The organism is Streptomyces jumonjinensis, assembly GCF_009600885.1.
In the GTDB taxonomy this organism is placed as follows: Bacteria; Actinomycetota; Actinomycetes; order Streptomycetales; family Streptomycetaceae; genus Streptomyces; species Streptomyces jumonjinensis.
Genome location: NZ_VCLA01000071.1, coordinates 1 through 43,556 on the forward strand (window position 1 = coordinate 1; position 43,556 = coordinate 43,556).

The following is a 43,556-nucleotide window of genomic DNA, read 5'->3' on the forward strand; positions in this document are numbered from 1 at the left end:
GGCCTCGCGGCATACCTCGGTCGCCGGGCGCCCAGTCACGACAAAGCCATACGCCTCAGTCACCGGGCCCCCGGTCGCGACGGCGCCGCACGCCTCAGTCACCGAGCACCCGCCGGAGATGGTCGTTGCCGAACCGCCGTTCCGGGTCCAGCCGGTCGCGTACCGCCGTGAACTCGCCGAACCGCGGATAGACCGCCGCGAGCGAGGCCGCGTCCCGGGTGTGGAGCTTGCCCCAGTGCGGACGGCCGCCGTGCGCCGTCATGATCCGCTCCACCGCGGCGAAGTACGCGCGGTAGGGCGTGCCCCGGTACATGTGCACCGCGATATAGGCGCTCTCCCGGCCCGAGGCCGTGGAGAGCGCCATGTCGTCGGCCGGGGCCGTGCGCACCTCCACCGGGAAGCTGATCCTCAGCGGGGAGCGCTCGATCATCGCCCGCACCTCGCGCAGCGCCGGCACGGCGGCCTCCCTGGGCAGGGCGTACTCCATCTCCACGAACCGCACCCGGCGCGGGGAGGTGAAGACCTTGTAGGGGATGTCGGTGTAGGTGCGGGCGGAGAGGGCGCGGCTGGCGATCCCGGCGATCGCCGGGATGGCGGCGGGCACGGCCCGGCCCAGTGAGTTGACGGCCTGGAAGAGGCCGTTGGCGAGCAGTTCGTCCTCGATCCAGCCGCTGACCGCGCCGAGCGGGGCCGCGGGGCCCGCGCTGCGGTTGTTGCGCTTGGTGTTGCAGTTCCCGGTGTGGGGGAACCAGTAGAACTCGAAGTGCTCGTTCTCGGCGTACAGGGCGTCGAATTCGGCGGTGACCCGGTCGAAGGTCATCGGCTCCTCGCGCGCGTTCAGCAGAAAGAGCGGCTCCACGGCGAAGGTGATCGCGGTGATCACGCCGAGCGCGCCGAGCCCGACCCGGGCGACGGCGAAGACCTCGGGGTTCTCCTCCTTGGAGCAGTGCAGCGTCGAACCGTCCGCCGTCACCAGCTCCAGGGCGGTGATCTGCGCGGAGATGGAGGCGGAGTCCCGGCCGGTGCCATGGGTGCCGGTGCTGGTCGCCCCGGCGACGGTCTGCTCCATGATGTCGCCCATGTTGGTGAGGGAGAGCCCCTCCCGGGCGAGCGCGGCGTTCAGCCGTTTCAGCGGGGTGCCGGACTCGACCGTCACGGTCATCGCCGTACGGTCGATGCGGCGGATGCCGGTGAGCAGCTCCGGGCGGATCAGCAGCCCGTCGGCAGCGGCTATGGCGGTGAAGGAGTGGCCCGCGCCGGCGGTCTTCACCCGCAGTCCGTCCTCGGCCGCCCGCCGGACCGCGTCGGCCACTTCGGCGGCGGACGCGGGGGTGACCTCGCGGACGGGCCGGGCCGTGACGGTGCCCGCCCAGTTACGCCATGCTCGCGTCGCTCGTACCGTGCTCATCGACCCGTCGCCCCTCCCGCGCCGGCGCCGGCTCACGCAGCCGGCGGTACCCCAGGAACGCCACCATGGCCGCGACCGCTCCCGCGATCGTGGGCACCGTGTACGCCGTCTCCGCGCCGTACGCGTCGATCGCCCATCCCCCGGACGAGAAGCCGAGCGCGACACCGACCGCGAGGCCGGTGCCGACCCAGGTCATGCCCTCGGTCAGGCTGGAACGCGGCACATGCCGTTCGACGAGGGCCATCGTCGTCACCATGGTGGGTGCTACGGCGAGGCCCGCGACAAAGAGCGCCACGGCCAGAACGATCAGATTCCCGACCAGCAGCAGGGGGATAATACTCACGGCCGTCGCGGTGACTCCCATCAGCCACCGGCGTCCGGCCGGGCCCTTGAGCCGCAGCAGCCCGAAGACGGCGGCGGCGCCACAGGATCCGAGCGCGTAGACCGCGAGGAGCGGTCCGGCGGCGGCCTTTGCGCCCTGTTCCTCGGCGAAGGCCACGGTGACCACGTCGACCGAGCCGAAGACCGTGCCGGTCGCCACGGCGGTGAGCGCCAGGACCCGCAGGGCCGGGATCCGCAGGGCGGAGCCGCCGCCGTGCTCCGGGCGCGGGTGCACGGGCGGTTCGGTGGCGCGCTGGGAGGTCAGCCAGAAGACGCCGGTCAGGAGCAGAGCGGAGGCGAGCAGCGGGCCCGCGGCCGGGAACCAGGCGGTGGACAGGGTGATCGCGACGATCGGACCGCAGATGAAGCAGATCTCGTCGACGATCGATTCCCAGGAGTACGCGGTGTGCAGTTCGCGCGGGGCTCCCCGGTGGATGTGCGCCCAGCGGGCCCGGACCATGGCGCCCACGCTCGGCACACAGCCGGCGGTGGCGGTGAAGAGGAACAGCGTCCAAGTGGGCGCGGACCGGGTGGCGCAGAGCAGCAGACCGCTCACCGACGCCACCGCGACCAGGGCGGCGGGGCGCAGCACTCTGGCCTGTCCGTAGCGGTCGACCAGCCGGGAGATCTGGGGGCCGAGCAGTGCGGTGGAGAGCGCCAGCGTCGCGGAGAGCGCGCCGGCGATTCCGTAACGGCCGGTGAGCTGGGACACCATGGTCACGATGCCGATGCCCGTCATCGCGAACGGTATTCGTCCGAGGGCTCCCGCCGCGGAGAACAGCCCGCTGCCGGGCGCGGCGAAGAGGGCGCGGTAGGGGCTGGGCAAGCCGGGGGCTCCCGTCGGGCGGAGGGATGGCCCTGGCAGGTTACGCCCGGGGGCGGCTCGCGCATACCTGGTTTTTCGGCGCTCCCGGGCTGGGGGCGCAGGCGGTTCGGGGTTCGGGTTCCGGGATCGGGTTCCGGCTGCCGGCTTTCGGCTTCGGGTTTCCGGCTTTCGATTTGCCGCTGATAGCCCGGATTTCACCGTATGTTCTGATTTTACGGTCGCGACGCCAGGCGTCCGGATTTCGCCGTCGTGGCGGCGGGTGGGTGCTCCGGCTGTCAGTGGCGGGTGGCAGGATCGGAGCCATGTCCGATGAGCGTGACCCCTCCCCCTATGACGCCCTGCTGCTGCTCTCCTTCGGCGGCCCCGAGGGTCCCGATGACGTCGTCCCGTTCCTGGCGAATGTGACCCGTGGCCGCGGCATCCCGGAGGAGCGGCTCAAAGAGGTGGGGCAGCATTACTTCCTGTTCGGCGGGGTCAGCCCCATCAATGAGCAGAACCGCACCCTGCTGGACGCGTTGCGCGAGGATTTCGCCGAGCACGGCCTCGATCTCCCGGTCCACTGGGGCAATCGCAACTGGTCGCCGTATCTGACCGACGCCCTGCGCGAGCTGACCCTGGCCGGGCACCGGCGCATCGCGGTCCTCACCACCAGCGCCTACGCCTCGTACTCGGGCTGCCGCCAGTACCGCGAGAATCTCGCGGACTCGCTCGCCGCGCTGACGGCGGAGGGGCTTTCGCCGCCGCGCGTCGACAAGCTGCGGCACTACTTCAACCACCCCGGCTTTGTGCGCCCCATGGTCGACGGCGTGCTGAAGTCGCTGGCCGAGCTGCCCGCCGAGGTGCGCTCCGACGCCCATCTGGCGTTCACCACCCACTCCATCCCCCGGTCCGCGGCCGACACCTCGGGCCCGGTGGCGGAGCACGGCGACGGCGGGGCGTATGTGCGCCAGCATCTCGACGTGGCCCGGCTGATCGCGGACGCGGTGCGGGAGGAGACGGGCGTCGCGCACCCCTGGCGGCTGGTGTATCAGTCGCGCAGCGGGGCCCCGCACATCCCCTGGCTGGAGCCGGATGTCTGCGACCACCTGGAGGAGTTGCACTCCGCCGGGGCGCGGGCGGCCGTGATGGTGCCGATCGGGTTCGTCTCGGACCATATGGAGGTCCTGTACGACCTGGACACGGAGGCCCTGGCGAAGGCGGCCGAGCTGGGTCTTCCGGTGCGCCGTTCGGCGACGGTCGGCGCCGATCCGAGGTTCGCCGCCGCCGTGCGGGAACTGCTGCTGGAGCGGGCGGCCACCGAGCGCGGCCGGTCCGTCGAGCGCTGTGCGCTGGGCTCGCTCGGCCCGTCGCACGATCTCTGTCCCATCGGCTGCTGCCCGGCGCGTGCCCCCAGGCCCGCGGCGGCGGGCGCCGACAGCCCCTGTGCGTGAGGAGTGTCCTTGACCGGCACCAGTGACCCGCTCCGTTCCGAGCTGCTCGATCTCGCCCTGGAGGCCGCGCGGCGGGCGGGAGAGCTGCTGCGCGACGGGCGGCCCGCCGATCTCGGGGTGGCCGCGACGAAGTCCAGCCCCATCGACGTGGTCACCGAGATGGACATCGCCGCCGAGAAGCTGATCACCGGCTTTCTCTCCGAGCACCGGCCGGACGACGGCTTCCTCGGCGAGGAGGGCGCGTCCGTGGCGGGCGCCAGCGGGGTGCGCTGGGTGATCGACCCGCTCGACGGCACGGTGAACTATCTCTACGCCCTGCCCACCTGGGCGGTCTCCATCGCCGCCGAGTACCGGGGCGAGACGGTGGCCGGGGTGATCGAGATCCCGATGCGGGGCGAGACCTTCCGGGCCGTGCTCGGCGGCGGGGCGTACCTCGGCGACCAGCCGGTCCGCTGCCGTCCGGCGGCCCCGCTGGAGCAGGCGCTGGTCTCCACCGGTTTCAACTATGTGACGGCGGTCCGCACCCATCAGGCCGATGTGGCGCAGCGGCTGATCCCCCGGCTGCGGGACATCCGCCGGGGCGGCTCGGCGGCGGTGGATCTGTGCGATGTCGCGGCGGGCCGGCTGGACGGGTACTACGAGCGGGGGCTCAACCCCTGGGATCTGGCGGCGGGCGATCTGATCGCGCGCGAGGCGGGCGCGCTGACGGGCGGACGGCCGGGCAGCGGCCCGTCGTACGAGCTGGCGGTGGCGGCGCCCCCCGGCGTCTTCGAGCCGCTGCGGGAGCTGCTGGAGGAGTTCGGCGCCTGGCACGACTGAGCCGCCCGAGACAGCCGGCGCCGACCGGGACACGGTCCGGAGCACGGGTCCGGAGCACCCGCACTGCTGGGGCACTCGCGACTGGATACGGGGCCGGAGCACCGCCCCCCGCCAGGGGTCGTCCCCGGGCAGCGGGCGGCCCCGGCGTGATGGTGCTCACGCCGGGGCCGCCCGGGCGATCGGATCGGCCGGCTACACCGCACTGACCTCGACACCGTGCTCGGCCGCCAGACGGTGAAGATCGTCCAGCTCCGCCTGCTCGACCTCCGCCAGGAAGTCGTCGCCCGTCTCACGGGCCAGGGTGAGGTCCGTCTCCGCAGCCTTTATGCGCTGCAGCAGTCCCGCGGTGAATGCGTCCATGTGCGCCCCCTCGGCGTGGGTCGGTGGCACGGGGGTGTGCCGTGGATTCGGATTCCCCCGCCGCAGCGGGGTCGAAATGATCACTTCTGGCACGTTTCAGGGTGTGTGCCGCTACTGGGCGTGATCGTGGGTGTCTTCTCGTCCTCCCCCGGCCTTCCGCCGGGGAAACCTCAACCGGCCCGGGAATCCGGCGGGTTCCCTCCAGGGAGGCCCGGCCACCCTGAGCGCACTGCGCCTTACAGCCGGTTTACGCGCGTAACGGGCAGGATGGATACGCACAGCCCGTGCGCGAACCCGCCCTGATCATGTGAAACGGGCCCTGAGGAAGGAAACGAGACGTGCGCGTACTCGTCGTCGAGGACGAGCAGCTGCTCGCCGATGCGGTGGCCACCGGACTGCGCCGGGAGGCCATGGCCGTCGACGTCGTGTACGACGGCGCCGCGGCCCTGGAGCGCATCGGCGTCAACGACTACGACGTGGTCGTCCTGGACCGGGACCTTCCGCTGGTCCACGGTGACGATGTGTGCCGGAAGGTCGTCGAGCTGGGCATGCCGACCCGGGTGCTGATGCTGACCGCCTCCGGAGACGTCAGCGACCGGGTGGAGGGTCTGGAGCTGGGCGCGGACGACTATCTGCCCAAGCCGTTCGCCTTCACCGAGCTGATCGCCCGGGTGCGGGCGCTGGGACGGCGCACCACCGTGCCGCTGCCGCCCGTGCTGGAGCGCGCCGGGATCAAGCTCGACCCCAACCGCCGCGAGGTCTTCCGGGACGGCCGGGAGATCCAGCTCGCGCCGAAGGAGTTCGCGGTGCTGGAGGTGCTGATGCGCAGCGAGGGCGCGGTCGTCTCGGCCGAGCAGCTGCTGGAGAAGGCCTGGGACGAGAACACGGACCCGTTCACCAATGTGGTGCGGGTGACCGTGATGACGCTGCGCCGCAAGCTCGGCGAGCCTCCCGTGATCGTCACCGTGCCCGGCTCCGGCTACCGGATCTGACCCGTGGCAGCGACTCCACCGCCCCCCGGGGCGCCTCCGAAGCCCACCTGGGACCCGCGCGACCCTGTGCGTCCCCTGCTGCGCCCGACGATCCGGATACGGCTGACCCTGCTGTACGGCGGGATGTTCCTGATCGCCGGGGTGCTGCTGCTGTCGATCATCTATCTGCTCGCCGCTCAGGCGCTGACCTCGGGCAGCTCGCTGCCGTTCAAGCTGCTGCCGGAGAGCAAGATCCAGCGCACCAGCGACGCGTGCCCGGAGCTCGCCCCCGGCCTCTCGGCCGATCAGGCCAATGCCGTGCTGGCCACGTGTTTCGCACATGAGCGCGAGGTGGCGCTGGACGATCTGCTCCAGCGTTCGCTCTTCGCGCTGCTCGGGCTGAGCATCATCGCGTTCGCCTTCGGTTACGCGATGGCGGGCCGGGTGCTCTCGCCGCTGGGCCAGATCACCCGTACCGCCCGCCGGGTGGCCGGATCGGATCTCTCCCGGCGGATCGAGCTGGACGGCCCGGACGACGAGCTGAAGGAGCTCGCCGACACCTTCGACGAGATGCTGGACCGGCTCGACCGGGCGTTCACCGCCCAGCAGCGGTTCGTGGCCAATGCCTCGCACGAGCTGCGCACCCCGCTGGCCATCAACCGGACCCTGCTGGAGGTCCATCTCTCGGATCCGGGCGCCCCGCTGGAGCTCCAGCAGCTGGGCAAGACCCTGCTGGCCACCAACGAGCGCAGCGAGCAGCTGGTCGAGGGCCTGCTGCTGCTGGCCCGCAGCGACAACCAGACCTTCGAGCGCAAGCCCGTGGACCTGGCCGAGGTCGCCGCCCGCGCGGTCGACCAGACCCGCGCCGAGGCCGAGGCGAAGGGCGTGGAGATCCGCGGGGAGCGCACCCCGGCGGTCGTCCAGGGCAATGGCGTGCTGCTGGAGCGGATCGCGCTGAATCTGGTGCAGAACGCCGTGCGGTACAACGTCCACGAGGAGGGCTGGGTGGAGGTGACCACCGGGGTGGAGCACGGCCAGGCCGTTCTGGTGGTGTCGAATACCGGCCCTGTGGTGCCCGCGTACGAGATCGACAACCTCTGGGAGCCGTTCCGGCGGCTCAGGGAGGACCGCACCGGCAGCGACAAGGGTGTGGGTCTCGGCCTTTCCATCGCCCGGTCGGTGGCCCGGGCCCACGGGGGACGTATCATCGCGGAACCCCGCGAGGGGGGAGGGCTCGTGATGCGTGTCACTCTTCCTCTGTGAGGGCCCTGCTCGACCACCAGGCACTTCGTTCGCTTTAGGCGGAATTTTCGGGACCTGTTCCCGGGTTGTGCATGTGTGATCGATCACAGGGATGGCTTTCCGGCCATCCACTCTCTGTGATCAAGCCTCGCACCGGAAAGCCGGGAAAGTCCGGGTTTCCAGGGGGTGAGATCACGGGAAGTACACGGGGTGGCACCCGTGAGCTGCAACATTCGGATCGTGTACGGTCCCCATCGCCATCCAACCCGATCACTCTCAGGGGATCCGGTTGGGTGTCGATTGAGTAACAGACCTTGATGTGAGGCAAAATCTCCGCCTCGGGTCGGGCACAAGTCCGGCCTCTCACGCGTTACGTGCGCTGGAGACACCGCAACCACCCAGAGGGGGAGAGCGACATGGCAACGGACTACGACACCCCACGTAAGACCGATGACGACGTCGATTCCGACAGCCTTGAGGAACTGAAGGCCCGGCGGAACGACAAGTCGACCTCGACCGTCGACGTCGACGAGTTCGAGGCAGCCGAGGGCATGGAACTGCCCGGAGCGGACCTGTCCAACGAGGAACTGGCCGTCCGGGTGCTGCCCAAGCAGGCGGATGAGTTCACCTGCATGAGCTGCTTCCTGGTCCACCACCGCAGCCAGCTGGCCCGTGAGAAGAACGGCCAGCCGATCTGCCGCGACTGCGACTGAGGTCAGGTCGGCCGTGGCAGGCGAGACACCGTCCTGGAAGCAGCGCTTCCGGCGCCCTGTGCAGCCGGAAGCGCACCAGGGCGGGACAGCATCGGCGGACGGCGCAGAGCCCTCCGCCGGCGACTGGACCGCCCACCCGCCCCGTACCCGGGACACCGGGGGCGACGACGGGCAGGCTTTTACGGCCTCGCTCGGCACACTCCCGCGCGGGCGAGCCGTCGACGACCTCCCGGGCGACGCCCGTGAGGGAGTCGTCGTGGCCTTCCCGGGCGAGAGCCCCGGAGGGCTTCCCGCCGATCCGGCGGACCGGCCCGGGCCAGGGACCCGGTTCGGCCGGCTCTCGGCCGTGCGCCAAGGCGTCCGCAGAAGCGGCGAGAGCGCCAAGGCCGCCATGGGCTACGTCGCCGACCGGATCATGGAGATCGCGCCGCGTGTGCCGGTGCGCGATCTTTCGGCCCTGCGCACCCAGTTCCCCGGCCTGAGCCCCGAGCAGCTTGCCGACAAGCTGGTCGCGGGCGCGGCCAACGCGACCGCCACCGTGGGCGCGGGCGTGGGCGCGGCGGCGATGCTGCCCGTGCCGCCGGCGATGCCGGCCGAGCTGGCGGCGGAGATCACCGGCGTCGCCGCGATCGAGCTCAAGCTCATAGCCGAGCTGTACGAGGTCTACGGCCTGCGGCCCGAGGGCTCCCTCAAGGACCGCAGCACCGCGTATCTGACCGCCTGGTCACAGGAGCGCGGCATCGACGTGGCCAAGCCCACCACGTACAAGAACGCCGCGCTCAGCGGCGGACTCAAGCGTGAGCTGCGCCAGCAGATCATGAAGCGCACGATCCGCAATCTGCCGAACCTGATGCCGTTCATGGTCGGCGCGGCGGTCGGCGCGGTGATGAACCGGCGGGACACCCGCGCGCTCGCCGACCGGGTGCGCAGGGATCTGCGGGCCCGGCAGGTCCCCTGGGACGCGCTGCCCGCGCTGCCGCCGCTGGAGCAGCCCGTAAGGCCCCTGGAGGGCCTTCAGAAGCCCCTTGAGCTGGAGAGCTGACCCGTACGAGCCGGGTCGGCCTCAGGCCGCCAGCGCGGCGGCCAGGGCCTCGGGGTCCCGGGTGGAGAGATAGACGTACGGAGTCGGGTCGGCCGGATCGGTGATCTCGATCCGCACCGCCGTGGGGACATAGCTGCGCAGCAGCATGAAGGCCCTCGGGTCGGCCTTGTACGAGCGCCAGGCGCGCGCCTCCTCGGCGTCCAGCACCTCGGGCTTCCCCAGGGCCGTCAGCGGGATCCGGGCGTCGCCCGCCACCAGCGACCCCGCCACCACCCTGATCCGGGCCGACCCGTAGGAGCTCACCAGGGCCACGGCGAGCACCCCCGCCACGACCACTCCGCCGAGCGCGGGCAGAGTGCCGAGCGGAAAGGTCACCAGACCGCCGGAGGCCGCCGCCAGAGCGGTGATGGCCCACCAGGCACGGGGAGCGGTCAGTCGTTCGTCGTAGCGCGGGGCGGAAGGCTGCATGACGCCAAGCTTGGCACGGTGCGGTCGCCCGGTTTCCGGGCGGGTACCCCACCTCGGCGGCACGGTCGCCTCGGGTCGAACGGGCCGGCGCGCGGCCGGGGCGAGCCCCCGGTCGTACCGTCCACCCGGGTCGGACCGGCCGTCCACCCGGGTCGGGCCGGCCCACGCGACCGCCGGACGGCCCCACCCCGGCCGCACCGTCCACTCGGGTTGAACCGGCCGGCGCGACCGCGGGTAAGGTCTGCGCCTGTGAGCACTGTGAATTCCCGGGAGGCGGAGCGCGCGCCCTCGGCCCTGACCCCGCCGCCGGACGCCATACCGCCGGTGCGCCACCCCGAGGCCCCCGCACCGGGCGAGCTGCTCGGCGCGCACTACGACCACTGCTTCGGCTGTGGCGGCGGCCAGCCCCACGGTCTGCATCTCCAGGCCCGCGCCGGGGACGGTGTGAGCATCACGGCCGAGTTCACCGTGCAGTCCGCCCACCAGGGCGCACCGGGTCTGGCCCACGGCGGTGTGCTGGCCACGGCCCTGGACGAGACGCTGGGCTCGCTGAACTGGCTGCTGCGCACCATCGCGGTCACCGGCCGGCTGGAGACCGATTTCGTACGGCCCGTGCCCGTGGGCACCGTGCTCCACCTCCAGGCCGAGGTCACCGCCGTGGCCGGACGCAAGATCTACTCCACCGCGGTGGGCCGCACCGGAGGCCCCGACGGCCCGGTCGCCGTCCGCGCGCAGGCCCTCTTCATCGAGGTCATGGTCGACCACTTCATCGACAACGGCCGCCCGGACGAGATCAAGGCCGCCATGGCCGATCCCGACCAGATCCGGCGCGTCCGCGCCTTCGAGGTGAATCCCTGATGTCCCAGACGCCCAGCCCCGTCGATGTGCTGATCCGCCGGGTGGACCCCGAGGTGCCGCTGCCGTCCTACGCGCACCCCGGCGACGCGGGGGCCGATCTGGTCACCCGCGAGGCCGCCGAGCTGGCCCCCGGCGAGCGGGCCGTGCTGCCCACCGGGGTCTCCATCGCCCTCCCCGACGGGTACGCCGCCTTCGTCCACCCGCGCTCCGGACTCGCGGCCCGCCTCGGTGTGGCCCTCGTCAATGCCCCGGGGACGATTGATGCCGGGTACCGTGGGGAGATCAAGGTGATCGTGGTCAATCTCGACCCGCGCGAGACGGTGCGGTTCGAGAAGTTCGACCGCATCGCGCAGCTGGTCGTCCAGCAGGTCGAGAAGGTGCGCTTCCACGAGGTGGCGGAGCTTCCCGGCTCGGCGCGGGCCGAGGGGGGCTTCGGGTCCACAGGCGGTCACGCCGGGGTGGACGGCTCAACGGGTGGGAATCGATACGCTTCCGTCGTATCCGACCGGGAAGGACAGTGACGTGTTCGGACGTCGCAAGAAGAGTGGTTCCGCGGAGGACGCGGACGCAGCGGGCGAGGCCGAGCGAGTCGCCGACTTGTCAGCCGAGCGCGACACGGACGCCGCCGGCGAGAGCGCCGCGGACGGACGCCGCCGGGTGAATCTCCCGCCGGCGCCGCGGCCGGACGGCCCCTGGGACATCTCCGAGGTCACGCTGCCCGGCGAGGGCCGGGTCGACCTGGGCGGTCTTTTCGTGCCCGGCGTCGAGGGCATGGAGCTGCGGGTCGAGGTCGCCGGTGACGCGATCGTCGCGGCGACGGTGGTGCTGCGCGACAGCGCCGTACAGCTCCAGGCGTTCGCCGCGCCCAAGAAGGAGGGCATCTGGGGCGAGGTCCGCGAGGAGATCGCCTCCGGCATCACCCAGCAGGGCGGCGTCATCGACGAGGTCGAGGGCCCGCTGGGCTGGGAGCTGCGGGCCCAGGTGCCCGTACAGCTGCCGGACGGCACGGGCGGTGTGCAGCTGGTGCGCTTCGTCGGTGTGGACGGTCCCCGCTGGTTCCTGCGCGGAGTGATCTCCGGCCAGGGCGCGGTGCAGCCCGAGGCCGCCGGACTGCTGGAGCAGATCTTCCGGGACACGGTCGTGCTCCGGGGCGAGGGGCCGATGGCGCCGCGCGACCCGATCGTGCTGAAGCTGCCCGAGGACGCGCAGATGGTGCCCGGGGGCGTCCAGCAGGAGGACCAGGAGAGCTCCCGCTTCTCCGGTGGCATGGGGCAGCTCCAGCGCGGTCCCGAGATCACCGAGGTGCGCTGAGCCGAGGCGGGCTGAGAGCCGAGGTGCAGAGGCGCACTGCCGAGGTGCACTGGGCCGAGCGTCGGCTGAGCCGAGGTGCTCTGCGCCGAGGTGCACTGGGCCGAGCGCCGCAGTCCATGGGCCGTATCCCCGCCCGGGGGTGCGGCCCCGCGCTTTCCCCTGCCGGGCCCCGGTTCTCCCCGCTTGCGCCCCGGCCGGACGGAGACGCATCAGAATTGCGTCAAATAGCAGCCCCCCGCCCCCATCAGGACCGAATTGCCGGATTCGCTCGCCGTAAGGTCATCGCAGCGCGACCGGCTCACCCCGGCGCGACAGCGGTTTTCGCCAGCGCGACCAGCAGTTTTCGAAAGACAATGAGGCCATGGGACGCGGCAAGCTACGGATCTATCTCGGCGCGGCGCCCGGCGTCGGCAAGACCTACGCCATGCTCTCCGAGGCGCACCGCAGGGTGGAGCGCGGCACCGACTGCGTGGTGGCCTTCGTGGAGCACCACGACCGCCCCCGTACCGAGGTCATGCTGCACGGCCTGGAGCAGCTCCAGCGCCGGGAGCTGGAGTACCGGGGCTCCGTCTTCACGGAGATGGACGTCGACGCCGTCCTGGAGCGCCGCCCCGCCGTCGCGCTCGTGGACGAGCTGGCGCACACCAATGTGCCCGGCTCGCGCAACGCCAAGCGCTGGCAGGACGTCGAGGAGCTGCTCACCGCCGGAATCGACGTGATATCGACGGTCAACATCCAGCACTTCGAATCGCTGGGCGACGTCGTCGAGTCGATCACCGGCGTACGGCAGCGGGAGACCGTGCCCGACGAGGTGGTCCGCCGGGCGGACCAGATCGAGCTCGTCGACATGTCGCCCCAGGCGCTGCGCCGCCGGATGGCCCACGGCAACATCTACAAACCGGACAAGGTCGACGCGGCCCTGTCCAACTACTTCCGGCCGGGGAATCTGACCGCGCTGCGGGAGCTGGCCCTGCTCTGGGTCGCCGACCGGGTCGACGAGTATCTCCAGCAGTACCGGGGCGAGCACAACATCCGCTCCACCTGGCAGGCCCGCGAGCGCATCGTCGTCGGTCTCACCGGCGGGCCCGAGGGCCGCACCCTGATCCGCCGCGCGGCCCGGATGGCGGCCAAGGGCTCCGGCAGCGAGATCCTCGCCCTCTACATAGCCCGCAGCGACGGACTGACCTCCGCCTCGCCCAAGGAGCTCGCCGTCCAGCGGACCCTGGTGGAGGATCTCGGCGGCACCTTCCACCACGTCATAGGCGATGACATCCCGGCCTCGCTGCTGGAGTTCGCGCGCGGGGTCAACGGGACCCAGATCGTGCTGGGCTCCAGCCGCCGCAAGGCCTGGCAGTACATCTTCGGCCCCGGCGTCGGCGCGACCGTCGCCCGTGACTCGGGGCCGGATCTCGACGTCCATATCGTCACCCATGACGAGGCCGGCAAGGGCCGGGGACTTCCGGTGGCGCGCGGCGCGCGGCTCGGCCGCTCCCGGATCATCGCGGGCTGGCTCGTCGGAGTCGTCGCCCCCGTGCTGCTCTCGCTGCTGCTCACGGCGTTGAACGACTCGCTCGGGCTCGCCAACGACGTGCTGCTCTTCCTCTTCCTGACCGTGGCCGCGGCCCTGCTCGGCGGGCTGCTGCCGGCGCTCGCCTCCGCCGCGGTGGGCTCGCTGCTGCTGAACTTCTACTTCACCCCGCCCGTGCGCACCCTGACGGTGTACGACCCCAAGAACATCGTCGCCATAGTGATCTTCTTCGCGGTGGCGGTCGCGGTGGCCTCCGTGGTCGATCTGGCGGCCCGCCGCACCCATCAGGCGGCCCGGCTGCGCGCCGAGTCCGAGATCCTGTCCTTCCTCGCCGGGAGCGTGCTGCGCGGCGAGACCACGCTGGACGCGCTCCTCCAGCGGGTCCGGGAGACCTTCGGCATGGAGTCGGTGGCACTGCTCGAACGCAAGAGCGATGTGGAGCCCTGGACCACGGCGGGGAGCGTGGGCCCCCGGTCGGTCGTGCGGCCCGAGGACGCCGATGTGGACATGCCCGTGGGCGACGACATGGCGCTGGCGCTCTCCGGCCGGGTGCTGCCCGCCGAGGACCGGCGGGTGCTGGCCGCGTTCGCCGCGCAGGCCGCCGTGGTGCTGGACCGCCAGCGGCTGGTGGGAGAGGCGGAGGAGGCCCGCAGGATGGCGGAGGGCAACCGTATCCGCACGGCTCTGCTGGCCGCCGTCAGCCACGATCTGCGCACCCCGCTGGCCGCGATCAAGGCCGCGGTCTCCTCGCTCCGCTCCGACGACGTGTCCTGGTCCGATGAGGACGAGGCGGAGCTGCTGGAGGGGATCGAGAACGGCGCGGACCGGCTGGATCATCTGGTGGGCAATCTGCTGGACATGTCCCGGCTCCAGACCGGTACCGTCACCCCCCTGATCCGGGTGACCGATCTGGACGAGGTGGTGCCGATGGCGCTGGTCTCGGTGCCGGACGAGAGCGTGGAGCTGGACATCCCCGAGTCGCTGCCGATGGTGGCCGTCGACCGGGGACTGCTGGAACGGGCGGTCGCCAACATCGTCGAGAACGCCGTGAAGTACAGCCCCGACGGGGTCCCGGTCACGGTGGCGGCGAGCGCCCTCGGGGACCGGGTCGAGGTACGGGTCGCCGACCGGGGGCCCGGAGTCCCCGACGACGAGAAGGACCGGATCTTCGAACCGTTCCAGCGGTACGGGGACGCCCCGCGCGGCGCCGGGGTCGGCCTCGGTCTCGCGGTCGCCCGGGGCTTCAGCGAGGCCATGGGCGGCACCCTCACCGCCGAGGACACCCCCGGCGGTGGAATGACCATGGTCCTGACCCTCAGGGCCGCGCCCGGAGCGGTGCCCGTGAGCCCCGACCTTCCCGCCCAGGTCACCTCATGACCGGGCCGGCCGCCGCCATGACGACAGTACGCCGCGCGAAGCCCCCCGGAAGGGGAGCTCGGCGGATCGCAGAGCACCGGATGCCAGCGCAGCAGAAGTGCAGAGAGGCAGGCCCGCGATGACGAGGGTGCTGGTGGTCGATGACGAGCCGCAGATCGTACGCGCTCTTGTGATCAATCTGAAGGCGCGCAAGTACGAGGTGGACGCGGCCCCGGACGGCGCGACCGCCCTCCAGCTGGCCGCCGCCCGGCATCCCGATGTCGTGGTGCTCGACCTCGGTCTGCCCGATATGGACGGCGTCGAGGTGATCAAGGGGCTGCGCGGCTGGACCCGGGTCCCGATCCTGGTGCTCTCCGCCCGCCAGACCTCGGACGAGAAGGTGGAGGCGCTGGACGCGGGCGCGGACGACTATGTCACCAAGCCCTTCGGGATGGACGAGCTGCTGGCGCGGCTGCGGGCCGCGGTGCGCCGGGCGGAGCCGGTGGGCGGCGGGGACGACGATGTGGTGATCGTCGAGACGGAGGGTTTCACCGTCGATCTCGCGGCGAAGAAGGTGCACCGGGACGGGCGCGATGTCCGGCTGACCCCCACGGAGTGGCATCTGCTGGAGGTGCTGGTGCGGAACACGGGCCGGCTGGTGAGCCAGAAGCAGCTGCTCCAGGAGGTCTGGGGGCCGTCCTACGGGACCGAGACCAACTATCTGCGGGTCTATATGGCGCAGCTGCGGCGGAAGCTGGAGGCCGATCCCTCGCATCCCCGGCACTTCGTCACCGAGCCGGGGATGGGGTACCGCTTCGAACGCTCGTGAGCGGGGGGCGTACATCTTGTACGTCTGTAGGTCTGTACGTCTGTACGGGATGCACGTCCGAGGCATCCGAGCAGGGCAGGGCGGCGCGCTCCCGTACGCACGGCGGCGTGCCGCTGTACGGGTCCGGCGTGCGGAGGCCCGCCGTCCGGGACGCCGGGCTCGGGACGCCGGGCTCCAGGACGCCGGGCTCCGGGCCGTCGGCCGGTAGGCTTGCTCCATGAGTGCTGTACCCCCTCCCGGGAGCGGTTCCGGGCAGGCCGACAGGGCTGCGAAGCCGGCCGGCCGCTTCCGCCGTATGCTCGACCGGCTGTCCAGCTCGCAGCAGGACCTGGAGTCCGAGGAGCTGCGGGAGGACGCGCAGGCGTCGGGGTGCACCCGCATCGCCGAGTGCGGTGACCGCCAGATCGTCAGAGTGACTGGTACCTTGCGCACGGTCACGCTGCGTCCACGGGCCGGAGTGCCCGCGCTGGAGGCGGAGCTGTTCGACGGTACGGCGCCCTTGGACGTCGTCTGGCTCGGCCGCCGCTCCATCGTGGGCATAGAACCGGGCCGCAGGCTCATCGCCTCCGGCAGAATCTCCATGAGCCACGGACGCCGTGTGCTGTTCAACCCCAAATACGAACTCCGACCGCTCGGACAGGAGTAGCCGGTGACGTCCTTCGACAAGCCGACCACGACCACGACGAACGATCCGCTGCAGAGCGGCTCAGGCCCCGAGGACTCCCCGGGAACCGCCACGACAGCCGGCGACGCCGCCCCGGCCGACGACTCCAGGGCCGTCACGGAGGCGGCGCTGTTCGAGGCCTTCGGCGGTGTGCGCGGCATGGTGGAGACCGTCCTGCCCGGACTGCTGTTCGTCACGATCTACACGGTCAACAAGGATCTGCATATCTCCGCGATCGCGGCGCTGGCGGTCTCGCTGGTGCTCGTCGCGGTCCGGCTGGTCCGCAAGGACACCGTGAAGCACGCGTTCAGCGGGGTCTTCGGGGTGGCCTTCGGCGTGGTCTTCGCGATGATGACGGGCAATGCCAAGGACTTCTATCTGCCGGGCATGCTGTACACGCTCGGCCTGGGGCTGGCGTACATCATCACCACCCTCGCGGGCGCCCCGCTGATCGGCCTGATCCTCGGCCCGGTCTTCAAGGAGAACCTCTCCTGGCGGACCCGCAACCCCGGCCGTAAGAAGGCTTATGCGAAGGCGAGCTGGGCCTGGGGGCTGATCCTGCTGGCCAAGTGCGCGATCCTCTTCCCGCTGTACTGGTGGGCGGACACCACCCAGCTGGGCTGGGTCCTGGTCGCGCTGAAGATTCCGCCGTTCCTGCTGGCGGTCTATCTGACCTGGGTGTTCCTCGCCAAGGCACCGCCGCCGATCGATGTGTTCGCGGAGCTGGAGGCCAAGGAGCGCGCGGAGAAGGAGCGCCGGGCGGCGGCCTCGCGGACCGAGGCGTAACGCCTCCCGTCACATCCGTCCTTGGAACGCGTGGAGGGGCCCGGCCGGTCGGCCGGGCCCCTCCACGCGTTCCAAGGGGGCTCTGCGGCCCTGCGAGGCCCCGGGTGGACTAGACCTCTCGGCGGACCGAGAGCAGGTCCTCCAGCTGCTCCTCACGGGCCTGCGCCGCCACGAAGAGCAGTTCGTCGCCCGCTTCGAGGGTCTCCTCCGAGGTCGGGGTCAGCACCCGGGAGCCCCGGATGATCGTGACCAGCGAGGTGTCCTCGGGCCAGGCCACGTCCCCCACCTGGGTGCCCGCGATCGCGGACTCCGGAGGCAGGGTCAGCTCGACCAGGTTGGCGTCGCCGTGGCTGAAGCGCAGCAGCCGTACGAGATCGCCGACGCTCACCGCCTCCTCCACCAGCGCCGACATCAGCCGCGGCGTGGAGACGGCCACATCCACGCCCCAGGACTCGTTGAAGAGCCACTCGTTCTTCGGGTTGTTGACCCGGGCCACCACTCTCGGCACCCCGTACTCCGTCTTGGCCAGCAGCGACACGACCAGGTTGACCTTGTCGTCACCGGTCGCCGCGATCACCACATGGCAGCGCTGGAGCGCCGCCTCGTCGAGCGAGGTGATCTCGCAGGCGTCGGCCAGCAGCCATTCCGCCTGCGGCACCCGCTCCACCGAGATCGCCGTCGGCGCCTTGTCGACCAGCAGGACCTCGTGCCCGTTCTCCAGCAGTTCCCCGGCGATGGAACGGCCCACCGCGCCGGCGCCCGCGATAGCGACCCGCATCACTGACCGCCTTCCTCGGGGCCCTCGGCGAAGGCCGCCTCGACCTTCTCGATCTCATCCGTACGCATCATCACGTGCACGAGGTCGCCCTCCTGGAGCACGGTCCCGGAGGTCGGCAGCACGGCCTCCCCGAGCCGGGTGAGGAATGCGACCCGCACCCCCGTCTCCTCCTGGAGGGTGCTGACCTTGTGTCCGATCCAGGCGGGCGAGGTGTGCACCTCCGCGAGCTGTATCCCACCGCTCGGATCGCGCCACAGCGGCTCGGCCCCGGAGGGCAGCAGCCGGCGCAGCATCTGGTCGGCGGTCCAGCGGACCGTGGCGACGGTCGGGATGCCGAGGCGCTGATAGACCTCGGCGCGGCGCGGGTCGTAGATCCGGGCCGCGACATTCTCGATGTTGAACATCTCGCGCGCGACCCGCGCGGCGATGATGTTGGAGTTGTCGCCGCTGCTGACGGCGGCGAACGCGCCCGCCTCCTCGATGCCCGCCTCGCGCAGAGTGTCCTGGTCGAAGCCGACGCCGGTCACCCGGCGACCACCGAACGAGGAGCCCAGTCGCCGGAAGGCGGTGGGGTCCTGGTCGATCACCGCGACCGTGTGCCCCTGTTGCTCCAGGGTCTGCGCGAGAGCGGCTCCCACTCGCCCGCATCCCATGATGACGATGTGCACGACCGTCCTTCCGGCTGCCACTGCCCGGGCAGATGGCAATTCTTTGCTCAGTATTTAACGGTGCTCTGGCTTAAAGGGTCTCAGACCTTCGCCCAAGCTACACATGCCAGGCAGGACAAGGACACCGGGTATCAGGAGGAGCCGGAGATTCCGCCGGAGAGCGGGGGTGGTGTGGTGGGCGGGGCCCATATCGAACGCTTACGATCCTCTCCGTGTCCAAACTGACCGACCTGCCCAAACGCATTCTGATCGGCAGGGCGCTGCGCAGTGACAAGCTGGGGGAAACGCTCCTCCCCAAGCGCATCGCGCTGCCTGTCTTCGCCTCCGACCCGCTGTCGTCCGTGGCGTACGCGCCCGGCGAGGTCCTGCTGGTGCTCTCCATCGCGGGCGTGTCGGCCTACCACTTCAGCCCGTGGATCGCCCTCGCGGTCGTGGTCCTGATGTTCACGGTGGTCGCCTCCTACCGGCAGAACGTCCACGCCTATCCCAGCGGCGGCGGCGACTACGAGGTCGCCAACACCAATCTGGGCCCCAAGGCCGGTCTCACCGTCGCCAGCGCCCTGCTGGTCGACTATGTGCTGACCGTCGCCGTCTCCATCTCCTCCGGTGTGGAGAATCTCGGCTCGGCGATCCCGTTCGTGGTCGAGAACAAGGTTCTGTGCGCGGTCGCGATCATTGTGCTGCTGACGCTGATGAATCTGCGGGGGGTCAGGGAGTCGGGCAAGCTCTTCGCGATTCCGACCTATATCTTTGTGGCCGCCGTCTTCACCATGATCGCCTGGGGCGCCTATAAGGGGCTGATCCTCGGCGACTCCATGAAGGCCCCGACCGCGGATTTCGAGATCAAGGCGGAACATCAGGGGCTGGCCGGCTTCGCGCTGGTCTTTCTCCTGCTGCGGGCCTTCTCCTCCGGCTGTGCTGCGCTCACCGGCGTCGAAGCCATCAGCAATGGGGTCCCCGCTTTCCGTAAGCCGAAGTCGAGGAACGCGGCCACCACGCTGGCGCTGATGGGTTTTCTCGCGGTCACCATGTTCTGCGGCATCATCGGCCTGGCGATGGCCACCGATGTGAAGATGGCCGAGAATCCGGCGCACGATCTGCTCAGCAATGGCGTCGCGGTCGGCGCGAGCTATGTCCAGGACCCGGTGATCTCCCAGGTCGCGGCGGCTGTCTTCGGTGACGGCACGTTCTTCTTCGTCCTGCTGGCGGCGGCCACCGCCCTGGTGCTCTTCCTGGCCGCGAACACCGCGTACAACGGCTTTCCGCTGCTCGGCTCGATACTGGCGCAGGACCGCTATCTGCCGCGCCAGCTGCACACCCGCGGCGACCGGCTCGCCTTCTCCAACGGCATTGTGCTGCTGGCCGGGGCCGCGGCGCTGCTGGTGTGGGTGTACGGCGCGGACTCCACGAAGCTGATCCAGCTCTATATCGTCGGGGTCTTCGTCTCCTTCACCCTCAGCCAGACCGGCATGGTGCGGCACTGGAACCGTCATCTGCGAACCGAGAAGAACCCCGCCAAGCGCCGCCATATGATCCGCTCCCGGGCGATCAATACTTTCGGGGCTTTCTTCACCGGACTGGTTCTGGTGGTGGTGCTCGCGACCAAGTTCACCCATGGCGCATGGGTGGCGCTGCTGGGCATGGTGATCTTCTACGGCGTGATGTCCGCGATCCGGTGCCATTACGACCGGGTCGCGGAGGAGATCGCGGCCCCCGACGAGCCGAGCGACGACAGCGTACGTCCGTCCCGGGTGCACTCCATCGTGCTGGTCTCCAAGGTCCACCGGCCCACCCTGCGGGCGCTGGCGTACGCCAAGCTGATGCGGGTCGACAAGCTGGAGGCGCTGAGCATCAATGTGGACCCCGCCGAGATCAAGGCGCTGCGGGCGGAGTGGGAGCGGCGCGGCATCAATGTGCCGCTGAAGATCCTGGACTCGCCCTACCGGGAGATCACCCGGCCGGTGGTCGAGTATGTGAAGGGGCTGCGCCGGGAGAGCCCGCGCGATGTGGTCAGCGTGGTGATCCCCGAGTATGTGGTGGGGCACTGGTACGAGCATCTGCTGCACAACCAGAGCGCGCTGCGGCTCAAGGGACGGCTGCTGTTCACTCCCGGGGTGATGGTGACCTCGGTCCCGTATCAGCTGGTGTCCTCGGAGGCGGCGCGCAAGCGGGCCCGCAAGCGCCAGGACTGGAGCGCGCCGGGCTCGGTGCGCCGGGGCCCGGTGGACGAGCGGCCGAGGGAGCCGAGCGGCCGGGAGTGAGGGCGGGCGAGGGGGCCGAGCAGCTGGGAGTGAGCGGCGGCCGAGCAGCTGGGAGTGAGCGGCGGCCGAGGAGCCGAGCGGCCGGGAGTGAGCGGCGGCGGGCCCCCGGTGACCGACGTAGACTGGTCGGCTGGGCCGTCTGTCAAGACCGCGGCCCCTCCCCCTTCACCCTCCACTCTCACCTCGCTCGCCTCGCTCACCTCGCTCACCTCTTTCAAGACCTCTGGAGTCACCCCGCCATGCAGAACGCGTCCGAGTCTTCGCTTTCTTCGCTGGTGGGGCAGGAGTACGAGGTCGAGATCGGCCCCGTCGCCCACGGCGGACACTGTGTCGCCCGCACCGACGACGGCCGGGTGCTCTTCGTACGGCACACCCTGCCCGGCGAGAAGGTCGTCGCACGGGTCACCGACGGCGACGAGGACTCGCGGTTTCTGCGGGCCGACGCGGTGCGGATCATCGAGGCGGCGAAGGACCGTGTCGAGGCGCCCTGCCCGTTCTCCGGGCCGGGCAAGTGCGGCGGCTGCGACTGGCAGCATGTGAAGCCGGGCGCGCAGCGGCGGTTCAAGGGCGAGGTGATCGCCGAGCAGCTGCTCCGGCTCGCCGGCCTCACCCCGGAGGAAGCGGGCTGGGACGGCACCGTGATGCCCGCTCCCGGTGACAAGCTGCCGCCGGGCGAGGTGCCCGCCTGGCGCACCCGGGTGCAGTACGCGATCGACGCGGAGGGCCGGGCGGGTCTGCGCAAGCACCGTTCGCACGAGGTCGAGCCGGTCGACCACTGCATGATCGCGGCTCCCGGCGTCAGCGAGCTGGGCGTCGAGAAGCGGTCCTGGCCGCAGATGGCGTCCGTGGAGGCGATCGCGGCGACCGGCTCCCACGACCGTCAGGTCATCCTCACTCCCGCCCCCGGCGGCCGTCTGCCGCTGGTGGAGCTGGACAAGCCGGTCTCGGTGCTGCGGGTCGACGAGCGCGACGGCGGGGTGCACCGGGTGCACGGCCGGGCGTTCGTACGGGAGCGGGCGGACGGCCGTACGTACCGCGTCGGCATGGGCGGCTTCTGGCAGGTTCATCCGGAGGCGGCGGACGTTCTGGTGAAGGCCGTGATGCAGGGGCTGATGCCGCGCAAGGGCGAGACGGCGCTCGATCTGTACTGCGGGGTCGGGCTCTTCGCGGGCGCGATCGCCGAGCGGGTCGGCGAGGACGGCGCGGTGCTCGGCATCGAGTCCTCCAAGCGCGCGGTGGAGGACGCCCGCCACAACCTCGCCGACCTCGACCGCGTCCGCATCGAACAGGGCAAGGTCGACCAGGTCCTGCCGCGCACCCGGATCACCGAGACGGACCTGATCGTCCTGGACCCCCCGCGCGCGGGCGCGGGCAAGCAGACCGTCCGCCACCTGGCGGGCCTGGGCGCACGCCGGATCGCCTATGTGGCCTGCGACCCGGCGGCCCTGGCACGGGACCTGAAGTACTTCGCGGAGGCGGGCTACCGGTCGCGGACGCTGCGGGCGTTCGACCTGTTCCCGATGACGCACCATGTGGAGTGCGTGGCGATCCTTGAACCGACTAAGAAGGCCGTCTGACCTGCGGTTTTGTCGATGTGCATTATGTGCGTTGTGGGCGTTACGGGCGATATCTTGACGCTGATTTGACGCTCGTGACGCTCGTTTGACGCTCGTTGATCATGGTCAGACGGTGCTTTGACCATGGGTTTTGCCGTTACTGAGCGTTGCTGCTGACGCTCCGGCACGCTGGATCCACGCCTCTGATGCAGCCATGTCGCACCCCTGCCCGAGCGCTCGCGAGGGCAGGGAGGCGGTGGGTAGTGACAGCAGCTCCTGGTTCGGCCCTTGCCGACTCGGCTGTTGTCGTAGGCACGTGCCAGGATCTCTCCAGCACTTGGAGGGCACCTTGGCCATTGACTGGGACCGGATCGGGCAGCCGGCCTTCGACCGACACGTCGAAGCGCTGCTGTACAGAGTCTTCGCGCACCATGGCGAGGTGACTCCCGTCAACGGCCGTGGCGGGGACGGCGGCATCGACGTGGGAGTCACCACAGAGGCAGGTTTGCGGATCTTCCAGCTCAAGTATTACCCGGATGGGTTCCCCGGCTCGATGAAGGGTCGCCGCGCATCGATCAAGAAGTCCTTCAATCGCGCCATGCAACACGGTCCAGTCGAATGGACCCTTGTAGTGCCCTGTACCTTGTCTCCCTCTGATCGCGCCTACGTCAACCGGCTGCGGGGTCAGCACTCCGTGCGGATCACTGCTATGGATCGTGCCGAGCTCGACAGCCGATTCGCCCAGTACCCCGATCTGGAAGCCAGCTTCACCAGGGATCAGCTGCGCGAAGCTGCCAGAGACTTCAATCAGGAGAAGGCACTCCTTTTTGATCCGGAGGACCTTGCACAGAGAATCTTCGCGCTGGGAATCCGGGCTGACAACGTCGATCCGGACTGGACTTGGGACTTCGAGCGTCAAGGCAGAATGGTCAAGCGGACCCTGCGCGCCAAGCACCCACAGGCCCACACGGTGAGTCCGGTCTCTCTGACCCTGACAGGACGTCCAGAGGTCATGAGCCCCAGCCTGAAGGCGGCGCTGACCCGCTCACTGGGATTCGGCACCGCAGAAGAAGTTGTGCTGCCTCCAGAGACTGTCGAGAGCCTTACGGTCAACGGCCCGGCCTGGCTGGCGAAAACAGTCGTCGACGCCGAAGTCATCTGGCGCCCTGCACCCCGGCCGCCCGCATCCGGTGAAAGCATGGAACTGGCCTTCCTCGGCGCGCACGGCTCCGTGGCAGCCCGGTATGCAGGGACCGTCAACAGCACCGGCTCCGGAGGCCTAGGGATCTCCATCGATGCCGAGATCCATGGTGCTCGACTGCAGTTCATGCTTCCCTTCAGCGAGGGTGCCGTTCCTGCACTCAGCTACTCATTCGAGCTGGCCGGGCGAAGCCCATCCGAGGCTGCTCGTATCCTGAGTCTGCATCAGCGCCTCATGCGAGGCGGTGATTTCGACCTCATGCTCAACGGTATGAGCGTCGGCTCGGGAACACTCGCCGGCTGCGGCAGTGACGACGATCTCGAAGAAACTCAGAACCTCTTGCTGTACCTGTCCGACCTCGATGTCATTCAGCGCCATTGCGAGAACTACTTTCCCGCGCCCTTCACCTTCAGCGGCACCGAACGGATCATGGTCCGATTGGCACGGCTGATCATCGAAGGCCGCTGCATGGTTCATCCTTTACTGACCACCATCACCGCCACATTGAATGGGACCATGGACCCGGCAATTGAAACGGTTCTCGGCGGTGAACCCCAATGCCTTCGATTCACACCACCGAACTTCGAAATCACCATCGGCAATCGAACCCTGGACATCGGGACTGTCCACTTCCTCCATCACCGAATCGTCGCCACCAACGGTGCTGATGCACTGAGTACCCTGCGAAGCGGACAGGGCGCGGGAACGAAAGTGCTCCTGTGCCCCACAGACGGCGAGCACTACCGCGTATTCTTGGACGGCGCTCCAGATGACGGCCTGCCCCTCATCCCCGCACCTCTCGAGCTACCAGGCTTTCCTGAACCTCGCTAGTCTCCCGCCTCAAGAAATCTCGGCGCCCGAAGAATGCACAGTCGGCCGCCCGTGCACGTCCCAACCCGATCGACCGGCTGCTCTGTTGCTTCGTCGCTAGGCAGTGTCTTCAAATGATCATTGCTGGTGGATCATGGTGTCGTGATACGTCGTCATGAACTGTCCGATGCGGAGTGGGATTTCGTCCGGCCGTTGTTGCCCGTGTCGTTGCGGGGGCGGAAGCGGCTGGATGACCGCAGGGTGCTGAACGGGATCGGGTGGAAGTTCCGGACCGGGACGGCCTGGCGGGATGTGCCCGGGCGGTATGGTCCGTGGGCCACGCTGCATACGCGTTTTCGCAGGTGGGCGGCGGACGGGACGTTCGACCGGATGCTGCGGGCCGCGCAGGCGAAGGCGGACGCGGCGGGAGACATCGAGTGGCTGGTGTCGGTCGACTCCACGATCGTCCGCGCTCATCAGCATGCGGCCGGGGCCCGAAAAGGGGGCTCCGCGACCCGGCCATCGGACGGTCCAGAGGCGGTCTGACCAGCAAGATCCACCTGGCGTGCGACGGCCGGGGCCGCCCGCTCGCCTTCGTCGTGACGGGCGGCAACACCAACGACTGCACCCGGTTCACCGCCGTGATGGAGGCGATCCGGGTGCCCCGCATTGGACCCGGGCGGCCCCGGGTCCGGCCCGGTCATGTCCTGGGCGACAAGGGCTACAGCTCGAAGGCGATCCGCACGTGGCTCCGCCGCCGCGGCATCCCGCACACGATCCCCGAGCGGGCCGACCAGGTCCGCAACCGGGCCCGGCGCGGCAGCCAAGGTGGCCGCCCGCCGGCCTTCGACCGCGAGACGTACAAGCGCCGCAACGTCGTGGAACGGTGCTTCAACCGCTTGAAGCAGTGGCGAGGCATCGCCACCCGCTACGACAAGACCGCCCAGTCCTACGAAGCAGCCGTCACCCTCGCATCACTCCTGATGTGGGCGTGACATTTGACGACAGAACCTAGTAGTGCTTGGTCAGGTTGGGGTGGGTGTGGGTATGTCGCGGTGGCAGGTGGGGCAGGCGCCGTTCCAGGTGACCAGGAGGGTCTGTAGCTCGCGGACGATCCGGTAGAGACTCAGGCCGGCACCGTGTCTTTTGGGGATCTGGCCAGTCGTTGCAGGGTGCAGAAGGCGTGTGCGACGGAGACGAGGGTGACGTGGTGGTGCCATCCGTTCCAGGTGCGGCCCTCGAAGTGGGCAAGTCCCAGGGCCTGCTTCATCTCCCGGTAGTCGTGTTCGATGCGCCAGCGGAGCTTGGCCAGGCGGACCAGGGTGGTCAGCGGGGTGTCGGCAGGCAGGTCGGAGAGCCAGAACTGAACCGGTTCGGCCTGGCCGGCGGGCCACTCGGCCAGGAGCCAGCACTCGGGCAGTACCGGGCTGTCGGCCGCTTGGCGGACCTCGCGGCCGGCGGGCCGGATCCGCAGGGCCACGAACCGCGAGTACATCCGCTTGAAGCCGCTGCGGCCCGTGCCGGGCCGGGAGCCCTCACGCCATTGCACCGGCTTCGCCGCCTTCCTGCCCGCCGCGATGACCAGCTGTTTCACCGACCGGGGCTTGTCCGGGTACTTCGCCGCCGACCGGCGTCCGATCCCGGAGTACGGCTCGGTCACGGGCACGGCTTCGCCGGGCTGGGCCGAGAGGGTGGTGGAGATTCCCACGACATAGTGCAGGCCACGGGCCTGCAGACCGTGCCGGAAGGCGGCAGCGTCTCCGTAACCGGCGTCCGCGATGGCCACCGGCACCTCGATGCCCCAGGAACGGGTCTCGTCGAGCATGTCGAGTGCGAGCTGCCATTTCTCCACGTGCACGATGTCGTCGGGAATGCCGCAGGCGGTGCGACGGGCAGTCCTGTCCGGGTCTGCCTTCAGCGAGGCGGGATCCCAGGACTCGGGCAGGAACAGCCGCCAGTCCACCGCCGCGGAGGCATGATCGGACACCAGATGCAGCGACACACCCACCTGGCAGTTGGTGACCTTGCCCGCGGTGCCGGTGTACTGCCGCGACACACACGCCGAGGCATTGCCGTCCTTGAGGAACCCGGTGTCGTCGAAGACCAGCACGGTGGGCCGGATCGCCTTTTCCATCCTCCAGGCCAGCCGGGCCCGGATGTGGGACGGATCCCACGGGCTGGTCGTGATGAAGTGGGCCAGGGCCTGCCGGTTTCCGTCCTCCCCGAGCCGGGCGGCCATCGGTTCGACCGACTTGCGCTGCCCGTCAGTGAGCAGGCCCCGTAGGTAGACCTGCCCCCACCGACGCTGGTCGTTCCTCGCGAACGGCTCGAAAACCTCCGCCGCGAAGTCCTCCAACTCACCACGTACAGCGACAATCTCGTCCGGAGCCACACCCTCTCAACGCAACACCGAACCAGAAGGACACGCTCAACCACAGCCGACCTGACCAAGCCCTACTAGAGGTCGCGCTCCTGATCGAGGCGGAGCTGGTGACCGACAAGACGGTTCATAGTGGCGCCCGTCCACCAGCTCCAAGTGGTCGACGAGGAGATTCCCGAGACGGAACACGACTTCAGAGTGGACCTGATCGTGACGCTGGAGGAGGTGATTCAGTGCCCCCAACCGGCGCCGGCCGCGCGGGCTGGTCTGGAACGACCTGACGGCGGAGAAGATCGCGCAAATACCCGTTTTGAGTTCGAGGTTCAGCTCTGGTTGACTGAATGCACCGACGCCGACTTCGTGATGCAAGCGGGGCAAGAAGTGGAACGTGTTGAATCTGAAGATCACGACGTAAACCCCGTTGACAGCACGTCACGTGACCAGTCTTCTGCGCCGGGCCTCACCTCGTATCAGCATGACTCGGCTGCTGTACCGGCCTTGGCTCAGCTTGCTGACGTGGCTTGCGAAGGAGCCGAGGGCTTTCTCGAGGTGGGTATCGCCGTACAGGAGCACGCTGCAAAGGCGATGGCGCCCCTCGATCCCGCTGCGGTGCACGAACTCGTGACGACTTTCGCGTATCACCTTTCGGTGATGCCGCTCGGATCAGCTCAGCCCGGCGCATCCCTCGTTCCGTTCGATGGACCGGCTATTCCCAGAGCGCTGAGCGATTCCGGCGATGAAGTTCGTGCCCTGTGGCGAGAGCTAGCGGGTGCCGTAACGCATCCTGCGGCACGGGCGCGCTGTGCTGATATTCTCTTCACCCTCCGTCTTGCTAATCCCCGCAATGCGGCTGAGCAGGCTGTTATTGGTTATCTTGACTTGGTCGGCGGAGACTTTCGAATGAACGAGAAGAGCGATGCGTTGCTTCGCGCCTGGACGCTAGCCCGCTCTGTCAAGCTTATACCGCTAACGCAACAAGTGGCCTCCGTAATGTTCGATACAGCACAGGACGTACTGGAGCGCCAAGATGCCCCCCATGTTTTTGTGAACCTGCTGGACGCGCTTACGGCGCCGCAGCGAAAAAAGAATGCCCAGCCAGTGGATCCGAGGGTAGACGATCTGCTCGATCGGGCACTGTTGACGTACACCGATACGCACATCGTCGCCCAGGTTGCGAGACTGGTGCGCAGACGAGCTGTGGGCGACGACTCGCGCATTCGGAAAGCTAGCGAGGCAGAGGTGACGGCCTATCTGAACGACGCTGATCGAGCAATCGATGGGATTGTTATCCGGGCCCACCTGAACAATGCAGCTTCAACGGCGCGTCAGCTAAACGTGCCCGAGCTGGAGAAGATTGCAGTCTCCCGTCTACAGTCGGCGCCACCCGTGGAATGGAAGACGATAGAGGCTGAGATAAAGATCCCGAACGCCCTGTTCCGCAGCTATCTGCGCCCGTTCGAGCGTGCGGATACATGGTTTGCTGCTCTGGGTTACTGGTTTCATACCGATTCGCCCAGCGGCAGGCTCGTGGTTAACCAACGAACGGCACGTGAAGTTTTCAATCGGTCTGTGTTTAGCCGACTGGTTACGACTGTCATGTTCGGCGACAACGACCTACCGAAGCGGGTTCTTGGCGACGATGATGACGTCCTCCAGCGGGAGCTCATCCGTGTTGAGACCATGAACATTCACTTGCACGGGATCGTTCTGGCGGATGCTCTGGACCTCATCAAGACACGCTTTGGTATTCCGTCGTTCAAAGACCTGAACGTGTCGCTGGTTGAGTCGGGGGTCCATCCGGACTTTGCAAACGCCCTGGCAAAGGCTTTTATCCTCTACTGGGTTGGTGAGTTTGAAGCCAGCGCTCACCTGGCAGTCCCCAAGGTTGAAGCGGCAGCTCGCGCGCTCCTGCTAGAGCTCAATGAACCCCTGTACCGAACGGCAGTCGGCGAGGGGAGCGGCCAGTTTCCTGGGTTGGGAGTTCTCCTCGACCCGTTGACAGAGAACGACTTCGATCCGGATTGGAGCCGGTTTCTCGCAACCTTCCTGCTCGGGGAGGGAATGAACGTCCGTAACCTCATCGCCCACGGATTCATGAAAGAAGTAGGTCGTGAGAGGGCGGCCCTCGGTCTGCGAGCACTCGCACTATTGGCGCTGATCACTTCCGCCGATTCTGTAGATCGTGATGAGGCATCCGTACATGCGGCACTGGCCAATCCGCACGGTGCCCCCTCGCGTTCGTGGAGGCAACGGGCCGTAAATGCTGTAAGAGCTGCATGGATCGAGCTTGGTAGGTAACTGAGTGGTCTGCGCCCTAGAAGCAAAGGCGACCAGGGGAAGCATGCTCAGGTCCCGGCCATGGGTCTGGCCCGGCTACCTCATGCCTCATGTTCGGGCGGCGGGCCTACTGCGACCATCGACACGTCCGTACAGACCGCTCGGCTCACGGCCTGCGCTCGGACGGGAGGGACTGCTCATCTGGGGCAGTCCGGATTCGTCAAATCAGCATGGGAAAATCCGAACGTGATTTCTCCGCAGTCGAAGAAGCCCGTGCAACTCTGTTCCGATCCGGGGTGCTCGGAGCCGTCCGCACACCGGACCCGTACGCGGGATGCGTGGTGTGACACTCACATCAGCGCGATCCTTCGCGCGGGTGGCCTGGAGCCGCTGGAACCGTTCTCCAAGCCCACGGCGTGGCGTCTGACACGGTGCCTTGCCTGCGGCTGCAAGGCGCACTACCGGTTCGAGTACACGCTGGAGAAGAACGCCTGGGGCGAGGCAACATGCCGTGCGTGCTACTGGCGCCGTTGGGCCGCGAAAGCCCGCCTGAGCATGGGTTCCTACGCGAACCTCACCCCTGTTACCGAGGCGGCTGCGCGGGAGCACGCAGAGGCCCACGGGTACGAGTATCTGGCGCCTCTGACCGAGCCGTCCCTGGCCGATGATCCTCACCATGTCCGCTGTCGGTCCTGTCTGCGGCTGAGTGCCGATCGACTGGGGGACATCGCCTTCGGCTGCCGCTGCGGCACCAACCCCCGCCGCGACCGGCAGACCTCTTCCCACCCGCCGGAATTCCTCAAGGACAGCGGGCTCGCAGCGGCCACCTGGTGGGACCACGACCGCAACGGAACCGCGATGTGGGAGACCGTCACCGTCAAGGCACGCCGGGAGGCGGCCTGGCGCTGCCCCCATTGCGGCCTGGAGTTCACCAAGCGCATCCTGGACATGACCACGGCCCCGGAATGCCCCACCTGTGAACCCGAGCGGCGGGCCGCCTGGCAGGCGGAGTACGACCGGTACAAGTCGACCCCGGTCGCCGACGTTCCGGAACTGCTGGCGGCCTGGGCCGACGACGCCGATCCTCGGACCGTACTGGTCGTCGGCAGCGGCCCACTGCGCAAGTTCAGGTGCGCCCAAGGGCACAACCCTCGCCTGAAACCCCACAGGTATCTGACGGCTGGCTGCCCGTTCTGCCGGGGCCAGGCCGCACGCACCGAGCAGATGAGCGATGCTGCGGTCGGCCCTTCTCCCTACGCGCTCGATCCGGAGATCGCAGCGCAGTGGCATCCGAGGAAGAACGACGGCATCGACCAGGCGACCGTTTCTCCTGGCTCTCGCAAGACCAGGTGGTGGCTGAACCCCGACTGCGGCCATGAATGGCAGGACACCCCGGCCGGCCGGAACAAGGGCCACCGCCGGCGCTGCCCCGTCTGCCGCACCGTCCTCGATTCCCTCGCCTACCACTTCCCCGAACTGGCGGCCGAATGGTCTCCGGACAACCCGCTTTCCGCCTGGCACGTGCGCCCCACCGGCCAGACTTCCTTCGTTCCCACGTGGATATGCCCTGCGGACTCCGACCACATTTGGCAGGCATCTCTCGGCTCACGGGCGAGCGGCAGCGGATGCCCCCAGTGTAAAGAGCACGGAAAGTCCCGCATCGAACTCCTTCACCACGCCGCTGCCGAACACGCCTTCGGGGCCGCTGCCTCCGGCCGAGCGCTGCGCCACGAGGCCTTCACCCGGCGTTCCGTCTGGCAGGCCGACATCATCACAAGAACCGCTCAAGGCCGGGACCTAGTCATCGAGTACGACGGCTCCTACTGGCACGCCGACAAGGCCGACGTCGACGCGGACAAGACACACGACCTGCTCGCCGCTGGCTACCTCGTGGCCCGTCTGCGCGAGCACCCCTTGCCGCCCTTGCCGATCGAGAACCCTGACTACGCCGAGTTCACCGTCCACTCCACAGCCCCCGGCCCGGCTGCCGTCATCAACAAGGTGAAGGACTGGACCGCCACGAGATCGAACGATTCGTCCTGAGCTGCGCCGCTCCCCGAACAGAAGGAGGGAGCACTCGGCTCAGACAGAGTTCACCCTGCGAGGACCAGCGGAACCTCAAGACGCTCCCAGGCGCCGAGAACGGCCCGGTGGGCGTCGGGCTGGAGATGGGCGTAGCGCTGGGTGGTCTGGAAGCTCTCGTGGCCGAGGAGGTGCTGGACCTCGTAGAGGGAGACGCCGTTCTGGACGAGCCAGGAGGCGCAGGTGTGGCGCATGGCGTGGGGCGGGTAGTGCGGTACGGGGTGCTGGTCGCCGTCGGTGTCGAAGTAGTGGGCGTTCTCGGCCGCGGGCCACCAGGTCTGGCGTCGCCAGTTGCCGTCGTCGAGGAGTCGGCCGGCGCGGCCCTTGGTGATGGTGGTTAAAACGACGGCGTCACGTTCGAGGCGGTGGAGGTGCCGTTCGAGCGCCTCCAGGACGTGGGGCGGGAGAGGGACCTCGCGGCGGCTCTTGGAGCTCTTGGGGTACTCCTTGAGGCCGCTCTTGGTGTTGACCTCGACGACGAAGAGGCGGGAGCGTCGGCGGTCGATACGGTGGTGGTGCAGTCCGGAGAGTTCGCCCCAGCGTAGTCCGGTGTAGAAGCCGAGCAGGCACATGGTGCGCCACGGGGCGGGAAGTTCATCGAGGATGCTCTGCGCTTGATCCAGGGTGAACCACTGCGGGGGTTCGATCGCGATGGTGGGCAGGTCGATGCTGCGGCAGGGGCTCACCGCGATAATGTCGTCATCAACGGCCGCGCGCATCACCGACGACATGAGATTGTAGGAGCGCTGGATTGCCGAGGATCCCGTGCCCTTCTCGATCAGGGTGCGGATCCAGCTCTGGACGTCGATGCGGGAGATGGTCCGCATTTCCCAGTCCGCCCAGTGCGGCAGTACGTGATTCTTGATGCTGGAAGCGTCGCCCCGCAGGGTGTGCGGCTCCACGACGCGGGCGCTCCACCATTTCTGGTGCCACTCGGCGAATTTCATCCTGCCGACGTGAGGGTCACGCAGTGCGCCGCGGCGGAGCTGGGCTTCCATCTCCAGGCCCCATGCTCGGGCCTTCTCTTTCAGGGGAAACGATTCGCTGAATCGATCGCCTGCCGTGTTGCGCACCGTGCACTGCCACTTGCCGGACTTCAACTTGCGGAGGTACGAGGGAATCCACTCCTTGCTTGATTCATGGGGACGGCGTCGCGGGCCCTGTCAGAGGCTGAGCGAGGGCGTGGCTGTGATCCGGCTGGTGATGAACGCATCGAGGCTGGCGGCGGGGACACGCACCCGGGAGCGTCCTGTGCCGGTACGGAGGTCGACGACATCCAGCTCGCCGGCGGCGATGAAGCGGTAGACAGTGCGCCGGTCAACGTCCAGGGTCGCGGCAACGGCGGGAATGGATAGCAAACGGGCAGACATGGGAGGTCCTTCGATGACGGAACGGTCTTGGCGAGTGGCCAGCCGCCGCCCTGTGTTCGCGGAGCAGCGCTGCCCTCGTGTTCACCACGGATCCACCGCCGAGCAGCCCCGGGCGAACAACACCAAGGGTCCGGGAGATCCCCGATTTCACGAACCGGGGATCATCGGCTATACATCAGCCCGTACACTTCGCCGTACCCGTCTGCCTCATCGCAGGATCACCCAGGGTCTGCTCCTCCAGAAGGCCCTTCTCTCCGGTTTCCGTCATCCAACGCCCCTTGGGGTGTTGAACGTTGACATAGCGGCAATAGGATTTCAACTCTGTTGGGGTCTATTCCTGTCTGCCGTCAGCGGATCGCCGGAACTCCGCACGTACGGTGCGCCCATCCCATAGTCCCGGGCACTCGATTCGGTCATCCATGGACGAAAACTGTGACCGGGTAGCGGCAAGGTTTTCGGTACACCGCAGGCGGGCTGGTCAGGCAGCTCCACCCCCGTCCATACGAGTGATGATGCGCCTTGTGTCGGCCTGCTGGATTGACGTGAGGGCTCTGGGTGCGCTGCACTGCTATGACCTGGCCCAGCGAAGCGGCCAGCTCCGGGTGCTGAACCGACCCCAGGCACCGTCGGACAACCTTCTTCGTCGATCTCGCGATCAGCTACTCCATCGAGCAGTTCGATACTCCCTTCTGTGCCGGGTCGGGGCACTCACAAAGGAGGGCATCATGTCCATTGAGAAGCAACTGACCGCAGCACGACAGCAGCTGACCGGAGAGTCCTTGCGTTCAGCGGGCCTTCGCGTCAAAGAACTGTCGAGCTGGGGATCCCTAATCCCCGCTGCCGGAGACGCTCAGCGGATCCTGGAATCCATCCTTCTCCAGCACATTGGCGTCCCGCAGTCGCCAAGCCGTCTTCCCCTCGGAATCGCCGAAGTCCGCCCCTGGTCAAATCGTTTGGAGATTCGTTTCGAGCAGCCGGACCGGGTGCGTGCTGCGCTGGAGATGCTCCCCTACCGGGAGCGTGGGCAGCGGGCAGTTCACGGCACCCCAGGCTTGTGGGCCTCCACAATCGACGGCAATATCGAGATCGCCTTCGCGCGCCACCCCAACGCCGCCGTCGTCGCACTGAGCTGTCTGGACCGTTCCGATCTCGGACCGCTGCTCTCAGCGTACGAGTCCGCCCTCGCCACAGAACGACGCGTACCCCTGTGGACTGTGGCCCCCAGCGCGCTGCCACCCGAGAAGTTCGGCGGGCGGCGAAAGCCTCGGCCTCTTACGATCATCGACCATCACAGCCCTGCGGCGAACCTGGCCAGCGCCCTCCTCCGACGGATCCGATTCTGGGACCGCCTGGCCGGCCACGCAAGCATCCGGATGACCTGTGAGACTGTGGATCATGGGCTCGACTGGCACCTTGAACGCGAGGTCCATCCGGATTTCCCCCTGCACGACGATCGACTCGTCGCCCTTCTCGCCGAACCCGTGGTGGGACCGGGCCTGCTCGTCGACCTCAACGAGCATCGCTGTGACGATCGACGCTGCGTCATGGAGTTCACCGCGCCAGCTGACCGTCTGGAAGGCTGGCACGGGGTTCTCCGGCTGCAAAGTGTCCCGAGCGACCCGGCGCTTCACACTCCGCCAAGGCCGCGCCATTTCACCGGACTCGGCGAATCTGCCTACCCCAGTCACGGCGATAGCGCTCTCAGTTCATCGGTCGCCCCCGGCTCGATTCCGTCTCGTTCTCGACGGACTGAGACCCTCAGTAGCGAATCAAACCAGTTTCAGGGGCGGTGTTTTCAGCTACTGGCCCCGCGCTTCAGCAGGGACCAGTGGGAGATGCAGAGCAGGGCGATGGAAATCGGGGCTGCGTGGGCACTGGACGGCTGTTCAGTGCTTGTCGTGGCACACTCTTTCTCATTCTCCCCAGAGTCCCGCCGGCTCCGCTATCACAACCAACTCACATGGGATACCGCGGACCGGCCCACTGTTACCGCGTCCCCACCGTGGCGGAAGATCCGACTGGTTCCCGGCGACGGATCACTATTCATGCACAAAGCGTTCGGGTCTCGAAAGGAAGTCAAATCCCTGATCCAAGAGGCACGCGCCCATCTCGATTGGATCATCTTCGTGGACTGCAATGAAGATCTCGGAATGGGGCCCTACATCGAGGAATCCGTGGACAGTCACGTTATCGTGGTCAACGATCCCGGATACGAAGAGAATCTCGTGACAGCCGAGGCACGCAATGGAGTCGCCGAGCACCGTGAAGTACCTGTCGGTCCAGCCGAATCAGCCATGGCATGGCGCCATCAGCACCTCACAGGTCTCCCCCTCGACCGGGTCCCCATCTCAGGTCTGGTGCTACGCCAACCGGCCAATCGAGAGAAGACTCAATCGCTGGACTTCGTCCATCGCGTGGATGCAGAACTCAAACGATTCGGAACTCCCGTCTTGGCCCGCCTGCCCAAGGGGCCGACATTCGCGCTAGGGGCTTCCCCCACCGTGTTGGACGATGTAGACGAAGACTTCCGGATGGCCTTCCGCGTGGCATGTGCCTCGTTCCGCCCGGCTCTCGAAAAATCCTCTCCGTGCCTCATTCCGCCACCGCCAGACCCTTGGCGCTAGACCAGGCCGTTAGCACACCACTCATATGCCTGCCCTACAAGGGCAGGCATATGATCTGTGAACCCTGCATTCGCTTTCCGAAGAGCGAGGCAATTACTTCTGTCCGCAGCCAAGAGGTAGTCAGACCGGCGCTGGATCGCCACCACGAGGATTCGCAGAGTGATCGCCTGCCCACAGAACGGGAACGGCACATCTGTTGCCCATCTCGCCGCTCCTGAGCCAGCGATCAGCGATGATGCGAAGGGATACTGATCAGTCGACCAAAACGGTTAGCTTCGTGAGGATGTGCTTGCTGGCATGAACCTCGACAGGTCCGCCAAGGCGAAGCGAATGTCACCTGTCGCTGGCATTCGTCCAGTAGTTCGGCAGCATCTCGTTCACCCAGGCCGGGACATGAACGGATCCGCGGGGCCCCATCGCCGGGAACCAGGGGGCCAGGTCGAGGACCGGTGTTCCGTCGACTGCGTCGAGGTCGGTGACGTGGAGGTCCAGGCCGTCGACTTTGAGGAGTCGGGGGTGGGACACCGCGATCTGGTTCGGGCGTCTGTGGTTTCTGTGGGCGAAGGTACCGCTCGGGGGCCAGCGCGGGTCGTTGCGGGGGCTCCGTGCGTGGAGGGCAACGTCGGCCGGCGACGCCAGGTGGAAGCGCCAGGTCACCTCAAGGTGCGAGAACTCCTCCAGCCCCATGACCGTTTCCACGGGGTACGAAGGATTGAGACGGATGATCGACTCGACTCCACCCTGGTAGTCGTCGGCTGGGGTGGCATGGCCACCGATGACCGTCCCGACGACCTGCACCTCATAGACCTCGGACATGGGCTTCTCCCCTCCAGCCCCGGAGCGTGGACCGTCTGACGATCACCGCTGCGGATGGACGATGTCATAGAGTGATCAGCCTATGCGGCTGAGGACCGCGCGGGCACGCTCGTCGAGTTCTGCTGCGGCGCTGCCGCCTCGCCCTCGTACCGGAGACAGGGCGCGGCGCATCGTGACCACGCTCTCCCTCGTCCGGCCCGACTGAACGCCTTCCATGGTGTCCAGCGCCTGATTCCAGGTGGCGACGGCAGCCTCCATCTGCCCCTGCCTGACCTGCACATCGCCGAGGAAGCCCAGGGTGACCGCGTGGGTCCGGGCGAACTGGGAGCGGCGGGTGCGGACACTGCGGGTGAACTCTCGTTCCGCGGCCTTGAGGTCTCCGAGGTCGACCAAGGTCCGTGCTGTCTCGTGGGCGAGGCTGGCCTCGCCGAAGAAGAAGACCCGGTTCGGTTCGGTCGTTCCGTCGGCGCTGCCGAGGTCGTTCTCCGCCCGCCGGAGGGCGGCTAGGGCGTCTTGTTTCTGCCCTGCCGCTGCGAGGGCGCGGGCATGGACCACGCCCAGGAGGGCCCGCTCGCGGGGACTGGCCAGGGTGTACCGGCGACGGTCGACGGACGCTGAGGCCAGGTCGACGGCTCGCTTTGGGTGCCCCAGGTCGACGGCTTGGTGGGCCATGGCGCGGAGAATGTGTCCCGCCAGGGGGGCGTCGTCGGCTTCCGCCGCCATCCGCGTGGCCACGGTGAAGTACCGCTGGGCCACTCCGTGCTCGCAGGCGTCGAACGCGGTCCAGCCGGCGAGGTAGACCAGCTCCGCCGCCACCGAGGTGAGGTCCTGCCTCACTTTCTCGGAGGAGAACTGTCCGGCGAGGTATTCGGCCACGTCGACACGCAGGTAGCCGATGAGTGCGGTTCGCCCGGCGCGACCTCCCCGGCGCTGATCTCGGCGGGAGAAGAACGCCGCCATCTCTCGGACGCTGTCCACATCCTCGTCCGTGATGGCGGCACGATTCGTCGAGGATCTACTGCGAGCACGCGCCAAGGTGTCGTCCCACCAGTCGCCGACAGGAAGAGCCGACCCTGCTGCCGAGTAGACCGTGCCCGCCAGGACGTGTCTGCGTCCGATGTCCAAATCATTTCCTCCAAGCTCGGTGAGAGCGGTCAGCGTGTCGGCCTCCCACGCAGGAGCGGAGAGCACGGCCTCAGTGTCCGCGGAGAGCCCGATCTCGGAAGGAGTGACGACGCGTTGAAGCCCTCGGGAGAGGGTCTCGCACAAGATAGTCGGCGCCCGTCCGCCGGGCTTGCTGCCCCTGACCCACTGGTTGATGTGGGAGCGGGTCACGGTGAGCAGTTCGGCGGCATGGTTCTCAGCCGCCACACGCCGGAAATGCGAGGCCAGACGCTCCTGCGGCCAGGCCAGCTCGCGGATGACGGCCTCCAGCTGCACATTGCGTTCGCGCGCCACAGCGTCCCCCTGTCGACGAAACGATCTTTACCAGCGTTACCCGGGCCCACGCACCCACCGAGGTACCCACGAGCAGTGATTCACGGTTCGCTCAACGTAACGCAGTCCCCAACTGCATCACCCCGACGACTGGTTCGTCACGCGGGAGGGGCGAGACCGATCCGGGTTCACGGAGTGGCCCCGGCACGCCATACCCCCTGCTCGATGGGGAGTTCCACGATGGCTTCGCCTCGCCTTCTGCCGGCGCTGGACCTCGTCGGCACCGAGCATGCGGCGGGGCGGCCTTCTTCGATCCGAATCGCCTGGAGGTTTCGATGTTTCCTGGCTCGTCGCTGAGAGAGCTGTCAGCGCGGCGCGTCGATGCTCCCCTCGGCCTGTTGAAGGGGGTGTCCGGGTTGACGATGGACGCGGCCCGAACTGCCGATCCCGGGGCGCCGATGACCGAACGGGACAGACGGCTGCCAGGCGAGATTCGACGGAGGGTACGGGGTTATCTGCACCTGCGGGACCTCGACAGGCGATTGGTCGAGGCAGCGGAAGTCGTGGTCACCGAACTGGTCACCAACACACTGCAGCACGGCCCCGACTCGAACAGCGGGTTCGGCGTCTGTCTGTGGCCGCTGGGTGACCGTATCTACATGGAGATCGGCAATGGAGACAGGCAGGGACAATCATTCTGCTCGTGGGGCGTTGCGGCTGTCGCCGCGACCGATCTGCGGGAAGACAGTCGTGGACTTCTCTTGGTGGCCGGGCTCGCCGATGCCTGGGGCACCACGACTGACGGTGCTGGCACCTGGTGCGTTCTCTCCGTCACAGCAGATCAGTGACGGCCGCGCAGGAGGCGGAGTTTCGCGCCCAGGGTGCCTCAGCTGCGGTGAGTCAGGAAGTCGACCGCACGTTCGTCGAGTTCGGCGGCGCAGCGTACGCCTCGGGCGTGGAATCGGGCGAGGTCGCGTCGCATGCTGGTGATGGCTTTGCGGGTCCGTACGGACTGGACGCCGTCCATGTGGTCCATGGCGCGATTCCAGGTGGCGCACGCCTGCTCGATGCCGCCGCGCTTGAGCTGCATCTCGGCGCCGGCGACCAGGTCGAGTGCGACGATCCGCGCGTAGGTGCCGGAGGGCCGGGCCCTGGCGGCTCGTTCGTACTGCTCGGACGCGGCCAGGTGGTCGCCCAGCGCCTCGTGGACCTTGGCAGTCCGCGAGTACACCGACGCTGCGGGCGGGCCCCAGGCCAGCGCCCAGAACGGAACTTCGTCGCCGCAGTCGGAGACCAGCAGGGCGCGTGCCCGTTCGGCTTCGGCGAGGGCGGCCCGCCGCTGGTCGGACTTGGCAAGGGTGTGCGCGTGGACGACTCGGAACAGGGCCTCCGTCTGGACGTCGACCTTGCCCTTGGCCCGGTTCAGCCCAGTCTCGGCGAGGGCCTGGCAGTGCTCGGGCCGGTGGAGTTTGAGGCCCTGCATAGCCATCGTCCGCATCACGAACCCGTCGTGGCCGGCAATCCCGGACTCGGCGGCAAGGGAGTAGGACTGGAGGTAGTACCGCTGGGCGAGCCCCTGCTGCCCGGCGTCGTAGCTCTTCCAGCCGAGCAGGTGTACTCCCCGGCTGGCGGCAGACAGCATCTGGCGTCGGACGTCGTCGGTACGGAATCGGCCCCGGACCAGCGCGGCGACATCGTCGCTGAGGTACTGGACCAAGGCGCTGCGGCCGTGGGCTCCACCGTGACGCTCGTCCATCTCGGAGAAGACCCTCACCATGTCCCGGACAGCCTCGACTTCGGCCATACCGACCACCCGGCCGGACTGGGCTGCGGCAGAACGACCCGCGATCTCCCGTACGTGGGAGAGCGGGAGTGCGGCGGCGGCCACGGAGTACGCGGACGTCGTCAGGAAGCGGCGCCGGTCCAGCTCGTACTTCCACATGGGCATCAGGGCTTCCATCGGGTCCGCGGCGAGGGACAGTCCCATGCTCTCATCGTCCGTCTGTCGTACGGCCAGGCCAAGGTCCGCAGGAGTGAGCAGTCGTCCGACACGGCGGGACAGAGCGACGGCGAGGAACCGCACGGTTTCGCCGGCGGGTGTGACCCCGGAGATCCAGTGCTCGACGGTGGACTTGTTGGTCCGCAGTGTGACACCGCACTCGGCGGCCACCGATCTCACTTCTCTGGCCACAGCCGCGTAGGTCAGTCCGGACTCGGCGACCGCGTCGCGGAGCTTCGTGTTCGGCGTGCGCGTGGTCATGGAAGCACCTGCCCGTATACCCGATATACCGCTCGGCCCGCTCGACACCGTACCGCTCCCACGGCATCCCGTAGTTACCTGATTACAGAACGGATGAGCCCGCTGGGTACGGCTGCTGATCGGCCATGGGCATACTCACCCGCCCTCGAAAGGCCCGCCGCCGGATCCGGGGTACCCCCTCACCCCCTCTTCCCCTGCTCCCCTCGGGAGGCCGCTGATGTCCCTCCTTCTCACACCCTCCAACTCCAACATCGTCGAGCGTTCGTTTTCCCCGGAACCGGAGACCGCGCGTCGACTCCTCGTCGGATTACGTCTGGCTCATGCCGCTGAGACCACCGTCTACGACGACCTCGAAGACGTCCTCGGCTGGCACTCCGGCCCGCAGGACTGTGAAGTGCTGGCCGAACGCCTCGGAGACATGCTCGATCACCTCCTGGTGCGGGTACAGGTGCCGAACCTTGCGGCACGCTGCTCGGCCGATGCAGTCGTGCGGGCTCAGACCCTCCAAGCCCAGCCTCCCCCAACGGACGCCGGGATCGGACACCTCCGGCTTCTCGCCCTGACCGTCCTCGGTCTTCTGGACCACGTGGGAGATGACCTGTGAACCCGCCCTCCCCACCTCCCCACACCGGGCCCCGCGACCGGGCGGTGATCCTTCCGGACGGGCTCCTGCGCCTCGAACCGGCTCGCCCTCTGCTGCCGGCCGCTCCGGGGGTTTGGCCAGACGAGATCGTGGTGCCCGTGCTGATGACCCAGGTCCTGCTGGCGATGGGCCAGGTCGCGAACGACGGGCGGTTGTCATGACGGCCGTGGACAACGAGGTGCGCGAAAGTCGGGCAGCACGTGTGCGCAGGGCTGTCCGGCACCCGGTCCGGACCCTGCGGACCGATCACGCCAGAAGCGAGCTGGGCCTGTGGCAATCGGCCGGTGTAATCGCCTTCTCGATCGTGGTCGTCGGCTGGCTCCTGCATCAGTTCTCACCTCTTCTCTTCTAGACCGGTCGTCCCGTGCAGCGGTCCACCCCGCTCCGCAGCACGGGACGGCCACCCAAGGGGGACTTGCCTCAACGCCTCTGGAGCACCTCGCCGCGCGGTAGCCAGACCAGCCGCACGGAAGGCCCCGGGGAAGCCGTGGTGGCGAGTCGTGCTCACGCCATGGCCCTTGACGTGAGCGCCCCGGCTGCCCACCTGCGCGAAGGCGGGCAGCCGGGTGCCCCGCTCTGCATGCTTGCCCATCGCTTCTCACCCTTCTACTGAAAGGCCGGCTGTGAACGCCCCCAGCTCCGAGTACACCGCCCCTGACCCGGCCACCTGGCCCGGCGTCCGGAATGGTGGGACGCAGGCAGTTCCTCGGACAGCCGCCGTGTCCATCGCATGCGTGCACGAGCCCCCGTGCCCGGCTGCGGCGGACCCCGACCGGGACGCGGCCCGGCTGGTGGCCCACTGCCCGGAACAGGGATGGGCCAGGCTGTGCAACGGGGTCTTCCGCTTCGACGACACCGGCGAATTGCTGCCGGACGGGGAGATCATCGCTCCTCACCGCCCCACGCTCGCGCTGGTCGAACCCCTGTCCGGGAAGCCGGAGGGCGAGCCGCGGGTGGAGCGGGCCGGTGCGCTCGTGGTCGGTACCTACCTGCGTTCACTGCGCCGAGAGCGGGACCTGCTGCTCCGGCACTCGGCCGAGGCGCTGAAGTGCAGCACCTCCGTCGTGGCCCGTATAGAGTCCGGTCGGCTCCTGCCCGCCAGCCGGGATGTCGCCCGCCTGCTGCGGCGCTACGGCTTCCCGGCAGACGGCGAGCAAGCCGACCTGCTGGCCGCCCTGGCCCGGGGGAACACCGCCTCCGCGAGCCTCGCCTTCGATGAGGAACGCGGCTGGATCGGGCGTCTCAAGGCGTGCGAGTCCATGGCCACCAGCATCGTCACCTACAGCGCCTGGGGACTCCCGGCCCTGGTCCACAGCCCGGAGTACGCCGCTCACTGGTGGCGGAACTCCGCCCTGCCCAACACCCCTGGCAGCGCAGGAATAGCGGACCGGGCGCTGCCCGTCGACCACGACAAGGACCTGATCGTCCTGCTGGAGGAATCAGTCCTGATGAGGGCCTGCGACGCCCGGGAGGTCATGGCCGGGCAGCTGGCTCATCTGATCACGATGATCGAGCACAGCGGTACGACCCTGCGGATCGTTCCCATGGCGAAGTCGGTGCCCCCGCCGCGCGGCACCCTCATCGAACTCTGTCTCGGCTCACGGGTCCTGCACGTCGAGGAGAGTATCGGCGCGATGTACGCCACCGGCCAGGAGAGCCGGAAGCTGCACGGCCTCATAGAAGACGCCCTGCGCAACTCCCTCTCCGAGGCGGAGAGCCTGGCATTCCTGCGCGAGGCCCGGAAGTCCTGTGGCGGGATCTGACCGTCCGCCGCCGCGTCCGCGGCTCGCCGTCCTGCGATCGGCACCGCCGCCCCACGCCCACCCTTCTTGTCGACCCGAGGATCTTTTGATGACGACTTTCGACCACGCCATCCGAGGCCGCGGTGACACCCGCCGGGCCTACCGGACCGTCGTGGCCCTGATCGCCTGTGCGGCCGGCCCCACCTTATGGAGTTCGGGACTACGCTTCGCCCGCCTGCTCGGCGCCGACCCGGGCGTGTGGACCGTCGACGTCACCCGGGCCGTGCACGCCGGATGCACCATCGCCGCCGGACTGTGGCTCCTCGCCCTGATCGATACCCGCAGTCGAATGGACTGGCCCTCCCGCCGGGCGCTCCAACTGCTGGGCGCCGCCGCACTTGCCGCAGCGGATCTGACCGACCGGATGACCGGGCTCCAGACTGACGGCACCGCGACCGACTACCGGCTCCCCTCCGCCTTCCTCCTCGTCTGGCTGGTACGGGAGGTGCTGTTGCACCGGGACATCGGCCTCGCCCGCCTGGGCGTCAGGCCAAACGCGGGTCGCCCCGGCCGATCAGCCGTTCCCACCTGGCACATCTACGGGCTCGTCCTCCTGCTGTTCGTCACCGCCGCCGTGGCGATGAACTACCTGCGCCTCGCCTTCCCCGGCCTGGTCCCGGCAGAGAGCCAGCTCACCGCCATCGGCGTGGACAACCCGCTCACCCTGATCACCCGCTGCGTGTGGACCGCGTTCGTGGAAGAGGTCGTGGTGACCGGCGCAGTGATCACCCTGCTGCGGGCCGCCGACCGGCCGGCCTGGGAGTGGGTCCTCCTCCCAGTCACCGTCCGCGTACTGGGCCACCTCTACCTGGGAATCTCCGCCACGGCACAGATCCTGGTCGGCGCCGGAGTCGTCTACCTCTACATCGTCCACCGGCGCCTCGCCCCCATCGTCCTGGTCCACGGGCTCTACAGCAGCGGGCCCGCCGGAATCGCCCTCGCCATAGGCGTCACCGGTGCCGTCGGCATCCGGGACCTGATCCGCTCCCGCCGTCACAGCTCAGCCCCACGAGCACCGCGGACCGATACTCCGCCCGTAGACAGCGCCGCCGCGAAGGAATCGAGCAGCCGATGACGACCACACCCATCCGCGCCGTGACCTGGAACCTCTACCTCGGCGGCCTCGACAACGGCTCCGAAGCCCGCCTCGGCGCCCAGACCGAGATCCTCTCCCGCCAGCCGGACGTTCTCGCCCTCCAGGAGTGCACCCACTGGGACGAGCAGGACGAACGCCGCTTCCTCACCCTGGCCAGCACCCTCGACATGGCCCCTGTGACCATGGCGCGCTCGAACAGCGGTGACGGCCGCAACTTCATCGCCCTCCTCTACCGCCCCGCCACCCTCCGGCTGATCAACCACCGCACGCTCCGAACCTCCACCGCCTCGTGCCCCACGACTGTCCGTCATCTATGTCGACCGCGACCCCGGCGTGATTGCCCACGCGAAGTCCCGGCTCGACGCGGCCCCCCGTACGAGACCGGCTGTGGTGGCCGCCGTCCTGCTGGACATGGAGGCCCTGCTCGCGCGCAAGGACGTGGCCGGGGCTTTTGACCAAGGCCGTGAAGTTAGGGGCTGATCGTTGGTGTCACGATGTTGATG

36 protein-coding genes and 3 pseudogenes are annotated in these 43,556 nt (G+C 68.4%); 27 read left to right on the forward strand and 12 right to left on the reverse strand.

Annotated elements, in window-relative coordinates; all coding sequences use genetic code 11:
* Positions 1 to 94: 94 nt before the first annotated feature.
* Complete coding sequence (locus FF041_RS08825; RefSeq protein ID WP_153521792.1) at positions 95 to 1,408, reverse strand: D-arabinono-1,4-lactone oxidase; 1,314 nt, start codon at positions 1,406 to 1,408, stop codon at positions 95 to 97.
* On the reverse strand, positions 1,374 to 2,615 hold the full coding sequence (locus FF041_RS08830) for an MFS transporter (protein ID WP_153521794.1): 1,242 nt from the start codon (positions 2,613 to 2,615) through the stop codon (positions 1,374 to 1,376). The genes FF041_RS08825 and FF041_RS08830 overlap by 35 nt, the downstream gene beginning before the upstream one ends.
* Positions 2,616 to 2,917: 302 nt before the next feature.
* Here FF041_RS08830 and FF041_RS08835 point away from each other — a divergent pair, with 302 nt between their 5' ends.
* Together FF041_RS08835 and FF041_RS08840 are read left to right on the forward strand one after the other, a co-directional pair.
* Positions 2,918 to 4,045, forward strand: a complete 1,128-nt coding sequence (locus FF041_RS08835) for a ferrochelatase (RefSeq protein ID WP_153485893.1) — start codon at positions 2,918 to 2,920, stop codon at positions 4,043 to 4,045.
* Between the two features lie 9 nt (positions 4,046 to 4,054).
* Positions 4,055 to 4,864, forward strand: coding sequence for an inositol monophosphatase family protein (locus tag FF041_RS08840; protein WP_153521796.1), 810 nt, complete (start codon positions 4,055 to 4,057; stop codon positions 4,862 to 4,864).
* A 192-nt stretch (positions 4,865 to 5,056) separates the two neighbouring features.
* Here the strand turns inward: FF041_RS08840 and FF041_RS37760 are convergent, their stop codons facing one another.
* A complete protein-coding gene (locus FF041_RS37760; RefSeq protein ID WP_194291967.1) occupies positions 5,057 to 5,224 on the reverse strand; it encodes a hypothetical protein in 168 nt (55 codons plus the stop codon).
* Between the two features lie 338 nt (positions 5,225 to 5,562).
* Here FF041_RS37760 and FF041_RS08845 point away from each other — a divergent pair, with 338 nt between their 5' ends.
* From FF041_RS08845 to FF041_RS08860, 4 genes are all read left to right on the forward strand, one after another.
* Positions 5,563 to 6,216: a response regulator transcription factor gene (locus tag FF041_RS08845; protein WP_190123731.1), complete on the forward strand. Its 654-nt coding sequence runs from the start codon at positions 5,563 to 5,565 to the stop codon at positions 6,214 to 6,216.
* 3 nt (positions 6,217 to 6,219) lie between these two features.
* Positions 6,220 to 7,458, forward strand: a complete 1,239-nt coding sequence (locus FF041_RS08850; protein ID WP_323391475.1) for a sensor histidine kinase — start codon at positions 6,220 to 6,222, stop codon at positions 7,456 to 7,458.
* Between the two features lie 395 nt (positions 7,459 to 7,853).
* Positions 7,854 to 8,150, forward strand: coding sequence for a DUF4193 domain-containing protein (locus tag FF041_RS08855; RefSeq protein ID WP_005310959.1), 297 nt, complete (start codon positions 7,854 to 7,856; stop codon positions 8,148 to 8,150).
* 13 nt (positions 8,151 to 8,163) lie between these two features.
* On the forward strand, positions 8,164 to 9,192 hold the full coding sequence (locus FF041_RS08860; RefSeq protein WP_323391476.1) for a hypothetical protein: 1,029 nt from the start codon (positions 8,164 to 8,166) through the stop codon (positions 9,190 to 9,192).
* Positions 9,193 to 9,213: 21 nt separating this feature from the next.
* Here the strand turns inward: FF041_RS08860 and FF041_RS08865 are convergent, their stop codons facing one another.
* Positions 9,214 to 9,660, reverse strand: coding sequence for a DUF3093 domain-containing protein (locus tag FF041_RS08865; protein ID WP_153485890.1), 447 nt, complete (start codon positions 9,658 to 9,660; stop codon positions 9,214 to 9,216).
* A 249-nt stretch (positions 9,661 to 9,909) separates the two neighbouring features.
* Between FF041_RS08865 and FF041_RS08870 the strand changes: the two genes are divergently transcribed.
* The 7 genes from FF041_RS08870 to FF041_RS08900 all read left to right on the forward strand — a co-directional run bounded on the left by FF041_RS08870 (position 9,910) and on the right by FF041_RS08900 (position 16,992).
* A complete protein-coding gene (locus tag FF041_RS08870) occupies positions 9,910 to 10,518 on the forward strand; it encodes a PaaI family thioesterase (protein WP_323391477.1) in 609 nt (202 codons plus the stop codon).
* Entirely contained in the window at positions 10,518 to 11,039 is a 522-nt protein-coding gene (dut, locus tag FF041_RS08875) for a dUTP diphosphatase (RefSeq protein WP_153521798.1), read from the forward strand. Before FF041_RS08870 ends, dut begins: the two co-directional genes overlap by 1 nt.
* Position 11,040: 1 nt before the next feature.
* Positions 11,041 to 11,829, forward strand: a complete 789-nt coding sequence (locus FF041_RS08880; protein ID WP_323391478.1) for a DUF3710 domain-containing protein — start codon at positions 11,041 to 11,043, stop codon at positions 11,827 to 11,829.
* Positions 11,830 to 12,190: 361 nt separating this feature from the next.
* A complete protein-coding gene (locus FF041_RS08885; protein ID WP_153485886.1) occupies positions 12,191 to 14,734 on the forward strand; it encodes a sensor histidine kinase in 2,544 nt (847 codons plus the stop codon).
* Between the two features lie 118 nt (positions 14,735 to 14,852).
* Positions 14,853 to 15,542 (forward strand): response regulator, encoded by a 690-nt coding sequence (locus tag FF041_RS08890; RefSeq protein ID WP_153485885.1) that lies wholly within the window; start codon positions 14,853 to 14,855, stop codon positions 15,540 to 15,542.
* 217 nt (positions 15,543 to 15,759) lie between these two features.
* Positions 15,760 to 16,188 (forward strand): OB-fold nucleic acid binding domain-containing protein, encoded by a 429-nt coding sequence (locus tag FF041_RS08895; protein WP_153485881.1) that lies wholly within the window; start codon positions 15,760 to 15,762, stop codon positions 16,186 to 16,188.
* Between the two features lie 3 nt (positions 16,189 to 16,191).
* Complete coding sequence (locus FF041_RS08900; protein ID WP_323391479.1) at positions 16,192 to 16,992, forward strand: DUF3159 domain-containing protein; 801 nt, start codon at positions 16,192 to 16,194, stop codon at positions 16,990 to 16,992.
* 109 nt (positions 16,993 to 17,101) lie between these two features.
* On the opposite strand, the gene FF041_RS08905 is transcribed toward FF041_RS08900, so the two are convergent.
* Positions 17,102 to 17,770 carry a potassium channel family protein gene (locus FF041_RS08905; RefSeq protein WP_153485880.1) on the reverse strand — a complete coding sequence of 223 codons (669 nt, stop codon included), beginning with the start codon at positions 17,768 to 17,770 and terminating at the stop codon, positions 17,102 to 17,104.
* Complete coding sequence (locus FF041_RS08910; protein WP_323372171.1) at positions 17,770 to 18,438, reverse strand: potassium channel family protein; 669 nt, start codon at positions 18,436 to 18,438, stop codon at positions 17,770 to 17,772. The genes FF041_RS08905 and FF041_RS08910 overlap by 1 nt, the downstream gene beginning before the upstream one ends.
* A 212-nt stretch (positions 18,439 to 18,650) precedes the next feature.
* Here FF041_RS08910 and FF041_RS08915 point away from each other — a divergent pair, with 212 nt between their 5' ends.
* The 4 genes and pseudogenes from FF041_RS08915 (at position 18,651) to FF041_RS08930 (ending at position 25,261) form a co-directional block, all read left to right on the forward strand.
* Complete coding sequence (locus FF041_RS08915; protein WP_323391480.1) at positions 18,651 to 20,699, forward strand: APC family permease; 2,049 nt, start codon at positions 18,651 to 18,653, stop codon at positions 20,697 to 20,699.
* Between the two features lie 239 nt (positions 20,700 to 20,938).
* Positions 20,939 to 22,276, forward strand: coding sequence for a class I SAM-dependent RNA methyltransferase (locus FF041_RS08920; protein WP_153521800.1), 1,338 nt, complete (start codon positions 20,939 to 20,941; stop codon positions 22,274 to 22,276).
* 328 nt (positions 22,277 to 22,604) lie between these two features.
* A complete protein-coding gene (locus FF041_RS08925; protein WP_153521802.1) occupies positions 22,605 to 24,287 on the forward strand; it encodes a hypothetical protein in 1,683 nt (560 codons plus the stop codon).
* 144 nt (positions 24,288 to 24,431) lie between these two features.
* A pseudogene (locus FF041_RS08930) lies at positions 24,432 to 25,261 on the forward strand (IS5 family transposase).
* A gap of 131 nt (positions 25,262 to 25,392) precedes the next feature.
* Here FF041_RS08930 and FF041_RS08935 read toward each other — a convergent pair.
* Positions 25,393 to 26,658: an IS701 family transposase gene (locus FF041_RS08935; protein WP_323391481.1), complete on the reverse strand. Its 1,266-nt coding sequence runs from the start codon at positions 26,656 to 26,658 to the stop codon at positions 25,393 to 25,395.
* A 144-nt stretch (positions 26,659 to 26,802) separates the two neighbouring features.
* Between FF041_RS08935 and FF041_RS38870 the strand changes: the two genes are divergently transcribed.
* Together FF041_RS38870 and FF041_RS08950 are read left to right on the forward strand one after the other, a co-directional pair.
* Positions 26,803 to 28,944, forward strand: coding sequence for a hypothetical protein (locus tag FF041_RS38870; protein ID WP_228388090.1), 2,142 nt, complete (start codon positions 26,803 to 26,805; stop codon positions 28,942 to 28,944).
* 534 nt (positions 28,945 to 29,478) lie between these two features.
* Entirely contained in the window at positions 29,479 to 30,966 is a 1,488-nt protein-coding gene (locus FF041_RS08950; protein ID WP_194291969.1) for a zinc-ribbon domain-containing protein, read from the forward strand.
* Positions 30,967 to 31,016: 50 nt separating this feature from the next.
* On the opposite strand, the gene FF041_RS08955 is transcribed toward FF041_RS08950, so the two are convergent.
* Both FF041_RS08955 and FF041_RS08960 read right to left on the reverse strand, forming a co-directional pair.
* On the reverse strand, positions 31,017 to 31,952 hold the full coding sequence (locus tag FF041_RS08955; protein WP_228388091.1) for a tyrosine-type recombinase/integrase: 936 nt from the start codon (positions 31,950 to 31,952) through the stop codon (positions 31,017 to 31,019).
* 216 nt (positions 31,953 to 32,168) lie between these two features.
* Complete coding sequence (locus tag FF041_RS08960) at positions 32,169 to 32,375, reverse strand: helix-turn-helix domain-containing protein (RefSeq protein WP_153521809.1); 207 nt, start codon at positions 32,373 to 32,375, stop codon at positions 32,169 to 32,171.
* 725 nt (positions 32,376 to 33,100) lie between these two features.
* On the opposite strand from FF041_RS08960, the gene FF041_RS08965 reads away from it, so the two are divergent.
* On the forward strand, positions 33,101 to 34,999 hold the full coding sequence (locus FF041_RS08965) for a hypothetical protein (protein WP_153521811.1): 1,899 nt from the start codon (positions 33,101 to 33,103) through the stop codon (positions 34,997 to 34,999).
* A gap of 333 nt (positions 35,000 to 35,332) precedes the next feature.
* On the opposite strand, the gene FF041_RS08970 is transcribed toward FF041_RS08965, so the two are convergent.
* Positions 35,333 to 35,815: an SAM-dependent methyltransferase gene (locus FF041_RS08970; protein WP_153521813.1), complete on the reverse strand. Its 483-nt coding sequence runs from the start codon at positions 35,813 to 35,815 to the stop codon at positions 35,333 to 35,335.
* Positions 35,816 to 35,890: 75 nt separating this feature from the next.
* Entirely contained in the window at positions 35,891 to 37,273 is a 1,383-nt protein-coding gene (locus FF041_RS08975) for a tetratricopeptide repeat protein (protein WP_323391482.1), read from the reverse strand.
* Positions 37,274 to 37,674: 401 nt separating this feature from the next.
* Between FF041_RS08975 and FF041_RS08980 the strand changes: the two genes are divergently transcribed.
* Positions 37,675 to 38,100, forward strand: coding sequence for an ATP-binding protein (locus FF041_RS08980; protein ID WP_323391484.1), 426 nt, complete (start codon positions 37,675 to 37,677; stop codon positions 38,098 to 38,100).
* Positions 38,101 to 38,138: 38 nt separating this feature from the next.
* Here FF041_RS08980 and FF041_RS08985 read toward each other — a convergent pair whose 3' ends face one another.
* A complete protein-coding gene (locus FF041_RS08985) occupies positions 38,139 to 39,512 on the reverse strand; it encodes a hypothetical protein (RefSeq protein ID WP_153521817.1) in 1,374 nt (457 codons plus the stop codon).
* A gap of 217 nt (positions 39,513 to 39,729) precedes the next feature.
* On the opposite strand from FF041_RS08985, the gene FF041_RS08990 reads away from it, so the two are divergent.
* The 6 genes and pseudogenes from FF041_RS08990 (at position 39,730) to FF041_RS09005 (ending at position 43,533) form a co-directional block, all read left to right on the forward strand.
* The gene (locus tag FF041_RS08990) at positions 39,730 to 40,116 is read left to right on the forward strand and encodes a DUF6415 family natural product biosynthesis protein (protein ID WP_153521819.1); all 387 of its coding nucleotides are present in this window, start codon (positions 39,730 to 39,732) and stop codon (positions 40,114 to 40,116) included.
* A 764-nt stretch (positions 40,117 to 40,880) separates the two neighbouring features.
* Positions 40,881 to 41,057: pseudogene (locus tag FF041_RS38875) on the forward strand (DUF5999 family protein); the annotation flags it as partial.
* Between the two features lie 72 nt (positions 41,058 to 41,129).
* Complete coding sequence (locus tag FF041_RS08995) at positions 41,130 to 41,918, forward strand: DUF5753 domain-containing protein (protein WP_323391485.1); 789 nt, start codon at positions 41,130 to 41,132, stop codon at positions 41,916 to 41,918.
* 88 nt (positions 41,919 to 42,006) lie between these two features.
* Positions 42,007 to 43,032, forward strand: coding sequence for a CPBP family intramembrane glutamic endopeptidase (locus tag FF041_RS09000; protein ID WP_153521823.1), 1,026 nt, complete (start codon positions 42,007 to 42,009; stop codon positions 43,030 to 43,032).
* Positions 43,029 to 43,397 (forward strand): annotated as a pseudogene (locus tag FF041_RS40300) (endonuclease/exonuclease/phosphatase family protein); the annotation flags it as partial. The gene FF041_RS09000 and the pseudogene FF041_RS40300, both read left to right, overlap by 4 nt.
* Positions 43,387 to 43,533 carry a hypothetical protein gene (locus tag FF041_RS09005; RefSeq protein WP_323391483.1) on the forward strand — a complete coding sequence of 49 codons (147 nt, stop codon included), beginning with the start codon at positions 43,387 to 43,389 and terminating at the stop codon, positions 43,531 to 43,533. The pseudogene FF041_RS40300 and the gene FF041_RS09005, both read left to right, overlap by 11 nt.
* The last annotated feature ends 23 nt before the right edge of the window (positions 43,534 to 43,556 follow it).

Excerpts from the sequence above, each read along its gene's own strand:
- FF041_RS08825 (WP_153521792.1), bottom strand. The coding sequence starts at position 1,408 with ATGAGCACGGTACGAGCGACGCGAGCATGGCGTAACTGGGCGGGCACC.
- FF041_RS08835 (WP_153485893.1), top strand. The coding sequence starts at position 2,918 with ATGTCCGATGAGCGTGACCCCTCCCCCTATGACGCCCTGCTGCTGCTC.
- FF041_RS37760 (WP_194291967.1), bottom strand. The coding sequence starts at position 5,224 with ATGGACGCATTCACCGCGGGACTGCTGCAGCGCATAAAGGCTGCGGAG.
- FF041_RS08855 (WP_005310959.1), top strand. The coding sequence starts at position 7,854 with ATGGCAACGGACTACGACACCCCACGTAAGACCGATGACGACGTCGAT.
- FF041_RS08865 (WP_153485890.1), bottom strand. The coding sequence starts at position 9,660 with ATGCAGCCTTCCGCCCCGCGCTACGACGAACGACTGACCGCTCCCCGT.
- dut (WP_153521798.1), top strand. The coding sequence starts at position 10,518 with ATGTCCCAGACGCCCAGCCCCGTCGATGTGCTGATCCGCCGGGTGGAC.
- FF041_RS08885 (WP_153485886.1), top strand. The coding sequence starts at position 12,191 with ATGGGACGCGGCAAGCTACGGATCTATCTCGGCGCGGCGCCCGGCGTC.
- FF041_RS08890 (WP_153485885.1), top strand. The coding sequence starts at position 14,853 with ATGACGAGGGTGCTGGTGGTCGATGACGAGCCGCAGATCGTACGCGCT.
- FF041_RS08895 (WP_153485881.1), top strand. The coding sequence starts at position 15,760 with ATGAGTGCTGTACCCCCTCCCGGGAGCGGTTCCGGGCAGGCCGACAGG.
- FF041_RS08905 (WP_153485880.1), bottom strand. The coding sequence starts at position 17,770 with ATGCGGGTCGCTATCGCGGGCGCCGGCGCGGTGGGCCGTTCCATCGCC.
- FF041_RS08920 (WP_153521800.1), top strand. The coding sequence starts at position 20,939 with ATGCAGAACGCGTCCGAGTCTTCGCTTTCTTCGCTGGTGGGGCAGGAG.
- FF041_RS08950 (WP_194291969.1), top strand. The coding sequence starts at position 29,479 with ATGGGTTCCTACGCGAACCTCACCCCTGTTACCGAGGCGGCTGCGCGG.
- FF041_RS08955 (WP_228388091.1), bottom strand. The coding sequence starts at position 31,952 with ATGAAATTCGCCGAGTGGCACCAGAAATGGTGGAGCGCCCGCGTCGTG.
- FF041_RS08960 (WP_153521809.1), bottom strand. The coding sequence starts at position 32,375 with ATGTCTGCCCGTTTGCTATCCATTCCCGCCGTTGCCGCGACCCTGGAC.
- FF041_RS08965 (WP_153521811.1), top strand. The coding sequence starts at position 33,101 with ATGTCCATTGAGAAGCAACTGACCGCAGCACGACAGCAGCTGACCGGA.
- FF041_RS08970 (WP_153521813.1), bottom strand. The coding sequence starts at position 35,815 with ATGTCCGAGGTCTATGAGGTGCAGGTCGTCGGGACGGTCATCGGTGGC.
- FF041_RS08980 (WP_323391484.1), top strand. The coding sequence starts at position 37,675 with ATGGACGCGGCCCGAACTGCCGATCCCGGGGCGCCGATGACCGAACGG.
- FF041_RS08985 (WP_153521817.1), bottom strand. The coding sequence starts at position 39,512 with ATGACCACGCGCACGCCGAACACGAAGCTCCGCGACGCGGTCGCCGAG.
- FF041_RS08990 (WP_153521819.1), top strand. The coding sequence starts at position 39,730 with ATGTCCCTCCTTCTCACACCCTCCAACTCCAACATCGTCGAGCGTTCG.
- FF041_RS09000 (WP_153521823.1), top strand. The coding sequence starts at position 42,007 with ATGACGACTTTCGACCACGCCATCCGAGGCCGCGGTGACACCCGCCGG.